Source organism: Ruminococcus sp. B05, from assembly GCF_003628495.1.
In the GTDB taxonomy this organism is placed as follows: Bacteria; Bacillota; Clostridia; order Lachnospirales; family Lachnospiraceae; genus Schaedlerella; species Schaedlerella hominis.
Window position 1 is genome coordinate 1 of record NZ_RBZR01000016.1, and the last position, 57,671, is coordinate 57,671.

Below are 57,671 nucleotides of genomic sequence, written 5' to 3' on the forward strand. Positions count from 1 at the left end.
TGAAAGGTTTCCATATAAGTATTCTTCACATACTTTTATAATTATTTCTTTTGAATATTTAGACATAAAAAACCCCCTTAAGTAGATTTTGGTTATTTACCTTGTCTACTTAAGGGGAATCATACCAGAGTTTAGTGGCTTTTTTGATTCAAAAAAGCCACTAAACTCCGTCCCCAAATGGTCCCCCTAACCGGCTCTCCGTCCCTAAATGGCCCTGCCATAGCTTTAAACTATGGACAAATGCAATTTTTAAGTATTTTTCAAGTTATGGTGAAGATGTTAGAATGTCTTCAGATTCAAAACAAAAAACGGAGGACATGATTATGGGTAAAATAACAACACCATATAGATACGATTTTGTGGGAAGCTTTTTAAGACCGCAGAGATTGAAGGAGGCAAAGATTTCATTTCAAAATAATGAAATTACACAGGAAGCATACGATGAAATTGTGAATGAAGAGATTACAAAAGTTGTAGCAAAACAGAAAGAACTTGGATTTCATGTAATCACCGATGGAGAATTTAGAAGAACTTTCTGGCATCTTGATTTTATGTGGGGACTGGAAGGTGTTGCACATGAAAACACAGGAAATGGAGTACAGTTTGATGCAGAGTTAGCAGTACTTGACGACACCTATCTTGTAGGAAAAATCAAGGCAAAAGCACATCCATTTGTAGAATATTTCAAATTTTTAAAACAGTTTGAAGATGAAAATACAGTTGCAAAATATACCATTCCGGCACCGGCACAGACATTCCAGCAGATGGTTGTTCCAATGAATCTGGAAAATACAAGAAAATATTATGCAACAAATGAGGAGTTGATTAAGGATATCGGAAAAGCATATCAGGAGGTCATTAAACAATTTTATGATGCAGGATGCCGAAATCTTCAATTGGATGATTGTACATGGGGTGCAGTAGTCGGTGATGCAGCAGCAATTCGTTATAAATCGTTGGGAGAAAATCTTGAGGATGTAAAGCAACAGTTACTTGAAGTAAATAATTTGGCATTGGAAGGAAAACCAGAAGATATGGTGATCACTTCACATATTTGCAGAGGCAATTATCATTCCACATTTTTTACAAGCGGACCATATGATACAGTAGCTGATTACGTATTTGCAAAAGAAAATGTAGATGCACTGTTTCTTGAATATGACGACGAAAGATCAGGAGGATTCGCACCACTTGCAAAAGTATCAGAAGATAAGACCGTAGTATTAGGACTTATTACAACAAAATCCCCGGTACTTGAAGATAAAAAAACGGTGATTAAGAGAATAAATGAAGCTGCCAGATATGTTCCATTAGACAGATTGTGTTTAAGTCCACAGTGTGGATTTGCTTCTTGTGAGATTGGAAATAAACTGACAGAAGAAGAACAATGGGAAAAACTCAGACTTGTAAAAGAAATAGCAGAAGAAGTCTGGGGAGAATAGACCATTTGGGGACGGAGATCTGGAACATGACATTGGAGATTTGGTTCTGACCGATATTGCAAAGAGCATATCACATACTCAAAAGAGCGGACAAACTCATGTATCAAAGCAAGCGATGAAAGAGTGTCTGTACTCCGCGTTCTATTGGAATGAGTAAAATAAAAATTGCACTTTACAAATTACAGAAAAAGTATTAAAATGAACAAAAGATATCTTCAGGGCAGGGTGAAATTCCCTACCGGCGGTAGAGCCCGCGAGCCGAAAGGTATGATCCGGTGAGATTCCGGGGCCGACAGTACAGTCTGGATGGAAGAAGATGATAGTACAGTTGATTTTTTGAATGAATGTAGTATCAGAGCTCTGAGATGGTGATCCATTTCAGAGCTTTTTATATTGGAAATCAGACATTCATTTATCAATCAAATGCAACAGATCAATTCCACCCTGCAGATATTTCTGCAGGCTTTTTTTGTATCTAGTACATCTTTTTCGCAATAAAGATAGCATTTACTTGTCTGTGAATCCGATTGCACAGGTCTAAAAGCTTCTGCGTACCAGGCAAAGAACAGGAATAGGAAAGAAGGAATAAAAATGACAGATCAGGAATATATGCTTAGGGCGATTCATCTGGCAAAAAAAGGAGAAGGCTGGACGAATCCCAATCCGATGGTAGGGGCAGTGATCGTAAAAGACGGAAGAATCATCGGAGAAGGCTATCATAAAAAGTATGGAGAACTTCACGCGGAACGTAATGCAATTGCTTCCCTTACAGAATCAGCAGAAGGTGCAGTGATTTATGTCACGCTGGAGCCTTGCTGTCATCATGGAAAAACACCTCCATGTACGGAAGCGATTATTGAACAGAAGATCAGAAAGGTGGTAATCGGTTCCCGAGATCCGAATCCGAAAGTGGCAGGAAAAGGTGTGCAGATGTTAAGGAAAGCAGGTGTAACAGTAGTTGAAGATTTTATGAGAGAAGAATGTAATCAGCTGAATCCAGTGTTTTTCCATTATATTACTACGAAAACACCTTATGTGGTGATGAAGTATGCCATGACAATGGATGGGAAGATTGCAACGAAGACAGGAGCATCAAAATGGATTACCTCAGAAGCAGCAAGAAAAGAAGTACAGCATATGCGGCATCAGTACATGGGGATCATGGCAGGTATTGGAACTGTGCTTGCAGATGATCCGATGTTAAACGTCCGGGTAGAAGACTGGAAAAGTCCTATAAGGATTGTGTGCGACAGTAAGCTCAGGATCCGTCCGGACAGTCAGATCGTAAAAAGTGCAAAAAAGTACCGGACGATCGTGGCTTATGCAACTCAGAAAAATACAGAAGAAAAAATAAAAATATTACATACCATGGGAGTTGAGACCATTTACTGTCCGGATGAAAAGGAGCAGGTAGACCTTAAGAAACTGATGACAGATCTTGGGAACAGAGGTATTGACAGCATCCTACTGGAGGGAGGCGGGACGTTAAATGACAGTGCCCTGCGAGCCGGAATTGTAAAGGAAGTACAGGCTTTTGTGGCACCAAAGCTGTTTGGCGGTGTGGCCGGGAAGACACCGGTAGAAGGTATCGGAGTTGAATTCCCGTCTGAAGCAGTGGAACTGAAATATACAGATATCCGCCAGATTGGTGAGGATATCCGGATAAGATGTCAGGTGTGTGAGAAAAAACAGGAGGAATCATGTTTACAGGAATCGTAGAAGAGAAAGGAAAAGTCCGTTATATACAGCTGACAGGAGAATCAGGAATCCTGGCAGTGAAAGCTCGGAAAGTTCTGGAAGGAACAAGGATCGGTGACAGTATTGCTGTAAATGGTGTGTGTCTGACAGTTACGTCGATCCAGCCAGACGGCTTTACTGCAGATGTGATGGCAGAGACGATCAGAAGAAGCAGTCTTGGCAGCTGTAAAGCCGGAAGCAAGGTAAACCTGGAACGTGCAATGGCTGCAGATGGCAGGTTCGGGGGACACATAGTAAGTGGTCATATTGATGGGACTGGCGTGATACGTTCCATGATCCGGGAAGAAAATGCCATCTGGGTATCAATTGAGACATCGCCGCAGATTTTGCATCTGATCGTGGAAAAAGGCTCCGTCTGTATTGATGGGATTAGCCTGACAGTTGCAAGGGTTGATGAAGCTGGTTTTCAGGTGTCGGTCATTCCACATACAGGAGAAGAAACAACACTTTTGGAAAAGGTGCCGGGGGATCTGGTTAATCTGGAAAATGATATGATTGGAAAATATGTAGAAAAATTGCTTGTCATCAGAAAAAATAACGAAGAGAAAAAAGAATCCAGAATTACGATGAAGTTTCTTGAAGAATTCGGGTTTTAGAACAGGAGGATATACACTATGTCACAAAATTATCAGTACAACACAATTGAAGAGGCACTTAGGGATCTTAAGGAAGGGAAAATAGTTCTGGTCACAGATGATCCGAACAGAGAAAATGAGGGAGATCTGATATGTGCGGCAGAGTTTGCAACCCAGGAAAATATTAATTTCATGGCGACTTATGCAAAAGGTCTTATCTGTACACCTATGAGTGCAGAAATTGCGGCGAGATTGAACTTTCCGCCGATGGTTGCTGAGAACACGGACAATCACGGCACAGCATTTACCGTAGCAGTAGATCACGCAGATACAACTACAGGTATCTCTGCGGCAGAGCGCTCCTATACTATTATGAAGTGTGTGGATGATAAGTCAAAACCGGAGGATTTCAGAAGACCGGGACATGTATTTCCGCTTATTTCCAGAAAAGGCGGGGTTCTGGTACGAAATGGTCATACGGAGGCAACAACAGATCTTATGAGACTTGCCGGACTGAAAGAATGTGGCGTGTGCTGCGAAGTTATGAAAGAAGATGGAACTATGATGCGTACATCACAGCTATGGGAAATGGCAAAAGAGCATAACCTTACATTTATTACGATCCGTGATCTGCAGGATTATATAAGAATACATGAAAAGCATGTAAAGGAGGAAGCAGCTGCAAACCTCCCAACGCAGTACGGTGATTTTAAAATGTATGGTTATATCAATGACATTACAGGAGAGCATCATGTGGCACTGGTAAAAGGTGATCTGGGAGATGGTGAGGATGTGCTTTGCCGGGTACATTCGGAGTGCCTGACAGGAGATGCATTCGGATCGCTTAGATGTGACTGTGGTCTGCAGCTGCAGACCGCGATGCGCCAGGTAGAGGCGGAAGGCAGGGGAATCATTCTGTATATGAGACAGGAAGGCAGAGGAATCGGACTAATCAATAAGATCAAAGCTTATGCACTTCAGGAACAAGGATACGATACTGTGGAGGCTAATGTGAAGTTAGGGTTTGCACCGGATCTCAGAGAGTACTGGGTTGGGGCACAGATACTGTCAGACCTTGGTGTAAAATCATTAAGATTACTGACAAATAACCCGGATAAAGTTTATGGACTTGGTGAATTTGGGCTGAAGATCAATGAGAGAGTACCGCTGGAGATTCCGGTACAAAAGTATGACAGGAAGTATATGAAAACGAAGCAGGAAAAGATGGGGCATATTTTTAAAGAAATAAATTTATAAAAAACAACAAATATCAGGAGGAAGAAAAAATGAGACAGATTAATTTAGTAGAAGGAAAAGTAGTAGCACCGGAGGGAATGAAGGTTGGTATCGTGGCAGCGAGATTCAATGAAATTATTGTGAATAAATTATTGGGAGGGGCAGTCGACGGATTGGTAAGACATGGAGTAGAAGAAGAGAATATTACTGCAGCATGGGTGCCGGGAGCATTTGAGATCCCGCTTACAGCACAGAAAATGGCACAGTCAGGAAAATATGATGCAGTTATCTGTGTGGGAGCTGTCATCCGTGGAGATACTTCACATTATGATCTGGTGTGCAATGAATCTGCCAAGGGAATCGCACAGGTTGAACTTGCAACAGGGATTCCGGTCTTATTTGGAGTAATCACGACTGAGAATATCGAACAGGCTATTGCGCGTGCAGGAAGCAAAGCAGGAAATAAAGGCTATGACTGTGCATTATCTGCGATCGAAATGGTCAATCTGATGAAGCAGCTTTAAAAGACAGGAAAATAAATGATGACAAAAACAATCATGTTCGATTATGATGGAACAATCCATCATGATTTGGCATCGTAGACCATTTGGGGACGGAGTTTAGCGGCTTTTTTTTACAAAAAAGCCGCTAAACTCCGTCCCCAAATGGTCCCATTGTGATATAATATAACGGATTAATTTGAAAGAAATGGAGATTGATATGCATACGTTAAAAAAATTTATTCAATATTATGGACCGTACAAAGGTGTATTTTTTCTGGATTTGATCTGTGCTGCTGTAATCAGTCTGGTTGACCTGGCATTTCCGCAGATTTTGCGGATACTAACGAAGACTTTATTTACGGAGAGTTCTGCCGCAATCCTGCAAGCTTTATTGCCGATGGCAGTGATTTTGTTTGTAATGTATTTGATTCAGACAGGATGTAAATATTATGTCAGCTACCAAGGGCATATGATGGGGGCACGTATGGAGAGTGACATGCGTCAGCAGTTGTTTGATCATTATGAGAAATTATCATTTTCTTATTACAATAAGAATAATTCTGGACAGACGATGAGTAAACTGGTGTCAGATCTTTTTGATATTTCAGAGTTTGCACATCATGGACCGGAAAATTTATTTATTTCATTAATAAAGATCATCGGCTCTTTTGTATTTTTGTTCCTGATCAACTGGAAACTGGCAATTCCTCTTTTGATACTGGTAGTATTTATGGTGATTTTTTCTTATGGACAGAACCGCAAGATGCAGGCAACATTTATGGACAACAGACGTAAGATTGGGGATTTGAACTCAAGCCTGCAGGATACATTAGCGGGAATCCGTGTAGTGCAGTCTTTTGCAAATGAAGATATTGAGCGGGAGAAGTTTAAAAAGAGTAATCAGGGATTTTTGATTTCAAAAGATGCCAATTATCGTTGTATGGGCAGTTTTATGAGTGGAAATCTATTCTTCCAGGGAATGATGTATCTGATGACGCTTGTATTTGGTGGATGGCTGATCGCACATGGACAGATGGAAGCCGCTGACCTTGCGATGTATGCTTTATATATCGGAATCTTTATCAGTCCGATCCAGATTCTGGTGGAGTTAACAGAGATGATGCAGAAAGGATTGTCTGGATTTAGAAGATTCTTAGATGTAGTTGAGACAGAACCAGAGATTGTAGATGCTAAGGATGCAAAGCCGCTGGAGAATGTAAAAGGACATGTACGTTATGAAGACGTTTCCTTTCATTATAGTGATGACGATACACTGGTACTTGCGGATGTGTCTATTGATATTCCGGCAGGAAAATCAATTGCGCTTGTGGGACCGTCGGGAAGTGGAAAGACAACAATCTGTTCACTGCTTCCAAGATTCTATGATGTGACCGGCGGACGTATTACGATTGATGGAAAAGATGTAAGAGAACTGACTTTAAAGAGTCTGCGTAGCCAGATAGGGCTGGTACAGCAGGATGTCTACTTATTCTGCGGAAGTATTCGTGATAACATTGCATATGGAAAGCCGGGTGCGTCGATGGAAGAAATCATAGCTGCAGCAAAGAGGGCGAATATCCATGATTTTATTATGGAATTGCCGGATGGTTATGAAACTTTTGTAGGAGAACGTGGAACAAGATTATCAGGAGGGCAGAAACAGAGAATTTCGATTGCAAGAGTATTTTTAAAGAACCCTTCCATTTTAATTTTAGATGAGGCTACCAGTGCGCTGGATAATGAGAGTGAGAGATTTATTCAGAAGAGTCTGGATGAGCTGGCAAAAGATAGAACCACGATTACGATCGCACATAGATTATCAACTGTCCGTAATGCAGATGAGATATTGGTAGTGGCTGATACAGGAATCGCAGAGCGTGGAACACACGAAGAACTGCTGGCAAAAGGCGGAATTTACGCACATTATTATGAAATGTCGTAAAATTGTGCTGAAAGAGGAAAAAGAGTGACGTAGAAAAAAATGTTCAAAAATGATTATTACTGATACAACAAAATATTTAACAAAAAAATAAACATCTTAGCGAAAAACGGAACGCAGTAAGAAATAAGATAAAGTAGAATTACAATTACAGTAAGATTACTTATCGGAAATTTTATTCTTCAGGAGGAAATATATATGAAATATTATTGTAATCCAATTAACGTTCCGTATCGCTATCAATTCAATATGGATCCACGCTCCCATGGGAAATTACAAATTGACAGGGAAGCGGCGGATCCTTCTATGATTTTATTTCAGGGAAAATATTATATCTTCGCGTCAATGAATCTTAGCGTATGGGTATCAGAGGATATGGTGAACTGGGAGTCTTACAGATTACCGGATAATCTGCCTCTTTATGATTATGCACCGGATGCAAGGGTATGTGGAGATTATGTCTATTTCTGTGCATCCAAAAAAGGAGAAAACTGTAATTATTACAGAACAAAAGATATTATAAACGGACCATATGAGGAAATTCCAGGAACGTTTGATTTCTGGGATCCGAATTTATTCTTTGATGAAGACGGAAGAGTATATTTTTATTGGGGATGTTCTAATATTACATCGGTCTGGGGTGTCGAGCTGGATCCGGTTACGATGGTTCCAAAGACAGAACGGATTGACCTTTTATCTGGTAATGCCTATGAAAGAGGTTATGAACGGATGGGCGTGGATCATTGTGAATTTCCGAAAAGCGAGGAAGAAGTGGAGATGATGTTCCAAGAATTTGTGAAGCAGAACGGAATTAGCGTAGATCAGATACCAAAACAGATGATTCCACAGATTCGGGGAATGTTTACAAGAAGAGCATTTATTGAAGGAGCGTGGATGGATAAGCAGAATGGAAAATATTACCTTCAGTATGCATGTCCGGGGGCTGAGTATAATGTCTATGCAGATGGTGTCTATATGTCAGATTCACCGCTTGGCCCATTTGAACTTGCAAAGAATAATCCGTTTTCCTATCATCCGGGTGGATTTATGCCGGGAGCAGGACATGGTTCAACTATGTGGGATAAAGAAGGAAATCTCTGGCACACTTCAACGATGAGAATCAGTGTAAACCACCAGTTTGAGCGGCGTGTAGGTATCTGGCCGGCCGGCTTTGATGCAGATGGGGAATTGTTCTGCAATCAGAATTATGGAGACTGGCCAAGAGCTGTAGCAGAGGGATGCAATGATCCGTGGAAAGAGCCGGACTGGTATCTCCTTAGTTATGCGAAACCTGTGAAATGTTCTTCCAACGAAGAGGGAAAGGGCGCAGAGCAAACAGTAGATGAGGATTCTCAGACCTGGTGGAGGGCAAAGACAGCAGAAAGCGGACAGTGGCTTGAGGTGGATCTGGAGCAGGTAATGGACGTAAGAGCCGTCCAGATTAATTTTGCAGATGATGATCTTCCGATTACTTCACCGGGAAAAATACAGGGCTCTGTTACACAGCCGAGATATATTGAAGAGCGAGAGTTGTGTACAAGATGGAAGTTTGAAGGCTCAACAGATGGAATTGAATATTTTACAATTGAGGATAAATCAGAGGCAGTGACAGATCTTCCACATGATTTTATTGTTAGGGAAAATGGAATCCAGGTACGTTTCCTGCGTCTTACAATCCTTGAGATTCCATATGATGTGGCACCATGCATCTCCGGGGTACGTGTATTTGGTCTGGGGGATGGAGAAAAAGCAGAGGTACCGGAGTTCACAGCGAAAAGAAGTGAAGACCGGCTGGATCTTCTTCTTACGATTGAAGGAAAGAAGGATGCCATTGGTTATAATATTCTCTGGGGACATGAAGAGAATAAACTGTATCACAGTTATCAGATTTACCGTGATACAGAAGATGTACAGGCAAAAAAGAATCATGTGATAAAGAAAAGAATCGGGGCACTTGTGAAAGCACAAGAGTATTTTGTGCGAGTAGATTCTTACAATGAAAATGGAATTACAAAAGGACAGGTTGTCAGACTGTAAAGGAGCATTAGAAGCATAGATGAAAGCAGTAAATTTAAGAACAGAACATTTAGTAGATCCAATCGGAATTGATATCCGGACGCCATATCTTTCCTGGAACTGTGAAGAGGGAAAAAAGCAGACAGCTTATGAGATTGAGGCAGTATCTGATGGAAAAGTGGTTTGGAACAGTGGGAAAAAAGAGTCAGATGAGATGCATACTACATTCGGGAAAGAAGCAGAAAGCAGACAGAACATTTCCTGGAAAGTACGTCTTTGGGACGAAAACGGAAAAGAAGGAGAATGGAGTAAGGAAGGAGTCTTTGAGCTGGGAATTCTTGAAAAAAATCAGTTTGTGGCAAAATGGATCAATCCGGAACTGGTCTGTGATCCGAAAGTGCACAAGCCGGCAAGCTGTCTGAAAACTTCATTTTTCCTTGAAAAAGCAGGTAGAGCAAGACTTTACATTACTTGTCATGGGTTATATGAAGCTTCAATCAATGGAAAAAGAGTAGGAAATTTTGTGCTGGCACCGGGTACCTATACTTATGATAAAAAGTTGGCATATCAGACTTACGATGTATCTGGACTGGTACACGAAGGAGAAAACGAAGTGCAGGTGATTCTGGGAGATGGCTGGTACCGTAGTTGTTCAGGTGTTGATGGAGACAGAAATCTGTATGGAGAAGATATTGCACTTTATTTCCAGCTCGAAGTTGACGGAAAGCCAGTATGTATCTCGGATGAGAGCTGGAAGGCTTCTCAGTCTGGACCAATCCGGGAAAATGATATGCAGCAGGGAGAAGTAATCGACGCCACGATGGAAGAGCCAGATGATTATCATGAAGTGAAAGTGGAAGACTTTGGCGTGGAAAATTTTGTATGTTCAAACTGCGTACCAATCGTAGAGTGTGAGCATTTTGAAGGAAAGATTATAAAAACACCAAATGGTGAAATCGTGATTGATTATGGACAGAATCTTGCGGGTTATATTGAATTTACAGTAAATGCCCATGCAGGTGATAAAATTGTCCTGACACACGGAGAAACTTTAGATGAAAATGGAAATTTCACGACAGAAAATTTTCAGGATAGAAAACGTCATAAAGAAGGTGGAACAAAACAGCAGGTTGTTTATACTTGTAAAGAAGGAGAAAATCATTACAAATCCAAATTTACAATATGGGGATTCCGTTATGCACTGGTTGAAACAGAGATTAATTTGTCCGATGCCAAATTCACTTCCATTGCGGTATATTCAAAGATGGAACAGCTTGGAACATTTACCTGTTCCAATGAAGATGTCAATCAGTTAGTTAAGAACAGTATCTGGAGTCAGAAGTCTAATTTCTGTGATGCACCGACAGACTGTCCAACAAGAGAGCGCGCAGCCTGGACAGGAGACATGGGTGTATTTGCGGATACAGGAATTTATCTTGAAGACTGTTATCCGGTAATCCGTAAATGGCTGGATGAATGTAGAATTAACCAGTATGAGGATGGAAAGGTAGCGAATATTGCACCGAAGAATAATAATCCAAGTTTCTTTTCAAAATTGTTGGCTGGTTCTGTCGGATGGGGAGATGCATGTATTATTGTTCCGTATGTCCTTTATAAGAGATATCAGGATAAGAGAATTCTTGAAGAAAACTATGAGATGATGCAAAAGTGGTATCACTTTCTTGAAGAACGTGCAAAGCAGAAGCCGAAGAATCCAATGAAGCTGTTAAAGAGAAATCCATACCGCAGATACACGATCGAGACAGGAATTGATTATGGTGAGTGGTGCGAGCCGGATGTGGAAAGTACGAATGCAATGCGTACTCCACAGGGAAAAGTGGCAACTGCGTATTTCGCAAAATCTGGAGAAATGCTTTCAGAGATTGCATCTATTCTTGGAAAAGAGGAAGATGCTTCCGCATATAGAAAAACAGCGCAAATGGCAAAGAAAGCATTCCGGCATATTGCTCTGAAAGATGGAAAAATCAGTTCTGACAGACAAGCAGAATATGTACGTGCAATCTCTTTTAACCTTCTGACAGAAGAAGAGAAAAAGCAGGCAGCAGAGGAACTGAATGCACTGGTAGTAAAAAATGATTATCATTTGAATACCGGATTCTTATCAACACCATCCCTTTGTCCGGTATTGGCGCAGTATGGATATATAGAAACAGCGTACAGACTGCTTTTGCAGGACACGAAGCCTGGCTGGTTATATGCAGTGAAAAAGGGGGCTACGACAATCTGGGAAACCTGGGACGGAATCAATGAAAAAGGAGAAGTGAAGGAATCATTGAACCATTATTCTTACGGTGCTGTGACTGGCTGGCTTTTCTCCGGAGTTTGTGGGATTTCTCTAAATGAAGGAAAAATCAGTATAACACCACAGCCGAATCCACAACTGGGATATGCAAAAGCAAGTTATCAATCACCAGTGGGAAGAATTGTCAGTGGATGGAAATATGAGAATGATAAACCAATATATGAAATTGAGATTCCGTCCAATACAGAGGCAGAAGTTACACTGCCGGATGGAAGAAAAAGAATCTTGACAGCAGGAAGCTATAAACTGTGATGAACAGAAATTCCAGTTCTGCAGGCTGCATCAAGTCAGGAAATGACCTGATTATGCCAGGTTCACAGAATGATGTAGATGATATTGTGAAATCTGTCAATGCAAAAGAAGGAAAAGTGGAATATCCGCTGACGTTGAATGAACTTCAGCGGTGTACACGCAGGATTTTAGATACCATCGTGTCGGCTTTCTGACAAAAAAACATTTGAAAGAAAGAGCAAAACAGGTCGTGTAACAAGAAATATAGCCTGGTATCAGAAATATCTGATATCAGGCTACATTTTTAATAAGGGGTTAGGAATTATGATTACCGTGTTAGTGATTGAAGATGATTACAGTACAAGGTTGGTTACAAAATTACATTTGAAAAATGAATACAATGTAGTGGAGGCATCCAATGGAGTAGAAGCACTGGAGAAGCTGGAACATCAGAAAGCAGATCTGGTCATTGCAGATGTGATGATGCCGAAGATGGACGGATATGAATTTGTAAAACAATTTCGGCTGATGAATAAAACAACTCCGATTCTCATGCTGACAGCAAAAAAAGAATGGGAAGATAAGAAGAATGGATTCGCAATCGGTATTGATGATTATATGACAAAACCTGTGCATTACGAAGAACTTCAGTGGAGAGTACGTGCACTTCTGAGAAGATCACAGATTCATCTGGAAAAGAAAATTACAATTGGCGATTTGATAATAAGCGAAGATGACAATACAGTAAGCTGTGGGGAAGAACGTATCACACTTCCCAAAAAAGAATTTGATTTGTTATTTAAACTTCTGTCCTATCCGAAGAAAGTATTTACTACAACACAATTGCTGGATGACATTTGGGGATATGAAACAGATTCTGATGAAACAACTGTAAGAACGCATATCAACCGTCTGCGGAAGCGGTTTGCTTCTTATCAGGAATTTGAAATTGTTACAGTACGTGGACTTGGGTATCGAGGAGAAATAAGATATGGTAAGTGAAGGAAGAAGGCGGATCGGTACAATTCGCTGGGCTGTCGGACTGGGGATTATCGTCAATGTTTTTGCAGTTGCATCCTATCTGGTCACGGTAGCTATACGTTATTATTATTTTGATATAAAAAGTGACAATTTTTTAGTATGGAGCGTTGCAATCTATCAGACCATGGGAAATCTGTGTGGCGTTGTTCTTGCTGTTGTTTCTGCTATGTTGTATCGGAGAATGGAAAAACTGATCAATGGACTGGATGAGGTCGCAAAAGGAAATCTGGATGTAGAATTATCATTAAAGTATTCAGGTGAGTATAAAGCAATTTACGAAAACTTTAATCGCATGGTAAAAGAACTGAAAAATGCAGATGAGCAGCAGAAGCAGTTTATGAAAGATTTTTCCCATGAATTTAAGACACCGATTAACTCTGTAAAAGGAATGGCAGAATATTTGGCAGTAAATGAGCTCCCAAAAAAAGAGGAAAAAGAATATCTGAATATTATGGCAAAAGAAGCAGGGCGTTTATCCCAATTATCCCAGAATACCCTGTTACTTTCCAAACTTGAAAATATGGAGCTAATTCAGAAGAAAGAAAAATATCGGCTGGATTCCCAGATAAGGAATTGTGCAATTCTGCAGTTGCCGGCTTTTGAAACAAAATACATCAGTCTGGAAGTGAATCTTCCAGAGATATGGTATTTCGGAAACGAAGAGTTACTGGATGAAGTCTGGACGAATCTGCTAGACAATGCCAGAAAGTATTCATCGGAACATACAACGATATTTATTAATGGAAGAAAGACAGAAGAAGGCATCTGGATTGAAGTAAAAGATGAGGGACAGGGAATGGATGATGATATAGTGAGTCATATTTTTGAACGTTATTATCAGGGGGATGACTCGCATGAAACATCGGGCTTTGGACTTGGATTGTCCATTGTAAAAAGAATTGTCGAATTGTCAGGCGGTTCTATACGTGTGGAGAGCAGAGCAGGAAAAGGAACATCATTTTTTGTATATTTATAAGCAAAAGTTTATGTTGAGTTTATATACATCTCTTATTCTATTATCAGAAAACAGGTGATGGATTACAGAAACAAAAAGCAGTAATCCACAGAATAAAGGAAGGAAAGAAGAAAGATGGATTTTTCAAGTGTAAATGGAAAAGTAGCAATTGTTACAGGAGCGGGCAGCGGAATTGGGGAGGCAGTTGCAAAGATTTTCGGAGAAAATAGAATGAAAGTAGTCTGTGCAGATATAAATATAGAACAGGGACAGGCAGTAGCAGATAAAATCTGTGCGAATGGTGGAGATGCAATATTTGTACAGACGGACTGCAGTGAGAACAGTCAGGTTAGAAATTTGATTGATAGAACAGTAGAGCATTATGGAAAGCTGGATGGAATTGTGAATAATGCAGGAATCGGGCAAGGAGGCCGTCCATTGCATGAATATGAGATGGAAGAGTATGACAAAATCTTTGAACTCAATAGTAAAGGTGTATTCGCCGGAATGAAATATGCGGCAGAAGCAATCTTTAAATCCCACAGTCAGGGTGGATTTCTAATCAATGTGGCATCCATTGCAGGTCTTATCCCACAGCGAGGACAGGCTCTTTATACAGCAACAAAGCATGGAGTTGTTGGCATGACGAAAGCAGCAGCACTCGACTATGCCCCATATGGAATTACTGTAAATGCAATCTGTCCTGGATATACGAAGACGTCTATCTTTGGAAATGCTCCGGAGCAGGCAATGGCATTTTTTGCAAAGGACTGTCCGGCAGGACGGATTGGAAACCCAGAAGAATGTGGATATCTGGCACTTTTCCTTGCAAGTGATTTGTCACGTTATATCACAGGAGCAGCCATTCCTGTAGACGGAGCATTATCGGCAGGTCACATGAATGTATCAACATGGAAACATCCTAAGATTCGTGAGTAATAAAAGAAAAGAAGCAGGTGCGTTCAACGTAAAAAACGTTTGAAGCACCAGCTTTTTTTATATTAGGAAAGTCCTTGTATTTCACGGTTCATAAATTCAGAACTGACTTCCAAAGATCTTAAAGGAGATTTATCAATCCAGTTTTTATGACTCTCAAGAATAATGGCATCCACATTTACACGCAACGCCTGTGTTACAAGCTCTTTCAAATTCATATTACCATAGCCAAGTTCCATACTGTCAGATTTTAAAATTGGTGTCATGGATGCTCCTTCCAGTCTCGTTCCACGATCATTAATATGGTATAATTTCATGCGGCTGCCTAATTTTTTCATAAGTGAAATGGCAGATATGCCGGCTTCTGTAGGCCAGTAGGAATCAAACTCGAATCCGACCAGATCGGGATCTGTATTTTCGAACAGAAGGTCATAGGCTGTTTTCTCAGACTCCACTTTACGAAATTCACAGTTATGATTGTGATAAAGCAGGTGGATTCCAGATTGTTTAAGCGTTTTACCGGCTTCATTTAAATCACGCGCAAGTTTTAATACAGTGTTTTTGTCTGAATAATCAAAGCGGTACATTCCTGTGATAACAACTTTGTCAGTACCGAAATTTTTTGCTTCGGTAATCACAGTGTCAGATTCACGCTGAATAGTTCCAAGATCTTCATGGACACTGACAACCTGAAGCCCTGCTTGTTTTACAAGGGAAGCCCAGTCGTAATTGCCACCTTTTCCGACAGGCATTCCGGCCATCTTTGTCATTATACGAACCAGAAATGAAGTGGGCCGGATCATAAATCCGTTCAACTCAATCCCATCATAGCCGGCTTTTTTTATTCGGTTTAATGTTTCTAGTGTTTCTTTTTCGTTTTTTGTCACGCTTCCAAGCATAATCTGTTGTACTGCTCTTATTGCCATCTTAATCCTTCTTTCCTATTTTTATTAAGAATACAACAAATTTTATGATTTTGTGTTCTTAATTTCGTGTAAATGTATTATAATTCGTTATACAGACTGTATTTAACGAAAAAACGAACATCATCCTTAATTATTTAACACAAGAAGTAGAAGAAAGATTTATTATGAATATGAAAATTATACAGAATATACATTGTTGTCATTCATGCGACATGTGAAATAATAAAGAATTAAGGAGGATATTTAAATGACACATTTTCCAAAAGAATTTTTACTCGGGGCATCGACAGCAGCACACCAGGTAGAGGGAAACAACACAAATAGTGACTGCTGGGCAATGGAACATATGGAACATACAAGTTATGTAGAGCCTTCTCTGGATGCAGTGGATCATTACAATCGTTACGAAGAAGATATTAAATTAATGGCAGAGGCGGGATTGAATGCTTATCGTTTCTCACTGGAATGGGCGAGGATTGAGCCGGAAGAAGGTGTTTTCAGCAAAGAGGCAGTTGAACATTACCGCAGCGTAATCAGATGTTGTAGAAAATATGGGGTAGAGCCGGTTGTTACATTGCATCATTTTTCAAGCCCGATATGGCTGATTAGTAAAGGTGGCTGGGAAGCAGAAACTACAATTGATGATTTTGCACGTTATACACGCTATGTGATTGAAAAACTGGGAGATGAGATTAATTATATTTGCACAATCAACGAAGCAAATATGGGACTGCAGATTACAGCAATTGCCGAACGCTATAAACGCCAGATGATGTCACAGATGGCAAAAGCGCAGGAAACTGCCGGCAAAGATGATGCAGATGGTACAGTTCAGGTTGGTATTAATTTACAGAAAATGATGGAGGAGCAGAAGGAAGCAGCAGAAGAAAATAAAAAAGTATTTGGCGTAGAAAAAGTTGCCAATTTTACTTCAGTGCGTTCTGTGGAGAGTGATATTCTTGTCATGAAAGCACATCAGGCTGCAAAAGAAGTAATTAGAGAACTGGCACCGCAGATTCAGGTGGGGCTTACTTTAAGTCTTCATGATATGCAGGCTGTCCAGGCAGGAGGAGAGCCTTTTGCTGAAGAAGAATGGGAAAATGAATTCACACATTATCTTCCATATATTCAGAATGATGATTTTCTTGGAGTACAGAATTATACCCGTTCTTTATTTGGACCGGAAGGTGGAATGCCTTCTCCGGAAGGAGCTGAACTTACCCAGATGAACTATGAAGTTTATCCGGAAGCACTTGAACATGTAATCCGCAAGGTTGCAGAGAATTTTAAAGGAACGCTGCTTGTGACAGAGAATGGAATTGCGACAGATGATGACAGCAGACGAGTTGCGTTTATCGAAAAAGCACTTGAGGGTGTTCAAAACTGTATTCAGGATGGCATTCCGGTAAAAGGGTACTTCCATTGGAGTTTGCTGGATAATTTTGAGTGGCAGAAAGGATATTCTATGACATTTGGTCTTATTGCAGTGGACCGTTCTACACAGACAAGAATACCGAAAAAGAGTCTTACATATCTTGGATCTTTCAGGTAGATAAGGGAGGGCATTTTATGGAATATGTGTTTCCATTTAAAAATACAATTAATCTGAAAACATTTCTGGAAGATGTGACAAAGTGTGAACAGGAGGTGCTTTTTGAGTCGACAGAAGGAGATAAACTTGCATTGAAATCTTCTCTGAGCCGGTTTATCTTATATTCTGTCTGCAACCAGCCAGAATTATTGGAAGGTGCAGTTATACGCTGTAATTGCGATAATGACAGAAAACTTCTTGCACCATATTTTGAATAATACAAAGGAGGAAAGTAGTATGGAGACAAAGGATAAGATTTCTTTTTTTCTGGAATTGATTAATTGCAATTATGAACTGCATCATTGGAGCTTTGATCTGGATTTTAATCTGTTGGAAACAGATTGGGAGAATGCTTTGTTTTCCTGCGATTTCTTTGAGTTTGTGAATTTTAAAGACTTGCTCTTCCAACATTTGTCTGAAAAAAAATATGTTCCAGTTGTGCTGGAAACAGATGCCAGTCTTATGTGGATTGCCGGGTTTCAACTGGAAAATGGAAATCCGGTCAGAATCCACATAGTCGGTCCGGTTTTTTGTGGACAGAATGATCATCTGCTTCTCCAGAAAAAACTGGATTCTTATGAATTGTCTGTAAAACTGCGTATTGCAATACTGTCAATTTTTGAAAAAATTCCGACAGTCCCTTCTAATATTGTGATACAGTATGCAGTAATGCTTCATTATTGTCTGAATCAACAGAGGATTGCAATGAATGAGGTCGTTTTTTTGTCAAACAATCCATCCGGACAAGAGAAAGTTGCTGTAAAAAGTACTTCTCATGCCGGAATATGGGCGAATGAACAGCTTTTCTGCCAGATGCTGGCAGATGGAAATCTGAAGTACAAAGAAGTGCTTCAAAAATCATATACCTTAAGCCATGGTGTAAAGGCGAATATTGGAGATGCACTCCGCAGCCACAAGAATAATTGTCTTGTTTTACTAACTTTATGTTCCAGATCATGTATTTATGGAGGGTTGTCTCCAGATATTGCGTATGATCTGAATGACTATTATGCCAAGAAAATTGAGTGCTGCAAATCAATGGCAGATACGAACAGATTATGTTCAGAGATGTTGGATGATTATGTTAGTCGTGTACAGGAAATGAAGAATAATCCGTCTGTTTCTAATTTGATGAGAAATGCATGTGAATATATAAAGAATCATCTGACAGAAGAAATTTCGATTGCAGATCTCGCAAATAATACAGGATATACAGAATATTATTTTTCACATAAGTTTAAAAAAGAAATTGGCAATAGTGTGAAGGAATATGTTCAGAAGAATAAGATTGAGAGGGCAAAAAGCCTTCTGTCCAGTACAGAAAAGACGATTCAGGGAATCAGTGATGAACTTGCATTTAGTACGAGAAGCTATTTCTATACCTGTTTCCAGAAAATGACAGGAATGTCTCCAACAGAATATCGGAAAATATACCGCAAATGAAACAGCACATCATTAGGATGTGTCTGTTTCATTTGCTTTTTCTATATTAGGAAAGTACCTTCAATGTTCAATTTTTTGGTAAAATGTTTTGAAATTCATACTATTATGAAATATGCATGAATTACAGAACATCTTTGTGAATTTGTGAACAGCATAATATACAAAATTATTCTATAGTAACATCATGAAGAAAACACATCAAAGAACGAATAGATGTATGGAGGACAAGGGAGAGAAAAATTATGGCGAAAACAAAAAAACGAACACAGAGTGAGATCGATGGCGTTCAGTATAGACGCGCAAAATTATGGCAGATTCTTTTGTATGCCTGCAATGGTCTGGTAGGAATGGGAATCTACCAGTTAATCGGTATGGCAAGCTATGCAGCAAGCGTTGGATTCGGAATTGCTACAGTAGCAGTCGGAGTAATACTGACAAGTACACGTATCCTGGATGCGATTACAGATCCGATGCTGGCATTTGTATATGACAGAGTAAATACGAAATACGGAAAAATCCGTATTCTGTTAATCAGTGGTTTTATTATTGAGGCAATTGCACTTCTGGCAATGTATGACTGGACAGCAGGAAAAGGATTTGGAGTTGCAGTATTTGTCATTCTGTATGTATTTTATGTTATTGGTTACACATTGGCAAATATGACAGCACAGACAATCCCGCCGCTTCTTACAAACGATCCGAAGCAGCGCCCGACAGTAGGTGTATGGACAACAATTGTGAACTATATGACACCGATGATTTTAAGTATTGTATTAAATGCAGTTCTACTTCCAAAATTCGGTGGAACATATAATCTTGAATTTCTGGCAGCAGCATGTAAGCTTTGTCTTGTAATTGCAGGAATCGGAGTAATTCTTGTATGCATCGCAGTTTCAGAATATGACAAACCAGAAAATTTTGTTGGTCTTCAGGAAAAGAAAGAACCACTGAAAGTAAAAGATATGATTGAAGTATTGAAGGATAATCGTCCACTTCAGTGCTATATTGTATCCGCAGCTTCTGATAAGCTGGCACAGCAGACAGCAACACAGGCAGTTATCACAACAATGCTCTACGGTATTATAATTGGCAATATGGGACTTTCTTCTATTCTTACAGTAATAGGAATGGTTCCATCTATCATCTTTGCAGCAGTAGGCGCAAAGTATGCCGGAAAGGTTGGAAGCCAGAGAACAATCGTTACATGGACAAAAATCAGCGTTGGTGTATCTGTTGTGATGTTTCTGTTCTTTGTAGCAATCGACCCAAGTAAGATTGCACAGATGGGCGCCATGACGATTGTTTATGTTTTACTTACATTCTGTAAAAATGGCGCAATGATGTGTGTTTCAACAGCAAATACATCGTTTATGTCAGATATCATCGACTATGAGCTTGACCGCAGCGGTCGTTATATTCCAGCAGTTGTCACAGGTGTTTATAGTTTCCTGGACAAAATTATTTCTTCTGTCAGCGCATTGATTGCAGCGGGGGCAGTTGCTGTGATTGGTTATACGGAGACAATGCCACAGCCGGGAGAAACCTGTACACCGCAGATTTTATGGCTGACAATGTTCATCACATTTGGACTTCCAATCTTAGGATGGATTTGTACACTAATCGCTATGAAGTTCTGTAAGCTCGGCAAAGAAGAAATGATTGCTGTACAGAAGCGTATTGAAAATAAAAAGAATGCGGCAAAGACAGAAGGGAATTAGAAAATATGAGAAATATCGTATCATTTAATGATAATTGGAAATTTATAAAAAATGCGGCTGACGAAGTGGAAGCAGCAAAGGGAGAAGGGGAGAGCATTGCTCTCCCACATACCTGGAATGCGGTTGACGGACAGGATGGCGGAAATGATTATCATCGTGGAACCTGCTGGTATGTTAAAAAATTTGCAAAACCGGAAAAGAATGAAACAGATAAAGCCTATCTCGAATTTTGTGGAGCTGCAATGACAGCAGAAATTTATCTGAATGGAGAAAAAATATCCCGTCATGAAGGCGGATATTCTACGTTTCGTGTAGAAATCACAGAAAGACTGGAAGAAGAGAATACACTGGTTGTTTCTGTTGATAACTCGAACAATACGACAGTATATCCTCAGACAGCAGACTTTACATTTTATGGTGGACTCTACCGTGATGTAAATTTAATCATTGTTCCGGAAACACATTTTGAGCTTGCTTACTGCGGTTCACAGGGGATCAAAGTAACACCGGTTGTTAATTTGGAAGAAAAGAAAGCTGTTGTGACAGTTGAGGCCTGGGTATGTGGTGACGCAGATATGGTTACCTTTGAAGTAAATCAGGAGAAAATAAATGCTTCGTTAGAAGATGGACGTGCAAAGGCAGAATTTGTGATTGAAAATGTACATCTCTGGGATGGAGTGGATGATCCATATCTCTATACCGCAAAAGCATTTATGGAAAATGGAGACATCGTTAGCACTCGTTTTGGATGTCGCAAATATTATATAGATCCACAGAAAGGTTTCTTTTTAAATGGACATCCTTATCTGCTTCGTGGTGTTTCCAGACATCAGGATTTCAAAGGGGTTGGAAATGCACTTACGATTGAACATCACAAAAAGGATATGGAAATCATAAAAGAAATCGGAGCCACAACACTTCGTTTGGCGCATTACCAGCACGCACAAGAATTTTATGATCTGTGCGATGAAAATGGACTGATTGTATGGGCAGAGATACCGTATATTACAATGCACATGAAAAATGGACGTGCAAATACACTTTCCCAGATGGAAGAACTGGTGGTACAGAATTACAATCATCCATCCATTATCTGTTGGGGACTTTCCAATGAAATCACAGCTGCCAGTGCGGTAGATGATGACCTTTTGGAAAACCACAGATTATTGAATAATCTGTGTCACAGACTGGACAGCACGCGTCTTACTACAATGGCAAATGTATTTATGCTCGAGACGGATTCCCCGATTCTGGAGATTCCGGATATCAATAGTTATAACTTGTATTTCGGATGGTATCTTGGAGAATTGGAGCAGAACGATGAATTCTTTGATGAATATCACGAAAAATATCCGGACAGAGTGATTGGATTTTCTGAATATGGTGCAGATGCGAATCCACAGTATCAGGCAGCGGTACCGGAGAAAGGCGATTATACAGAAAGCTATCAGGCAGTATACCATGAACACATCCTTCAGATGATTGAAAAACGTCCGTGGTTATGGGCAACACATGTATGGAATCTATTTGATTTTGCAGCAGATGGAAGAGATGAAGGCGGCAAACATGGAGAAAACCAGAAAGGTCTTGTGACAATTGACCGCAAGACAAAAAAAGATGCATTTTATCTGTATAAAGCAGCATGGAATAAGAAAGAACCATTCGTACATTTATGTGGAAAACGCTATGTAGACCGTACAGAAGATGTAACGGAAGTGAAAGTATATTCCAACCAGTCCAAAATAACATTGGTTGTAGATGGAAAAGAATTTGAGACACAGACAGGAAAAACAATTTTCAAATTCAATGTGCCAATCTCAGGTGAGCATAAGATTACTGCAATTGCAGATTCTTGTACAGACAGCATTACAGTGAAAAAAGTGGAAGAAGAAAACCAAGATTACATTTTTATAAAACGTAGTCCGGTTACGAACTGGTTTGATGCAGATGAGTTAGATCCGGAATGTTTTTCAATCAATGATAAATTAGCAGAGATTAAAGCAAATCCAAAAGCAGGTGCAATCATTGATGAAATGATGGCAAAAGGAGCTTCTGACCGCGGAGATGTGGCAGATGCAGTAAAAGACAATCCGGGACTGCAGAGAATGATGGGACGCATGACACTCATAAGTCTGCTCAAGCAATCGGGTGCAGACGATGAAAGCATTAAACAGGTGAACCGCATTTTGCAGGGAATTAAGAAAGAAAACTAACAGATGCGACCGCGAGAAATCCGCAGGCATTATAGAAAGGATGATCAGAGTTATGGAAATGACCCTTAGATGGTATGGATCAAAATTTGATACTGTTACATTGGAGCAGATTCGTCAGATACCGGGAGTGACAGGAGTTATCACAACATTGTATGACACAGATCCGGGAGAGGTATGGAGCAGGGAACGTATTCGTGCATTGAAAGATGAAGTAGAAGCGGCAGGACTCCATATTTCAGGTATTGAGAGTGTGAATGTACATGATGCAATCAAGACAGGAAGTGCAGACAGAGATAAATATATTGACAACTACATTGAGACACTGGAGAATCTTGGAAAGGAGGATATCCATCTGGTATGTTATAATTTCATGCCTGTTTTTGACTGGACGAGAACAGAGCTTGCCCGTAAGCGACCGGATGGATCAACAGTTCTCGCTTATACACAGGAAGCTGTTGATGCACTGAATCCAGAAGACATGTTTGGCTCGATTGCTTCCGATATGAATGGCACAGTGATGCCGGGCTGGGAGCCAGAGCGTATGGAACATATCAAAGAACTGTTTGCAATGTATAAAGATATTGACGATGAAAAGCTCTTTGAAAATCTGAAGTATTTTCTTGAGCGTATCATGCCTGTATGTAATAAATATGATATTTACATGGCAATCCATCCAGATGATCCTGCATGGAGTGTGTTCGGACTGCCTCGTATCATTATTAACAAGGAAAATATTCTTCGCATGATGCATATGGTTGACAATCCGCACAATGGTGTTACATTCTGTTCAGGTTCTTATGGAACAAATCGTGAAAATAATCTTCCGGATATGATTCGTTCCTTAAAGGGAAGAATTCACTTTGCACATGTGCGTAATCTGAAGTTCCATACACCGACGAATTTTGAAGAAGCTGCACATCTCTCATCAGATGGCTCCTTCGATATGTTTGAGATCATGAAAGCACTCTATGATATCGGATTTGACGGACCGATCCGCCCGGATCACGGAAGAATGATCTGGGGAGAAAAGGCAATGCCAGGATATGGTCTATATGACCGTGCACTCGGGGCAACTTATCTTAATGGGTTGTGGGAAGCAATCACAAAGGAGGAGAAAAGGCATGAAGCTGTATAAGGAAGGTCTTAAAGATCATGCTTTATGGGAAGAGAAAGGTTATCAGCTTCCTAAATACAATCGTGAAAAGGTTGCAGATGCTACAAAGAAAAATCCGTTCTGGATACATTTTGGTGCAGGAAATATTTTCCGCGCATTCCATGCAAACGTAGTCCAGAACTTGTTGGATGCAGGTGCGCTTGAGCGCGGACTTATTGTGGCAGAAGGATATGATTATGAGATTATTGAGAAGATGAACCATCCGCATGACGATTATTCTATCCTTGTAACTTTAAAAGCAGATGGAACAATGGAAAAGAGTGTAACGGGAAGTGTCGTTGAGTCTCTTGCACTAGACAGTGAAAATGAAAACGCTTTTGGAAGACTAAAAGAAATCTTTGCTTCCGATTCCCTTCAGATGGCAACATTTACTATTACAGAAAAAGGTTACAGTGTGACTGACAGACATGGAGAGGTTGTTCCGGATGTAAAGAAAGATATTGAGAATGGACCGGAAAAACCATGCAGCTACATGGGAAAAGTAGCGTCTCTTCTCTATACACGTTTTGAAAACGGAAGAAAACCAATCGCATTTGTAAGTACTGACAACTGTTCTCATAATGGAGACAAGCTGAGTACTGCCATCCTCACATTTGCAAGGGGATGGGCTTCTAACAAGTCTGTTTCACAGGAATTTGTGGAATATGTTTCCAATCCAAAGGAAGTATCTTTTCCATGGTCTATGATTGATAAGATCACACCACGTCCAAATGCCTCTGTGGAAGAAGTACTTCAGAACGATGGTGTGGAAGAAGTGGCCCCGATTATCACTTCAAAAAACACTTATGTTGCACCGTTCGTGAATGCAGAAGAATGTGAGTATCTCGTAATTGAAGATGCATTTCCGAATGGAAGACCTGCACTTGAAAAGGGCGGACTGATTTTTACAGATCGTGAGACAGTAGATAAAGTTGAGCGTATGAAAGTATGTACCTGCTTAAATCCACTTCACACTGCTCTTGCAGTATTTGGATGTCTGCTGGATTTCCAGCTTATTGCCGATGAGATGAAAGATGAAGATCTTAGACAACTGGTTGAAGTAATCGGATACAAAGAAGGGCTTCCGGTTGTGACAGATCCTAAGATTATTAACCCAAAGGATTTTATTGATACAGTTTTAAAAATCCGAATTCCAAATCCATTTATGCCGGATACACCACAGCGAATTGCGACAGATACTTCACAAAAACTTTCCATCCGTTTTGGTGAGACAATCAAAGCATATGAAAAATCAGAAGAGTTGAAAACTTCAGACTTGAAGCTGATTCCACTTGTGTTTGCAGGATGGCTTCGCTATCTGCTTGCTGTGGATGATAATGGAAATGCATTCGAACTTAGTCCGGATCCGATGTTGCAGAGCCTGAGCCCGGTATTTTCTAAGATACAGCTTGGTGAAACTGCTGAGATAGAAGAAATAATCCGTCCGATTTTGAAGGACAAGAAGATCTTTGGTGTGGACCTTTACGAAGTAGGGCTTGCAGAAAAGGTATGTGGTTATTTCAAAGAGATGCTACAGGGAAATGGTGCAGTCAGAGAAACTTTGAAAAAATATGTATGGGAAAAATAAATGGAGGCTCTTTAATGAAATCATTTATTCATGACGACTTCTTACTGACGAATGAGACAGCAAAGGAGCTTTATCACAATGCAGCAGAGACTATGCCAATCATTGATTTTCATAACCATCTGAGTCCAAAAGAAATCTATGAAGACCAGTGTTACGAGAATCTGACACAGGTATGGCTCGGTGGAGATCATTATAAATGGCGAGGGATGCGTGCCAATGGTGTACCAGAAAAATTAGTTACGGGAGATGGAGATCCTTATGAAAAGTTTCTTTCATGGGCAGAGACTGTGCAGAACAGTATAGGAAATCCACTATATCACTGGACACATTTGGAAATGAAAAGATATTTTAATATTGATGAAACACTTTCACCGGCTACAGCAGAGAAAATCTGGCAGATTGGAAAAGAACAGTTGCAAAGACCGGATCATTCCGTTAGAAATCTTCTTCGGATGCAGAATGTAGAAGTGCTTTGCACAACAGATGATCCGGCGGATGATCTGAAATATCATAAGCTTTTGGCACAGGACGAGACACTTGGATTTAAAGTGCTCCCGACATTTCGCCCGGGCTCTGTACTGGATATTGAAAATCCAGGATTTTCAAACTATATTACACATCTTGGGGAAGTTGCAAAAACTGATATTACAACATTGCACGGACTGTTTGAGGCCCTTGAGAAAAGACTGGATTATTTCGTGGAAAAAGGATGTCATGTAACGGATCATAGTCTGGAAAAGGATTTCTATCGTCCGGATACGACACTTGAGGGAGTAGCATACATTTATACGAAGGCATTAGGCAATACTCCAATCACAAACAATGAAGCAGCTGCATTTCGAGGTTTTGTTTTAAAGAATCTTGGTCAGATGTATGCAGAGCGCTCTCTTGTAATGCAGCTTCATATTGGTGCGCTACGGAATACTTCTACTAGATTATATGAAAAACTGGGTGCAGATATCGGGTGTGACAGCCTGAATGATTTCAACTATGCACCGCAACTTGCAGGGCTGCTAGATTCTATGGATGTTACAGATAGTCTTCCGAGAACAATTCTGTATTATCTGAATCCGAAAGATGGACCGATGCTTGCCGCTATGGCAGGAAATTATCAAAGCAATTCCGATGGAATCCGTGGAAAAGTACAGCTTGGAACAGCCTGGTGGTTCTGCGATCATAAGCGTGGTATGGAATATCAGATGGATGCGCTGGCAGATACCGGAATGATTGCAAATTTTATAGGAATGCTTACCGATTCCAGAAGCTTTTTGTCATTTCCAAGACATGAATACTTTCGGAGAATTCTATGCAACAAGATCGGTTCATGGGTAGAAAATGGTGAATATCCAAAAGATATGGAATATCTGAAACAGATGATTAAGAGAGTCTGCCATGATAATGCAGAAATGTATTTCCAATTTTAATTTATAAATGAAGCCGGCAGGATAAGTAATTCTGCCGGCTGTTGTATATAGATAGAGGAGATTATAGAAGATGGAGAATATTTATTTAAAAATTAAAGAAATAGGAATTATACCGGTTGTTGTTCTGGATCAGGCAGAAGATGCTGCTCCGCTTGCGAAAGCTTTGTGTGATGGTGGAATTCCATGTGCCGAAGTTACATTCAGAACAGAAGCAGCAGAAGAGGCTATCCGTGTGATGTCGGAAAAATATCCTCAGATGCTTGTTGGTGCCGGAACTGTACTTACAACAGATCAGGTAAACAGAGCAGTTGAAGCGGGAGCAAAATTCATTGTCAGCCCGGGCTTAAATCCTACAGTCGTAGATTATTGTGTAAAACGAGGAATTCCAATCATTCCCGGATGTTCTACACCAAGTGATGTAGAAGTGGCTATGGAGTTTGGGCTTAGTGTTGTGAAATTTTTCCCGGCAGAACCGGCAGGTGGACTGAATTATATTAAAGCAATTTCAGCTCCGTATTCTAATATAAGATTCATGCCGACAGGAGGGATCAATCCAAAGAATGTAAGTAGTTATTTAGAGTGTCCGGCAATTCTTGCATGTGGCGGAAGCTGGATGGTGAAAAAGGAGTTGATCCGTGAAGGGAAATATGATGAAATTGAAAAACTGGTTCGTGAAGCAGTAGTACTTGTTTCAGAGGCAAGGAAGAAATTAAAATAGGAGGAGAAATCATGGCAAAGGTTGTTACACTTGGAGAAATCATGTTGAGACTTTCTCCTCCCGGAAATCAGAGATTTGGACAGGCACAGTTATTTGATGTCTGTTATGGAGGTGCAGAGGCAAATGTCGCAGCATCACTTGCGCAATTTGGCCATCAGGCTGTATTTCTTTCCAAACTTCCAGATCATCCGCTTGGTGATGCTGCAATTGGACAGCTGCAGAAAGTCGGCGTAGATTGCTCACAGATTGCTCGAGGAGGAAAGCGTCTGGGAATTTATTTTCTTGAAAACGGAGCATCTGTCCGTCCGTCAAGCGTCATATATGACAGACAGGATTCTGCGATTACAGAGGCAAAGGCAGAAGAATTTAATTTTGAAAGCGTATTTAAAAATGCAGATTTATTTCATGTATCAGGAATCACCCCGGTCCTTAGTAAGGATACATCGTTACTTACACTAGAAGCTTTGAAAAAAGCAAAAAAGTATGGAGTTACGACATCTTTTGATTTGAATTACAGAGCGAGACTTTGGACAGAAGATATTGAAGGAAAGCAGAAATCTCTTGCAGAAATGATGAAGTATGTAGACATCTGTTTTGGAAATGCAAGAGATGCAGCAAAATGTCTCGGATATTCAGTTCTGGGAGTGGATCTGATTGACGGAGATTATAGTATCTGTGTAAATGAAGAAAATATGAAAAAAGTGTTGGAAAAATATCAGTTGAAGTGCCTGATCACAACATTGAGAAAAAGTATCAGTGCTTCTGATAATACATTATCAGCAGCAGTATGCAGCGAAGAAGGACTCTATACAGGAAGTTCGTATCCACTTCATATTGTTGACCGCGTAGGTGGAGGTGATTCCTTCGCAGCAGGATTTCTACATGGATATCTTTCTAAAATGAGTATTTCGGATGCACTGGAATTTGCCATTGCAGCATCTGCGATTAAACATACGATGCCTGGGGATATCAATTATACGACGGAAAAAGAAGTACTGGCACTTATGAACAGTGATGGAAGTGGAAGAGTGCAGAGATAGAGGGATACTGGTTCACAGGCAATATGTGAAATGAGGGGGGATGTGATTTTATAAGCTCTATTCAATTTTTTATCGTATTCCGGTATTCTCCGGGGGTCATATCAAATGCTTTTTTAAAATGCTGAATAAAATTTGCTTCATTTGTAAATCCCACCATAATCCCGATTTTATAACAGGGAATTTCCGTAGACTGCAATAACATCTGTGCCTGAAGCAACCGCAGATGTATGAGATATTCTCTGGGAGAAAAGCCTGTATATTTCTTGAATTGCCTGCATAAATGATATTTACTGATTCCTGTAAAACCTGCCATGGCTTCTAACGTAATATCCTGCGCAAAATGATGTTCCAGGTAATTTTGAAGAAGACTGATCGTATCAGGTATTTCTTCAGTATTATGAAATTCTTTCAGGCATTCTAAAATATAAAAGAGCATTTTCTCCAATTCAAAAGAAATATAAAAATCACGATTGATCACCGGTTCGTTTTGCATTCTCAGAATCTTCTCTAATTGTGTTTGAAAAGATTTTTGCTGTGTGCAGTGAAATACAGGTGGTTTATTTGCAAAATTTTCGTTGTAAAAAAGCGCAGATTGACCTCCCCAAAAGTGCAGATCAGAATGGCACCAGTGATTGCCCATGGTTTTGTAGAATTGTGCTTCTCTGCAGTCGATGACAAAACCGTCTCCTTTTCGCAATGTATAACGCTGTCCCCTGTAAATCAGTTCCCCTATTCCCTCATAGGTATACAGTAGCAGAATGGATGGGTAATTACTGCGTTTCGTATAGTAAGAAGCTCCAGTGTCCATATAAGAAAAAGCCTGTAGATACATTAAGTATTTTTGCTTTTCCAGGGACAGTGGATGCTGCAGAAGATAACGGGATTTTCCATCAATACAGAATGATGTGTCTTTTGCCGAAGGAAGATGGTGCATTTTCACCATTTTCTGATAAGCTTCATCTTTCAGCACATCCTGATTTTCTCCATCTGTCTGATGAGTAAAGAAATAAATATGTTCAAACATATATGCTCCTCCTTTAAAACAGCAATTTTCAATAGTTATACAGCAATAAAATATCTAAAATCAATGTATAAATTATACTATAATGAAGCAAATAATAAAAGGAGGATGCTAAAATGTTAGTTAAAAATCTGAAAGTGCTTCACATGGAAAAACCTCTCGCTATCGATGTTGTGCCATATTTTTCCTGGATGATGGAAAGTGATATTCCGAATACCATGCAGGAGTCTTATCAGCTCACAATAAAGGATTCTGTGGGGAACTGCATATATGACTCGGGGGTTGTTGAAAGCAGTCGCAATGCCTATATTCCGTATAAAGGAGCAAAATTACAGAGTAAAATGAGGTATCTATGGACTGTGCATGTTTTGGATAATCACGGAAATACTGCGACTGCCACATCTTCTTTTGAGACAGGTTTCTTATCAGAAAGTGACTGGTCTGCAAAATGGGTGAAGGCTCCTGGAAAAAGAAAAAAAGGAAAGCCAGGATTTGGGAAACAACAGCCTGCCACTCTTTTCCGTAAACAATTTGCACTGAAAGATAAACCTGTGAAAGCCCGTCTGTATGCTACCTGTCATGGTGCTTATGAATTATATCTGAATGGAAGCCGGGCAGATTCCCGTATTCTGGCTCCGGAACATACCGTTTATGAGAAATATCTGTGCTACCAGACTTATGATGTGACAGAGCAATTGACAGAAGGGTCGAATGCCATTGGCATGCATGTGGGGGATGGATGGTATTTATGTCCTCAGTCATTGCCCAATATGAAAAAAATGGACTATGCACATGCAGTACTCTTTCAGTTGGAAATTACTTACCCGGATGGTTCAATGGATATGATTATCTCTGATGAGGATGTGAAATGTTCCAACGGTCCCGTTCTGTCTGCAGATTTGTATGCAGGAGAATATTATGATGCGAATAAGCAGATAAAAAACTGGAATTGTGCAGACTTTATGGATTCCGGATGGATTTCCTGCATGGAAGCAAATTATGGATATGAGAGTCTGATTTCTCAGATTGGAGAGCCCGTCATGATCGTGAATGAACTTCCTGTTTCCCGGCTGACGAAAAGTCCGAAAGGAGAATGGATTCTGGATTTTGGACAGAATATTGCAGGATTTGTCCGTATGAAGGTAAATGCTCCAAAGGGAACACAGATTACCTTAGAACATTGTGAGATACTGGACAAGCAGGGAAATTTCTTTAACAATATTCAGGGAGCCGGCGGCGTGGGAAAAGGCGTTGACCAGAAGGAGGTTTATGTCTGTGATGGAACTTCAGCCACTTATGAACCTCATTTTACATACCATGGTTTCCGCTATGTGCGTGTTACCGGAATTGAGCCGAAAGCAGAAGAGTTTACGGCATGTGTCGTATCAACAAAAAAGGAAAATCTCGGTACTTTTAAGACATCAGATGAACGTCTGAATCGTCTCTACGAAAATATCAGATGGTCTCAATGCGCTAATATGCTTTCTGTGCCGACAGACTGCCCACAGCGGGAAAAAGCAGGATGGACAGGAGATATGCTTGTTTATTCCAGAACAGCTCTTCTGAACGAAGACTGCACCGCTTTCTTTACTCGTTGGCTGTACAATATGGAATGTGATCAGGATGAGTATGGGATTATTCCCATGGTAGTTCCGCAGGATGGAAATTATCCTTCCATGGGCAAACTGATGAGTATGATGTACGGGGTAAAAGGTTCAGGAACTTCTTCCGGCTGGGGGGATGCTGCTGTGATTGTTCCGTATTCTATGTATGAGATTACAGGAAATACAGATATCCTGAGACAACAGTATTACTGTATGAGACGCTGGTGTGACTACATAATTCTTCAGGCAGCATCCAATAAACCCAAAGACAGTACCATTCCTGATGATATTGAGAAATATCTCTGGGATACCGGTTATCACTATGGAGAATGGTTGATTCCAAGTCAGAGCAAAAATGGTCTGGATATGAAAAACCTGAAAAATATTATGAGTATGAGTTCCTGCTACACTGCTCCGATTTTTGGATGGAATTCGGTTCATACCTTTGCGAAGATTGCTGAAATTCTTTCTGAAGAGACCGATGACAACATTTTATATTTGTCTGACATGAAAAAATATCAGGATATTGCGGACCACATGAAGGAAGCCATTCAAAAAGGTGTTATAAAAGAAGATGGTTCTATGCCTTCGAATCTGATGGGAGCATATGTACTCCCAATTTATTTCAATCTGGTTCCGGAAGAACATAAAGAGACTTTTGCTGGAAATCTTGTAAAGTCTATTGAGAATAACGATATGTGTATGGATACAGGATTTCTGACCACACCGTATCTGCTTGATGCACTATGCAAAATCGGACGAATAGATCTCGCTTATACGCTGCTGTGGCAGTCAAAAAAGCCTTCCTGGTTATACGAGGTAGATGCGGGCGGTACAACGATATGGGAAAACTGCAATGGCTATGATGATGACGGAAATCCCGGTAACTTAAGCTTTAATCACTATGCATTTGGTGCTGTTGCAGACTGGATCTTCCGTACAGTAGGAGGTATTGATACAAAGGGTGCCGGTTTTAAACACTTTCGTATTGCACCGAAGCTAGATGGAAAGATTAGTTCCAGCAGTAGAAGTTACAGAACGGAGCAGGGTACAGTAGTCTGTGAATGGAATATAACAAAATCTGAGAAGAAAAATATTTTTTCATTGCACACGGTAGTTCCATGTAATACAGTTGCAACTATCGAATTGCCGGATGGTACTGTTCATGATGTAGGAAGTGGAGAATATAGATATGAAGTCGAAATATCCTTATAGTAAAGAATTGAGAAAAACCATAAGTTTTAGCAATATAAATCTGGAAGAAAAAGTAAGAGACGGCAGTCTGGCAAAAGTTGCCGGTTTTTTCAGTAAGCAGGTCTCATCATATAAGAGCAAAATAGCAAAAGTCAGAAAAGATACCTGTCAATCTTTTGATCAAAAAAGTATTACTTTTTACGAGTTTACCCCGAAAAAAGAAGAGTCGCTGTATCCTGCTATGATTTATTATCATGGAGGAGGATTTATGTTTCCTATTCAGAAAGCTATGATGAATAATAGCTCCCTGTATGCAGAGAATACAGGCGTAAAAGTTTTTTTGCCTGAATACCGTCTGGCCCTTGACAGCCCATGTGACACGACATTGGAGGATTGTTATGCCATGCTGAAGTTTATATTCGAAAATGCAGAGAAACTTAAAGTAGACAAAAATCGTGTATTCCTGTATGGGGACAGTGCTGGTGGTTGTCTTGCTGCCGGTATTGCGCTGTTAAATCGTGACAGAAATCATTATCCGTTATGTGGTCAGATGCTTATTTATCCGGTATGTGACAATGAAAGAGGAAAATATGAATCGATGGAGAAGTATAAAGATGCTGCATGGAGTAAAAATTCCAATGAGCAAATGTGGCGTATTTATTTAAGCCGTGGTGTTGAAAAGGAAACCTATACCATTCCTATGAAAAATGAGTTACATGATTTGCCGCCTGCTTATATAGAACCACAGCAATTTGATACTTTACGGGATGAGGCAATTGCTTATGCCAATAAGTTAAAAAATGCCGGAGTAGACGTAGATTTAAATGTAATCTCAGGCTCTTATCATGGATTTGATGCAGATTTAAAGAGTCCTCTTGTAAAAAGAGTTTTTGAGAAACGATATGAAGTGATACGAAAGTTTATACAATAAAGTAAGAGCCATGGAGATTTTCTTCCATGGTCTTTACTTTATTCGATCAATGTAATTAATTTTGCAATCGGTTCAACTTCCTATACTTTGCCGGACTCATCCCATGGTATTCCTTGAATTTCTTGAAGAAATAGGTTTGATTACTAAAACTAAGCTGCTGGCAAATATCTGCAATCGGCATGGCGGTTGTGATGAGTAAATCGCACGCTTTCTGCATGCAGAATTTCATACCATAATCAAATAGCGAAAGCCCGGTGAATTTTTGAGTAATCTTATATATATAATCTCCAGAATAGTGGAAATGTGTCTCTAATTCTTTGCGGCTCACACGACCATTATGCTGCACAAGAAATCTGGTAATAGAATCAAAAAGCTCCTGCTCGGCACTAGAGGTAAAGTGTAAGGGCGTATTGTGATAATGTTTATTATCAAAAAGCAAGCTGATAAGCTCGAGCATCATTGCATTTATGCGAAAGGTAGATCCCATAGAAGGTGACTGGATTTCCCATAATATTTTTTCAAATCGGTCATGAATGTTCTGATCAATCCACATGGGTGTTTCCAATGGAATAAAATCTATATAATTCTTATCTGAAAAATAATTCTTTTTATGATTGATATTAAGAAAATCATTGAATAGATTGGATTTGATATTTTCTTTTTTAGTGAAATATCGAGGGGCTTCCATCAACTGTAACAGGTATTCTTCAGAGAATTGTAAAAAGGCAATTCGATGATAACCGCCGTATTCTTCTTGATGAAAGACATTTTTATTCATAAGACAGCAGCTGCCTTGAGGATAGTAATGTCGAAGATTTTCTATATTCTGGTAAATATCACCGTCTATTACAAACATTAATTCGTAAAAGTCGTGACGGTGTAATGTGGACATACGAGATTGTATGTCCATTTCTTTTGCATTCAGTGTTACATACATATTTTGTATGGGGGATGATTGCATAATGATGAGTGCAGTCTCCGATGAATCAGGATGATGAGTTGAAAAGTATAGATTAAAAGGGCCATCCAGATGATGCTGCTCAGGTATGCTTTTAATTATTTCGTTAAATGGAAGCTGGTTTAATATCCCAGAAGACATTCCAAAATAATGGTTTTGTGACGTATTGGTATCTAAAATAGAAAACATAATACCTCCATTATTGAATATGTTGTAAAATACGAATTTATGCTTGATTATGACGTATCTTTTAAATTATACATCATTTATAATAAAACACAATAGGAAACATTGAAAATATATATTGTAACTTACAATTAAATGAAAAAACAGTTTGGAGGAGCAAATGAAAATTAGAGACTTTAATAGAGACTGGGAATTTCACAGCGACAAAAGTGCTGAGGTGCAGATCGTAAATCTTCCTCATGATGCCATGATTATGGAAAACAGGGATAAATCAAATCCATCGGGTGGAGCATGTGCCTATTTCGATGGAGGAAAATATTCATATAAGAAGAAATTCAACCATGATGAAGAAAATAAGAATGTGATTATGTACTGTGAGGGCATCTATCAGAACTCAAAAATTCTATTAAATGGTGAAATGATAGATGAGAGACCATATGGATATGCAGCATATTACATATCACTTAGCGAGCATCTTCATTCTGGAGAAAATGAAATTGAAATAATTGCGGATAACGCAGATACACCGAATACCAGATATTATTCTGGTGCCGGAATATATAGGAATATAAGCCTTTTTACAGCAGGAGAATCGTATATTTTACCGGATGGCGTCAGAATTTCCACAACCAATAATGATAGTGTACATATTAAAACAGAAATGCATGGAACAGGTAGTGTACATGTATTGGTATATGAAGATGACGTAGTAGTAGCTGAGGGAGATGGTAATGATGTAACCTTGAAAATTCCTAATGCAAAAACATGGGATGAGGAGAGCCCTTTTCTTTATTCATGCAAGGTAGAGTTAATTGAATCAGGAAAGTTATTGGACTCTGTAATGAAGCGATTTGGAATTCGAACGCTTGCATGGAATGGTAATGGATTCTTTGTAAATGGTAAAAATACTTTACTCCGTGGAGCATGCGTTCACCATGATAACGGTATTCTTGGAGCATGCAGTTTCAGGGATGCAGAGTATCGCCGTGCCAAAATACTGAAAGAAGCTGGATTTAATGCCATTCGAAGCTCTCATAACCCGATTTCTTCACATTTGCTCGAGGCGTGTGACGAGCTTGGAATATATGTAATGGACGAGACTTGGGATTACTGGCTTGTGCATAAGAACCCATATGATCAGGCAAATGAGAACTTCCTGAAATGGTGGAAGCAGGACGTGGAATCTATGATCCAGACGGATTATAATCATCCATCAGTGATTATGTATTCAATCGGAAACGAAATTTCTGAACTCGGTACAGTTAAAGGACAGGAGCTTTGTAATGAAATTGCAAATTATGTCAGAGAGTTCGATGAAACCAGACCTGTTACCTGTGGGGTGAACTTGCTTCTTGCAGGAATGGCTAAAAAAGGTAAAGGTCTTTATTCTGATAGCGATAATAAGAATGGCAGTCAGAGCATGGATTCTATGCCGACTAGTGCTTTTTACAATGTGCTTATGAATAAAATGGGAGGACTGATTGACAAAATGGCTTCGTCAAAAGCTGCGGATAGTGTTTGTGATTCACTTTCTCCAATATTAGATATTGCTGGATATAATTATGCTACTTCCAGATATCAGAAGGAGAGCAAGACAAGACCGGATAAATGCTTTGTGGGTTCAGAAACATTGCCTAAAACACTGTATGGTAACTGGAAATTAGTGAAATCTATCCCTAATTTAATAGGTGATTTTATGTGGACTGGATGGGATTACTTAGGAGAGACAGGTCTCGGAACTATACGTTATGTACATAAGAAAACAAAGGAAAATGCATATAAGGGACTTCCGATTATCTCTGGAAGCGGTGTAATTGATATCTGCGGAACTCCACAGGCTGAAGTAGCATGGAATAAAATTATTTGGGGATTACAAGATGAACCAGCAATCGGAGTTGACCCGATGCAGTTCCCTGAGTATACCAGAGCAATGTCTATGTGGCGCAATACAGATTGCGTTGAAAGTTGGTCATGGGAAGACTGTGACGGAAACAAGACCAACATAACTATATATGCTTCTGGAGTCAGTGCTGAACTAATTTTAAATGGAAGAAGTCTTGGTAAAAAGAAAGTAAAGGAAGGAAAGGCAATATTCAAAAATGTGAAATACATTCCTGGAAAAATCGAAGCAGTTAATTTGGATGCAACCGGTAAGGAAATTGGCAGAACAGCGTTGCAGTCAGCTACTGGAAACACAACTCTAAAATTAGAGGCTGATAAAATGCAGCTTAGGCCAAATGGGCAGGATCTTTGCTTTATCGAGTTGAGCTTAGTAGGAGAAAATGGAATCTTAAAAATGAATGCAGATACAGAAATAAATGTACGGATATCCGGAGCAGGAACTCTTCAGGGATTTGGTTCAGCTGTACCTAATACAGAGAACAGTTTCATTTCAGGTATCTACACAACATATCGCGGTAGAGCATTAATAGCTGTACGAACTGGTTATGAAGAGGGAGAAATTCATGTTTCAGTAAGTGCAGATAGAATATCAGAGCAGACAATAAGTATTCAGGTAAAACGAGAAAAATAATGGCTAAATGGTTAACTGTATGGGCGCAGGCTCAAGAGGGTGCGCAGAGACAGATTATGGTCAGAATCTTATGCGAAAGATGATGAGGACGAGAAGAAGCCATTTTGAAACAGTTAGAAGAAAAAGAGCCTTTGCCGGATAAGCTAATTACGGTATTGATCGTGTTTGCAATTTTAAAAGGACTTCCGAAAAAACTCACTGCTCTTTATGATGTGAACGGCAGTGTGGAGAGCTTAGACTAAAAAGTGAAAATCTTCCTATTGCGCAGGTGTCACACCAACAAGCCATGAAGCTGGAGCAAAAGAACCCGATACAGAAAGCAAAACGGTATTCTATGAGAAAAAATATATGCTGCGCTGCTTTAGATTCTTCTATTTGCATCGCAAATTCATAGACGCTCTGATTACAGCCGGAATGGGGGATTTTCTTGAATTGCCAGAGGATGTTGCAACAATTTTATATGATTTAAGAAAACAGACGGGCTAAACCCAGAATAGAGGCGATTATATGTTTAAGAAACTGGTATTGGTGCAAGGCATCTTGCTTGCTCTCCAGACACTGTTATATTTTGGATGCGAGTTTTTTCAGAGTAAGATTCACAACGTAAAACGTCCGGTGGATGATAAGATTCCTTTTCTTCCATGGACGGTGTTACCTTACTGTTTCTGGTTTCCAATGATTGCTTTTTATCCTCTGATAGTTTTCCGAACAGATCCATATTCTTACTGCGGTTATCTGATGACTATGGTGATGGAAAACGTACTCAGTGTGGTGTGCTATTTGGTCTATCCGACTTCTTTTCAGAGACCAGTGCCTCCAGATGGATTCTGGGGAAATTTTATAAAACTCGTCTATCATGGAAGCTACCGAGGGCTGAATTGTGCACCAAGTCTGCATTGTTCTAGTTGTTTCCTTGTAATCTGTGTTTCCTTCACATGTGCTGGAATGAGTCTTTGGGTCAGGGTATTTACAGTTTCAATTGCCATTATGATTGTGTTGTCAACACTTACAACAAAACAGCACACATTAATTGATGTGCTGACGGCAGTTCCGCTTTTTCTGATAAGTAGGATTTTAGGAATTTTGTTAACAATCCGGTATTTTACACCGATATTGACATTTGTTGGAAAATAAAAAAGAAAGAGGTGGGTAGACTTTTATTCAAGAGGATCTCTGTTTGAGGGAATTATGAAATGCGTTCTGGGAATCTTTATATTTACTCATGCGGGAATTACGACAGTTTTGTTTTCTTATGTATTTAGCATTTATATTATAATCAATGGCATTATCTGCATGGAAACAGCAATCTATATGCAGAGAACATTTGAAGTGAATTGCAGAAAGTATGTCATTTTATCATGCTTTGTAGTTCTGGGCGGAATTATTATGATGTTCTTTTCTCCAAATACGGTTAAGACGGCTGCGATTATGACAGGGATTATTTTCATCATAAATGCGGTGATCGATGGAGTGATTTTATATCGCATCCACAAAATACGCAGACAATGTGCAGAAAAAATTCAGGATGCCGTAGATGAATTAAGTGGAAATATTATTGATGAAGATAATGTGAAATGAAATGAAAGAAAGAGACAGAAAATTTGAAAAATGAAAATTGTTTAAATTTACAGATTGAAGGCACATCTTGAATCTGATAAGATAAAATTGTCAGAGGATTCACACCAATGTTCTAAATGGTGTAAAAGTGGTGTAATTTCAAAAAATCATATCGAAAAAGCCTTATTTTTCAAGGAAAAATCCCAATCATTAACAATTCCGAAACAATTTTCAAACACAATATAAACCTACATATCCTATGCTGTATGCAAATCATCCGGCATGGGATTTTTTTATTTGAAGAAAAATACGATAAAATAGATACAAATTATGAGAAAGGATATACATGATTATGAGAGCAGCATTATACAATGGACAAAAAAGTATAGAGATGACGGAGCTTCCAACACCGAAAGCGGGAGAGAATGATATTGTGGTAAAAAATATTTATGCAAGCATCTGTGGTACAGATGTAGCCGTTTATGAGCATGGGCCGGGAACTGGACACAGAATTACAGTTGGAAGTGAGTTCGGACATGAGATGGTATCCGAAGTGGTTCAGGTTGGAAAAAATGTAAAGGACATTAAGTTAGGTGACAGGGTTTATCCATATCCCCGACTTGCAAAGGGAGATTCAAAGCGTGCAGGAACGACAGGTGGATTTTCAGAATATGTACTGATCCCAAATGCAGAGCTTGGGAAAGGAGTCTATGCAGTCCCGGATGAAATATCGTCCAAAGAAGCAAGCCTGATCGAACCGTTTACCGTAGGGTGCAGGGCTGCCAGAAGATCATTTCCAGGGAAGGGAGAAAATGCAATTGTATTTGGTGCAGGAACAATTGGTATTGCAGCAGCAATCGCACTGAAGTTTTTTGGATGTGATAAGGTAATGATCTGTGACGTTTCCGATTTCCGCCTGAATAAAGCAAAAGAACTGGGATTTGAGATCTGCAATAATGGTAAAGAGGATATCAAAGCGAAAGCACAAAAAATATTTGACGGTGCCGTGTCAGCATTGGGTGAAACTTGTGATGTGGATATTTATATTGATGCAGCAGGAGCAGATGGAATTATTGAAAACTATCAGTCAATGGGAAAAATCAATTCCAGAATGGTAGTAGTTGCTGTAAAAGTAGGACTTCGCTCAATAGATGTGCTCGCTATGACTTATGGACAGCATGCAATTATCGGTTCCGGTGGATATTTCCCGGAGGATGTTCGTGATGTTATAGCAATCATGCAAAGTAAGAAATGGGATATTGAAAGTATTATCACAGATGTCTACCCATGGGAACAGCTTCCACAGGCAATTGAGAAGGCTTCCAAAGTGAATGAAGCATTGAATGTGATAATAAAATATTGATGTTGAAACATAGAGTTTTTATTATGCCGGAAAAGGAGTTTGCTGCTTATGCACTGGTCATCAGTGTAACAGGTATTTCAAAGATTGTAGTTTTTGCAAGAAATGGTGTCAGTGAACATCCCTTTATGAAGTGGCTGCTTTCCGTACCAATTGTAAAAAAATGATTCATGAGAATCAGTTCCGAACAGAAATAGCCCTGTATCCGGGATTTTTCATTAATGTATTATATGTTATATTTAAGACAGCAACCGGAATTTATTACCGGTCGGGTATTCTGATAAGAAGAAATACGGAGGAAGGAAAATGATACATATTTTAGTGGTCGATGATGATGAAAAATTAAACAGAACGATCTGTAAATGGTTAAATGATGTTGGGGTTGAAGCAAAAGGGGCGTTAAATGCAAAAGATGCCTTTGAAGAAATGTATAATAGCTTATACGACCTGATCATTTCTGATATTATGATGCCGGAAATAGATGGGTTTGTATTCGCAGAAAAAGTAAGAGAGGTCAATAAACATATCCCGATTTTGTTTGTGTCGGCAAAGGACGATCTGCCGTCCAAGCAGAAAGGATTCCAGATTGGGATTGATGATTATATGGTGAAACCGATCGAACTGGCAGAACTTGAAATGAGGGTACGGGCACTGCTTCGTCGTGCGAATATTGAAATGGAGCGAAAGCTCACCATAGGGAATCTGGTACTGGATGCGGATGCCATGACGGCAGAGATTGATGGAGAAGAGGTTCCAGTAGCTACTAGGGAGTTTAATATTTTGTATAAATTGCTTTCCTATCCGAAAAAAATATTTACCAGAGCACAGTTGATGGATGAGTTCTGGGGAATGGATACAGATACAAGTCTGCGGGCGGTAGATGTGTATATTACGAAAATCCGGGACAAGTTCTCAGCTTGTGATGGATTTGAGATCAAGACAGTAAGGGGACTTGGATATAAGGCGGTGCTGGTATCATGAAGAAAAGCAGAGGAAAAAGTGATCAGTACGTGGAACAGGACAGGCAGAGGGATCAGAGAATCAAGAAGGAAATTTTTCCGATACCGATTTTTATTATTTCCCTTGTGTTTTTTGCAGTGATCACAACCATACAAATGAAGATCATAGGAGATTATATCGATTATACGAAGATTCCAGTGATAGCAAAGATAGGAATTTTTGGCTTCTGGTTCCTGGCTTCTGTTGCGTTTACTTTTTTTATCAGCTGGCAGAGCAAGAAAAAGTATACGGATCCGTTAGAAGAGATTGCAGATGCAGCGAGAAAAGTAGCGGAAGGCGATTTCTCAGTTTATTTAAGACCGAGACATACGAAGGATAAAGCCGACTGTCTGGATGTGTTGGTGCAGGATTTTAATAAGATGGTGGAGGAACTGGGAAGCACGGAAACATTAAAAATGGATTTCTTTTCCAATGTTTCTCACGAATTTAAGACACCACTTTCTGTAATCTACAGTAATGCCCAGATTTTACAGAGACAGGAAATGGATGAGGAACAGAAAGACTGCGTGAATAACATCACAGATGCCAGCAGGAGGATGTCAAGCCTGATTCAGAATATGCTGAAGCTGAATAAACTGGAAAAACAGACGATTATACCGGAAGTAGAAGTGTATGATGTATGTGCACAGCTTTGCGAATGTGCCGTGCAGTTTGAAGAAAGCTGGGAAAAGAAAAATCTGGAACTGAACGTGGAGATGGAAGAGCGGGCATACATTGCGGCAGATCCGGGACTGATGGAACTGGTATGGAATAATCTGCTGTCCAATGCAATCAAGTACAATAGGGAAGGCGGTTCGATTACCATTTCAGAGACAAGTGATGATCAGTATGTCAGAGTTTCTGTTGCAGATACTGGCTTAGGTATGAATGAAAATGTAATGAAACATATCTTTGAAAAATTTTATCAAGGAGATGAAAGCCATGCAACTTTTGGAAATGGATTGGGATTAGCTCTGGTAAAACGAACCCTGGAGTTGTCAAATGCATCTATTACTGTAGAAAGTACACCGGATAAGGGCTCTGTGTTTACTGTGATAATGGAAAAAGCCCAGAAAACAAAATTAGAAAGAGGGGACGAAAATGAATCCTGATGTTCAAAGAGAACGGCAATCGTTCACATCATATGAATATAAAGAAATAAATGTAAAAGAAGAACAGGCATCCTTTTATCTAGACTGTTACGAGAACTTTGGATGGAAACAGGATGGGAACTTTCCACCGCAGAATAAGGGGGATTCGGTGGTCCTGAAGCTAAAGCGGAACCGGAAAATTGTAAATAAAGTGGAGTTGACCAGACTGCAGAGACATTTTGAGGCAGATATTCAGGACATTGTTTCTCTTGAAAATTCAAAAACAGGTCTTGCAACGATTCTTGCACTGGTTATAGGAATTCTCGGTACTGGATTTATGGCTGGATCGGTGTTTGCGGTAACGGCAGAACCGCCGATCATTTGGCTTTGTATTTTACTGGCGATTCCTGCATTTGCCGGCTGGATTCTGCCGTATTTTGCCTATAAAAAAGTCAAAGAAGAAAAGACAAAAAAGATAACTCCGTATATCGAGGAAAAATACGATGAGATCTATGAGATCTGTGAAAAAGGGCATTCTTTATTATAAAATGGAAAAAGCATTATAGAATTTGAAGAAACTGGTTTTTGAAGAAATATTCAGAAATCGGTTTTTTTAATAATTTTCAAACAAAACTCAAACGATTAAAAAAAAGCAGAAGTATACTGTGGTCATAACAAAAGCAAGAAAGAAACGAGGTAAAAGGAAATGAAAAAAAGTAATTTTGTAGCGATGATACTTGGAACCATTGGAATGGTATTTTTTGCACTGGAAATGTGCATGACACTGATTGAGGAGTGGGGAATGTTCCATCAGGGAATAGTTTCCGGTGTGATTGGACTTGTAGGTATCGTAGCATTATTAATGCTGATTCCACTGACAAAAGGACTGAAGTAAAATATATATTGAATGAAAAAATGTATATATGTTTCAGCAAAACTTGTGAAAAACAAGTATTAGAAAAATTATTTTTGATAAATTGGAACAGAAAATCCAGGAGATCCATTTGGACAGCAGGTTGAAATAATAGAAGCCGATATTTTGTTTCAGTAAAACTGAAACAAAATATCGGCTTTGAAAGGTTAATTGGAAATATTTTCAATCTGCCATTGCTTTGATGGTTCGTGGAGGCCAGCTTCCTTTTGGAGCTAATATAGGATCAATTAAAAATGTTTTTCCAACATAATATAAAAAAATGGTGGCATTTCGTATTTGCTGAAGGTACATGAAAATGTTCTCCTGTTAAATGATATTTTGTAAGTTGTTTTCTATAGATATCCGCTGATAGTAGATATCTATGATATCCTGTAAAGTAATCGTATTCATTTTTTCTTCGGCAGTCTTTTGAATTTCATTATAAAATCCCTGCAAAGATAACTGAATGTTAATGCCAACGCCACATTCTGGATTGGTATGAGTATCTAAATGAAGCAATGGTTTATCACCTTCAACTGCTTTATAAATATCCAGCAATGTAATCTGATCTGCTGGTTTTGAAAGAGAAGGACGGGCATGTCCGGCTACACTGGTCATAAGTCCCGCTTTTTTTAGTTTTAACATAAGCTGGCGTACAAAGCCGGGATTTGTATGGATGCTTTCTGCAATTGAGGCACTGGAGAGGGATTTTTCTTGGTTGATAGCAATCAGAACCATCACATGAACAGTGTCGCTTAATTTCGTTGAGTATTTCATGGTAAGAAACTCCTTGTAGTATGATATAATGATCTTGTTTTCACGTTTTTGGGGTGAAAATATTTCTGGTTTGTTTAAAACATCCCAAGTTCTCAACAGTTCTTTTAAATGTGTTGATAAACTGTACATTTTTAATGCTTTGATGATTGTAAATAATATAATTACAACTATAATGGGAGTTAAAGGAAAAGTCAATACAGTAATGAAACTTACGGAGGATTGTATCATGTGCTATTTATACACCAGAATCCAAAAAACATATGACTAAAAAATGTATCACCTTTATTATCGTGAAAACAGGGAAGGTTCACAGCCTGAAGAAGAATATGAAGCAAATTTATTAAGAGCATACCGGCATTTAGATGCATGCAGATTGAAAAAAAGGGATGGCAATGTCCAACATGCTTGAATTGCTGTTTTTATGGAAAAGATAATGACAAAACAGGCTTATCTGGAAATGCGTCTTTCCGATGCAATTGCAGAAGAAATAGAAGTATTTGTGAGAGATGGAAAAACAGTTGGAGACAGTGTATGCGATAACTGTGGATATATGATAAAAGAAAACCAGATTATACAGATGTAATTTGTAATATTACATCCACTTGACGCAAGAGAGATGCAGTGATATACTGGAACAAAAGTTATTTATAAAATAACAATAAAAACCTGGAACTATATTGTGTGATTGAACAGTTACAAAGAATGCAATTCTTATGGAGGGTATAGGATGATACAGATTGCAATTGTGGAAGATGAAGAAATTTACGTAAAACAATTAACAGAGTATATCCGGAAATATCAAACGGAAAGGGGAAAATCAATAAAGGTTACGGTATTTGGTGATGGAGAAGATATCATTGAGAATTACAGTGGCGGTTTTGACATTATTCTGATGGATATTCAGATGCGGTTCATGGACGGTATGACAACAGCAGAAAAAATACGCCAGATGGATCAGAAAGTAATTATTATGTTTATTACAAATATGATTCAATATGCAGTACGTGGATATGAAGTTGATGCAATGGATTATGTAGTAAAACCAGTTGAGTACTTTTCGTTTTCGCAGAAACTGGATAAAGCAGTTGGACGTATGCGCTCTGAGGTTAAAGAATTTCTTACGATTCCGATTAGGGAAGGAGTTGTAAAGATAGATATAGCAGATATCTATTTTATTGAGGGGCAGAGACATAATGTAATTTATTATACTTCGAGAGGAGATTACTGTTCAAGAATTACGATGAAAGAACTCGAAGAAAAACTTGCGGCACATAATTTTTTTCGATGTGCAAAGGGATATCTGGTAAATATGAATCATGTAGAGGGATTTGTTGGTTCTGATTGTGTGATCCATAATGTACATATACCTATCAGCAGAACCAGAAAAAAAGAATTCATGAATCTGCTTCTGCAAAACCTTAATATGGAATGATTTCATGCGAAATGGAGGATACTACTATGTTATATCAAGATATTCCAAGAATTTATACGGCAATAGCAGAGTGGGGATCATGTTTGGTTTATCTTTATATCCTAAAAAAAGAAAACATGAAATCTGTACATTTTCTTATAGGCAGTCTTTTCATGCTGGCAATGCAGAGTATTTTTCTGACTTTGACAGGCAGCGTAACTGAAATTTTGTGGATTCCCTGTATGATAATTGCTGTAGGTATGATGTATGGATTTCTTATGGTCGGAGGAAATATGAAGCCTCTGGGAGCGGCTTATTGCTGTGCCCGTGCATTTGTTCTTGCTGAGTTTACAGCTTCGCTGCAGTGGCAGATGGTATCTAGTGTACAGACATGGGGGAATCAGAGCATCTGGGTTGAAATTCTGATCACGATGGTTATTTTTGGAGGTTGCTTTACTATTGACATTTATTTAGAAAAAGATCTTCTGAAGCAGAATTATCTTGAACAGATGACAGTAAAGGAAGTAGCAGCGGCGGCAATCCTGGCTGTTGCAATCTTTGCTTTTAGTAATCTGAGCTTTTTAAATGAAAATGCACCATTTGCGAGCAGAGAACGTGAAGATATTTTTTCTATCAGAACACTGATCGATTTTGGAGGAATTGCAATCCTGCATGCTTATCAGAGCAGAATCAGTGAGTATGTTGCCGAGAAAGAACTTTCAGTAATGAATGTGATGCTGAAAAGCCAATATGATCAATACCGAAATTATCAGGACAGCCTGGATCTCATACAAATGAAATACCATGATCTGAAACACCAGATAACGGGACTTCGTGCGGAATCAGATGAAGAGAAACGAAAAAAATGGATTGATTCCATGGAAAAGGAAATCGCCGCTTTTGAAAATATAAGCAGAACGGGGAATCAGGTACTTGATACGATTTTGGCAGCTAAGATTTTCCATTGTCGAAAAAATCATATACAGATTACCTGTGTGGCAGATGGAAAATTATTGGATCATATGCATGTAACAGATATATGTTCTATATTTGGAAATGCTTTGGATAATGCGATTGAACATGTAATTTTGATTCCAGATCCGGAAAAAAGACTGATCCATCTGACAGTATCCGCTCAAAAAGGATTTGTGTTCATCAAGATAGAGAATTATTGTGAAGCAGAAATTTCCAAAAATGAAGAGGATCTGATTACAACAACAAAGAAGGATAGTAAAAACCATGGTTTTGGCTTGAAGAGTATTCGTACAGCTGTAGAAAAATATGATGGTTCTGTAGTATTCGGAGTACAGCAGAACTGGTTTAAATTAAAGATTCTTTTACCCAGAGCATTGTGATGCTCTGGGTATTTTTGTTGCCAAGCATACAACAAAAAGGTCCGGTGGACCTTTTTTAGTATTTTGTGCCATATTTGCTGCATCTTGTGCCAAAAACGACACGAAATAATAATCATGTTATAGTAATGCTAACAGGAAATGATGCCTGAAAAAGACGAGAGAGTCAAAGGAGGAAGAAAGAGAATGATCAGTGTTGAAATGGAAGATGTTCTGGCGGTATTACAATTATGCAAACCGTATATTATCGGTATTATTGCTGCACTTGTAATTGGAATTGTAATTATGATCGCATGCCGCAGGATGTCCAGGGAAAAAAGATTTCTGATAAGAGGAGAAGCTGCGATCGCAATGGTTCTTGCAGTTGTTGTCTGCGTGAATATGATCTGTTTTGGACCAATGGCTACGTTGATTGGACTGGCAACGGGAAATGGAACTTTAAGCGATGAAACAAATGAAGAAGCTGGGAAAGTAGCGGAAGAAATTATGGAAGACGGAATTGTTCTTCTGAAGAATGAAAGCCTGCTTCCTTTAAATGAAACAAAAAAACTGAATATTTTTGGCTGGGAATCTATTAATCCGGCTTACGGAGGAGCTGGTTCCGGTGGAATTAATGATCTGTATGATATTGTCAGTCTGAATCAGGGACTTGAAAATGCCGGATTTTCTATTAACCAGGAACTGGTTGATTTTTATAATAATTATGGTGCAGATAATCCGGAAATGTCTATCCAGAAACAGAGCTGGACATTACCGGAGCCACCTGTAGATACTTACAATGATGAGCTTATTAAAAGTGCGAAAGAGTATTCTAATGTGGCAGTTGTGGTTCTTTCCAGAAAAGCAGGTGAAGGTCATAATGATATTCCTATGGATGTAAAAAAAGCAGCATATGATAATAATTCAGATGAATATGATGATTTTCCTGAGGGAGAGCATTATCTACAGCTTTCACAAACTGAGAGAGATATGGTGGATATGGTTTGCTCAAACTTTGATAATGTGATTGTGATTTATAATGGAGCAAATCAGTTTGAACTTGGTTTCGCAGATGAATATCCTCAGATTAAATCTGTTGTATGGTGCCCCGGAACGGGAAATGTGGGATTTAATGCACTTGGTAAAGTATTTTCAGGTGAAGTCAATCCTTCTGGAAAAACACCGGATACATTTATTTATGATATGACGACTGCTCCGTGGTGGAATAATGCAGAAAAAATAGAGTATACAAATCTGGCAGATATGGCTGTTGAAGGAATGAACGCAGGAACTGCGCAGGTGTATGCTCCGGCATTTACCAATTATGTGGAAGGCATTTATGTAGGATATAAGTACTATGAAACAGCTGCACAGGAAGGTGTGATTGATTACGATAAGACTGTACAGTATCCATTTGGATATGGTCTGAGTTACACGGAATTTGAACAGAAAATGGGTGAACTGGAGGAAAAAGACGGACAAATTTCTGTAGATGTAGAAGTAACCAACACCGGAGATGTTGCCGGAAAAGATGTAGTAGAAGTATATTATAATCCACCATATACAAATGGCGGAATTGAGAAATCTTCTGCAAATCTAATCGAGTTTGCAAAAACAGATCTGCTTCAGCCGGGAGAATCTCAGATTGTTACAGTTACATTTAGTATAGAAGATATGGCCTCTTATGATGAGAATAATGCAAAAGCGTATGTTCTTGAAAAAGGTGACTATGTAATCTCTATTAACAGCGATTCACACACTGTGCTGGATCAGAAAACTTATACAGCAGATACTGATGTAGTATATAAGGGAGAAAATAAAAGAGCATCCGATGATACTGCTGCAATAAATGTATTTGAAGATGCAAAAGGAGATATAACATATCTGTCACGTGCAGATCATTTTGCAAATTATGAAGAGGCTACAGCAGCACCGGCATCTGCAGAGCTGGGTGAGCCATATGTTTCTGAATATCATCTGAACAGCAACTTTGATAAGACTACATACCTCAATGATGAGGATGTAATGCCGACAACGGGAGCAGATAATGGACTTACATTAGCTGATATGCGTGATGCTGATTATGACGATCCTCGTTGGGAAAAACTTCTGGATCAGCTTACTGTTGATGAAATGGCAAATATGATTGCAATGGCTGGTTATCAGACAGCAGCCATGGATTCTGTGGGAAAAGTGGCTACACTTGATTTCGATGGACCAGCAGCAATTAATAACAACTTTACAGGAGTTGGTTCTATTGGATTTCCTATTGAAGTTGTGGTTGCTTCTACATGGAATAAGGAACTTGCACAGGCCTGGGGTGAATGCATGGGCAAGATGAGTCAGGAAATGGGTGCAGAGGGCTGGTATGCACCAGGTATGAATACTCATAGAACCGCATTTGGAGCAAGAAACTATGAATACTTTTCAGAAGATGGAGTTCTTGCAGGAAATATGGGAGCAAAAGCAGTAGAAGGAGCAAGAAAATATGGAGTTTATTCTTATATCAAACATTTTGCTCTGTATGAGGGAAATGCAAAGATGGTAAGTGTCTGGTCAAATGAGCAGGCAATCCGGGAAATCTATCTGAAACCATTTGAAATTTCTGTAAAACAGGGGGGCGCAAATGCAGTTATGGTTTCCTGGAGTTTTCTTGGAGATAAATGGACTGGAGAAAGCAGTAACCTTATGAATACAGTTCTCAGAGATGAATGGGGATTCAGGGGAATGGCGCTTACAGACTTCTTCCGAAACAATGGTCATGGATTTATGAATGCAGATGCAGCTTTGGCAAATGGAGTCGATGCAATGTTGTCCACGTTCAACGGAGAAGAGAACAATGTAGCCAATCCGGAGCATCCGACATCTGTACTTCAGATGAGGAATGCCTGCAAAAATGTCATGTATACAGTTGTAAGCAGCTGGGCTTATGATGGAGAACACGAAGAAACAGGTATGGAAAATTGGAAAAAAGCAGGAATTGGTATCGACATTGTAATAGCACTTTTCATGGCAGGAATGGAAGTACTGGTAATCAGAGGATATAAGAAAAGAAAGAATGCTGAATAAGGATGAAAGAGGGATGGAAAACAGTTATGAAACAGCAAAAATTGGTTGAAAAGATGACAATAGAAGAAAAGGCAGCGATCCTCAGTGGAAAAACTGTCTGGCAGACCAGAGAAATTGACAGGCTTTCCATCCCGTCCATCTTTCTTTCAGATGGACCGCATGGAATCAGAAAACAGGCAGGAGCAGGAGATCATCTGGGACTGAATGCATCCTTAAATGCGACATGTTTTCCCACAGCAGCGACGATTGCAAACAGCTGGAATCAGAATCTGGGGGAAGAGATTGGACAGGCTCTTGGAGAGGAAGCAGCAAGTATGGATGTAAATATACTGCTTGGTCCGGGATTGAATATTAAAAGAAGTCCATTATGTGGAAGAAATTTTGAATATTTTTCAGAAGATCCATATCTTTCCGGGAAGATGGCAGCGTCATATATTCGTGGAATACAGAGTAAAGGCGTTTATGCCTGCCCGAAGCATCTGGCGGTTAACAGTCAGGAACTTCGGAGAATGGCAATGGACGCAGTTGTTGACGAACGGACATTAAGAGAAATATATCTGACCGGTTTTGAGATAGCTGTTAAAGAAGGACACGCAAAAGCAATCATGAGCAGTTACAACCAGATTAATGGGACTTATGCTAATGAGGACAAACATCTTTTGACAGATATCTTGCGCAAAGACTGGGGATTTGATGGAATTGTAGTAACAGACTGGGGCGGAAGCAATGACCATGTGAAAGGTGTTGCTGCCGGCTCAAATCTGGAGATGCCGTCCTGTGGGTACGATTCTGCAAGAGAAGTGATTGCTGCTGTCCAAAATGGAAAGCTGAAGGAAGCGGATTTGGATGAAAGAGTTGGAGAACTGGTGGATGCAGTGATGGAACTGACATCAGGGAAGGAGCTTTCAGATAAAAACTTTGACAGAAACGCACATCATCAACTGGCAAGAAAAGCAGCAGCAGAAAGCATGATTCTTCTGAAAAATGAAAAACAGATTCTTCCGTTGGATACAAAAAAATCCATCGCTGTTATTGGAGATTTTGCTTTTTCACCTAGATATCAAGGAGCAGGATCTTCTATGGTCAATCCAACAAAAGTAGAAGATATGGCATCGATTTTTCAACAATATGATTTGAATATTTTGGGAATGACAAGAGGCTATCATAGAAATGAAGATGTAGATGAGAATGATAGAAAGTTTGCATTAAATTTGTCTATGAATGCGGATATTGTAATTTTCTGCTTTGGTCTTGATGAGATCAGTGAATCAGAAGGACTGGACAGAACCCATATGCGTATTCCGCAGGATCAGATCGATCTTCTGCAGGATATTAGTAAGGTAAATGAAAATGTTATTGGAATACTGAGTGCTGGATCAGCGATAGAAATGCCATGGCACACCTGCTGCAAAGCAATTTTACATGGCTATCTGAATGGACAGGCAGGCGCTTCTGCAACATTGGATATTCTGACCGGAAAGGTGAACCCATCAGGAAGACTGGCAGAAACATATCCAATATCTTATGAACAGACACCGGCATTCCGATATTATCCAAGTAATGAGAAAACATCGGAATACCGCGAGAGTGTTTATGTAGGATATCGCTATTATGATACTTCAAAAGTACGGGTGCAATATCCATTTGGTTTTGGACTTTCCTATACGGAATTTACATATTCTGATCTTATTATAGAAGAAGAGGGAATCAAGGTTTCGGTTACCAATACAGGTGACAGAGACGGAGCTGAGGTTGTTCAGATGTATGTAGGACTTCCTAATGCAATCGTGTTCCGACCGGAAAAAGAACTGAAAGGTTTTGCAAAAGTTTATCTAAAGGCAGGAGAAAGCAGACAGCTCAGGATTCCGTTTGATGATAAGACATTCCGTTATTGGAATATAAAAACGGGACAGTGGGAAATAGAAACAGGAACTTATCAGATTATGGTAGGAGCCAGTGTTGCAGATATTCGTTTAACAGGTATGACTGAAAGAACAGGAAATAGTAATGGGTATCCGTATAATCCTGCAAAAATGCCTTACTATTATACAGGAATCGTGCAGAAAATATCAGATGAAGAATTTCGTGAACTTCTTGGCCATGAGATACCGAACAGAAGATGGAGTGGAAATCTGGAAGTCAATGATGCAATTTGTCAGATGTATTATGCAAAAAGCCGACTTGCAAGACTGATATATAGATGTCTCACAAAAATGAAAAAGAAGAGTGAGGCACAGGGAAAGCCGGATCTGAATATTCTTTTTATTTACAATATGCCATTTCGAGCGATTGCTAAGATGACTGGCGGAGCAGTCAGTATGGAAATGGTATATGGAATTGTCGATGCTGTGAATGGCCACTTTATGCTTGGAGTAAAAAAAGTAGTTGGCGGATATTTTAGAAACAGAAGAAATAATAAGAAATATGAAAAATTATTAAAAGGAGCCGGAGGAAAGTGCAGATGAATCATATAAAAAATATATGGAAATGTTTTGAAGAGAAACATTCTACTTTTGCAAAATGGCTTTATCAGATATTCTATTTTGTTATATTCAGTATGGGCGTGACAGTATTCCAGTATCTTGTATTTACATTTTTACCAGGGATTTTGGGAATTGGTCTGGCTGGTACAGAATTTATGTGGCCAAAGGTTTCCATGAATCTGTTTGGAGTAAAATTTACATGGAGTTTGCTGGGGTATAATGTATTGCGTGATGCAACGGGGAATATACTGATCGGTGGTGGACTTGGCTATTTTATCAGTTATGAATTGGGGTCATTTCTTGCACAGTGTATCAATTTTCCACTTCAGAGAAATATTACTTTTAAAAGTCATGGAAATCCTGTATATCAGGCAATCTGGTATTTTGTTGCATGGGTGGTAATTTCGCTGATTTGTAATGGATTTAATAATCTGTGGATGCCAGTTGCATCTGCATATGTGGCACCGGCAGTCTATAACATGCTTGTGACAATTATTACAGGTGGAGTTTCCATGGTGATTTTTTTCTTTGTGTTTAAAATTATTTTCCCAGAGGGGAAGGCTGAATAGAAGAAAATAGCAAGATGTTAGAAACTGGCATTAAAATGATGCAACCGGATATGATTTGGAACATCATAAAATCAACAAGGATAAAGGTAAAAAAATATGAATAAAAGACAAAAAGTTCTGATTGTAGATGATTCAAAACCGGTGTTTATGAAAGAGGATCTACTTCCCGTTATGGGAGATAATCAAATGATCCAGGATCTGCCCTCGGCATTTATCCGGGTTTTGGAGGAACAGAACGCATGAAAAAAATAATGGAAAAGGATATTCTGATCCGGGATGTAGAAACAAAAAATATCATGACTAAATCCAGTCTTCCGGTAGGGGGATATTCTGTCAATCCTTATGTAGGATGTACCCACGGCTGCAAATACTGCTATGCCTCTTTTATGAAACGGTTCACCGGGCATACCGAATCGTGGGGAACATTTCTGGATATAAAACACTGGCCGGCAATTAAAAACCCGAGAAAATATAAAGACCAACGGGTAGTGATTGGTTCCGTGACAGATGGGTATCTGCCCCAGGAAAAGGAGATAAGAAATACCCGCAGGATTTTAGAACAGTTAAAAAATAGCGGTGCAGAAATCCTTATCTGTACGAAATCGGATCTTGTACTCCGGGATATTGAATTACTAAAAGAAATGGGAAAAGTCACTGTCTCATGGTCGATCAACACATTAGATGAAAAATTTCAGGCAGACATGGATCAAGCTGTTAGTATCAGCCGACGACTTGAGGCAATGAAGCAGGTATACGAAGCCGGAATACGTACGGTTTGTTTCATTTCCCCAGTATTTCCGGGCATCACAGACTTTGAAAAGATTTTTGAACGTGTGAAAGATCAGTGTGACCTGGTATGGTTAGAAAATCTAAATCTCCGCGGTGGTTTCAAACAGGAGATTCTGGATTATATTCAGAAATGTTATCCCCACCTTGTTACCCTGTATGATGAAATCTATCGCAAAGGAGATCGAAGTTATTTTCGGGCATTGGAAAACCAGGCAGCACAGATGTCCCAAAAATACGACTGTCCTTTTGTAGACAACGAACTGCCTTATGGCCGCGCAGAGCCAGGCCATCCTGTAATCGTGGACTATTTCTATCATGAAGAAGTACGGGGATCGGAAAATACAGGGCGGCGCAAAAAATGATTGAATTAGTCGAGCTGTAAAAGAGGTGCCTCAAGAGACTGAAACAACTCATAGTTTTCCATGAATGTTACAGTCTCTTTATTATTATCAGTATACTCCACACTCTGGGTTGGTATCAATATCAAGATGAAGCAAAGGCTTTTCTCCCTCCACTGCCCGGTATATATCCAGCATAGTAATTTCATCCGCAGGTTTGGTAAGACAGGCGTTTGCCTGGCCTTGGATATTGGAGATAAGGCTTGCATTTTTCAGCGCGGCCATCAGCTGCCGGATATAGGCAGGATTTGTTTTTACACTTTTTGCAATCTGGGCACTGGTCAGATGCTCTTTTTCTTCTTGTAATTTATATTTTAACATGGTATAATTTGATGTAATTTTAATAATAACAACACAAGAAAGGAAAGTTAACCATGCAGCCAATGAAAAATATTGTTTTTGAAAATGCATATCAAAAAAATGCCCGGACCTTATTAGATAAACTTAATTCTGCTGAAGCCATTCTGGTAGGAGCAGCAGCCGGCATGTCCGCTTCCTGTGGCTATAATTTTTTCTATCAGAATGATGCGATATTTCAGAAATATCTGGGGGATTTCCATAAAAAATATGGATTTACCGGAGCCTTTAACGGATTTTACTATCATTATCCTTCCCCGGAAGCTCACTGGGCATTTCTTGCACGTATGGGCTATATGGAATATGAGTGTCCTACAGGACAGCCTTACTACGATCTCATGGAACTCCTTGAGGGTAAAAACTATCATATTATGACCACCAATCAGGACTTCCAGTTTACCCGTGTGGTGTCCGAAGAAAAATTAAGCGCCATCCAGGGTGATTCCCGCTATTATCAGTGCAGCCGCCGATGTCATGACCAGATTTATTACAACAAGGATATGGTCTATGCCATGAATGCAGCTATTGACGAGAATCTGTGTATCCCCGTCAAAATGATCCCCCGCTGTCCAAAATGCGGAGCCCAGATGGAGCCCTGGGTACGGGGATATACATTCCTGGAAGGTGCCAAGTATAGAGACGAATACCGGAAGATCAACGAATTTCTGGAAAAGAATAAAGAGAAGAAGATCCTTTTTCTGGAGTTGGGCGTAGGACGAATGACCCCTATGTTTATCCAAGAACCTTTCTGGAATCTCACATACTCCCTGCCTAAGGCGTTTTACATTACCATTAATCCAAAGGACGCCCTTCTTCCTGGAGAAATAGAACAGAAGGGGCTGGTTATCAAAGAAGACATTGCCCTAGTGCTACAGGAGGCAGTGAGGGTAAAGAAAGAGGAAAACAAGGAGCATGGAGAAGCATAGTCACAAGGACATAGAATCCCTTGTCCGGCTGCTCACAGATGCTGATGCAGTGGTAGTAGGCGCAGGTTCCGGACTATCCAGTGCTGCGGGATTTAACCATTACCACTGGGCTCCTGCACTAGAAACACATCTGGGAGAATTCAAAGACTACTACCATTTCACTTCTCCTTTTGCCGGATTTTATTACTGTTACTCTTCTCTGGAACAGCAATGGGCCTACTATACAAAATATATTTACAGTATGTGGCATCTGCCTATAGGTCAGCCATATCTGGCTCTTAAGGCTGTACTTGCCGGAAAAGATTAGAGAGAGGACACCGGGGGTGATCAGACTGCCTTTCTGGGATATGACGGTCCGTAACAGTCAGGTGTTTTACGTCTGTCTGAACCAGGAAGCCTTTTCTGCTCCGGAACATTTAAAAGGGAGAAGTCTTTACCTGCAAGGCAATCTGGCAGATATATTAAAAGAACTTCGGACACAGTTGGAAAAGGAGAAATAACATTATGGAAGAAAACTTCAGAAATATTTATAAAGCTATCCAGGAAGCAGACGCTCTTCTCATCGGCGCCAGTAACGGATTTTCTATTTCGGAAGGATACAATATTTTTGCAGATGATCACTGGTTTCAGAAAGATTTCGGAGATTTCCGCAGCAGATACGGGATCAGAAACATACTGCAGGGATTATTCTTTCAGTATCCTACAGAAGAATCTAAATGGGCATTTTTCAGCAGACTGATCAGCCGGAAATGTTATCTGGAACAGCCCGGTCCTGTAATGGAGGATCTGTATCGTCTGGTTGGTTCCAAAGATTATTTTATTGTGACCTCCAATGGCGAGGACCATTTCGTGCCTGCAGGATTTGACAGGGATAAGGTCTTTGAGATGGAAGGCCGTCTCACCCAGTCCCGGTGCCAGAATGGATGTGGAACAGGTCCTTACGAAAACCAGAATGAAATTCTCAAAATGGCGAAAGCTGAAAAAAACGGACAGATCCCCTCAGAACTGGTCCCCTGCTGTTCCTGCTGTGGAGGGCCAGTTACGGTCAATATGGCAAACAGCAATGCATTCTTTCAGACCGAACAGTTCCAGAAGAAAATGCAAGACTATCAGAACTTTATTAAGAAATATCATGGTAAAAGACTAGCAATCCTGGAATTGGGCGTGGGATGGCGAAACCGTATGATCAAAGAGCCTTTCATGAGTCTTGCTGCTTCTGAACCTGAAGCAGTTTATATCACCTTCAATAAAGGAGAAGTCTATATTCCTTCAGAAATTGCCGGAAAGTCGATCGGGGTAGATGGAGATATTGGGGAGGCGCTGAAAGAAATATGTCTGGCAAGAGAGAACCTATAGGGTTGTTTATATATTTCTATTTGGGCAATTAATTTTTCTGAATGGACAATGCAAAAAAGGCACTGAAAACCGTAGAAATATTGGATTTTCAGTGCCTTTTCCATTACTTAAAGAGAAAAAATATAATAAATTTAAGTTTCGCTAAATTCTATTCGTTTGAGCATCGCCATTGCTTTGACGGTTCACGTTTTCCACAATCATCACAAGTTTGCGGCCAGTTGATTTTCCATTCAAAATATTCATCTCTGCTAATCGCACCAGATTTCAGTTCTTCTTTTCTAAGTGTCCATTCTTTTAGAAAATCATTGAGAATCCCATAATTAAACCACATGCCAACAGGTGGATGAGCAGGCCAGCTATCAGAATTATGGTAGCGGATAGCGGTATCCTCACTGGAATTTACTTTTTCGTCTGGATAAGTCTCCAATTGAAAGAGATTGATCATGCTGGGATTAAATTCGTCAATCCAGAACAGGATTTCCATCAGTTCAGAAGCATTCATCGTAGTTGGCTCATGTAGTGTCAGTGGGTTTACATCCAGAATCTTAGCCATTTCTGCAACCAGATCTTTACGGGGAACCCGGTAGTTGGTTTCGTATTGGGCAAGGCGGTTTGCCCCTTTATCGCCCCAGCCAAGAGCAGCACCGAGTTCAGCCTGTGTCATATTCCGGAATGTCCGGATTTTTTTTATTTTATCACCAATCGTCATATCAGATTTCCTGCTTTCTATTTGATAATTCCATTTTACTATCAAAATCTCAGAATGTAAACAGAAAGATTCGCAAATAAGCGAATAAAATAATGGATGCCATTGCCAATGCCGTATCAGACAGCTGTGAACCGGCAATTATCCCGGATATCACTTTACAGACGGTTGATGGAAAGACTGTTATTGTGGTAGAGGTTTCTGAGGGCAGACAGCGCCCATATTATATTAAAACTCTTGGCAGAGATGGCGGTGTATATGTCCGTGTTGCCGGAACTACCCGTCTCGCTGATGAGTATATGATGAAAGAATTGTTGTTTGAGGGCAGTAACCGTTACTATGATCAGGCTTTATGTACTGGGTTAAATGTTACAGATGAAGAT

The 57,671-nt window shown here is 39.6% G+C and carries 54 protein-coding genes and 1 riboswitch (1 of these 55 running past the window's edge); of the genes, 48 read left to right on the top strand and 6 right to left on the bottom strand.

What is annotated here, in order from left to right:
- Positions 1 to 323 precede the first annotated feature (323 nt).
- The 12 genes from D8Q48_RS11630 (at position 324) to D8Q48_RS11685 (ending at position 14,958) form a co-directional block, all read left to right on the top strand.
- The gene (locus D8Q48_RS11630; RefSeq protein ID WP_118688743.1) at positions 324 to 1,442 is read left to right on the top strand and encodes a 5-methyltetrahydropteroyltriglutamate--homocysteine S-methyltransferase; all 1,119 of its coding nucleotides are present in this window, start codon (positions 324 to 326) and stop codon (positions 1,440 to 1,442) included.
- Between the two features lie 207 nt (positions 1,443 to 1,649).
- Positions 1,650 to 1,764: riboswitch (FMN riboswitch) on the top strand.
- A gap of 269 nt (positions 1,765 to 2,033) precedes the next feature.
- Positions 2,034 to 3,161, top strand: coding sequence for a bifunctional diaminohydroxyphosphoribosylaminopyrimidine deaminase/5-amino-6-(5-phosphoribosylamino)uracil reductase RibD (ribD, locus tag D8Q48_RS11635; protein WP_121056567.1), 1,128 nt, complete (start codon positions 2,034 to 2,036; stop codon positions 3,159 to 3,161).
- The gene (gene ribE / locus D8Q48_RS11640) at positions 3,143 to 3,796 is read left to right on the top strand and encodes a riboflavin synthase (RefSeq protein WP_121056569.1); all 654 of its coding nucleotides are present in this window, start codon (positions 3,143 to 3,145) and stop codon (positions 3,794 to 3,796) included. Before ribD ends, ribE (D8Q48_RS11640) begins: the two co-directional genes overlap by 19 nt.
- Before the next feature lie 18 nt (positions 3,797 to 3,814).
- The gene (locus tag D8Q48_RS11645; protein ID WP_118725145.1) at positions 3,815 to 5,032 is read left to right on the top strand and encodes a bifunctional 3,4-dihydroxy-2-butanone-4-phosphate synthase/GTP cyclohydrolase II; all 1,218 of its coding nucleotides are present in this window, start codon (positions 3,815 to 3,817) and stop codon (positions 5,030 to 5,032) included.
- 29 nt (positions 5,033 to 5,061) lie between these two features.
- On the top strand, positions 5,062 to 5,535 hold the full coding sequence (ribE, locus tag D8Q48_RS11650) for a 6,7-dimethyl-8-ribityllumazine synthase (RefSeq protein ID WP_006427673.1): 474 nt from the start codon (positions 5,062 to 5,064) through the stop codon (positions 5,533 to 5,535).
- 196 nt (positions 5,536 to 5,731) lie between these two features.
- The gene (locus D8Q48_RS11655) at positions 5,732 to 7,456 is read left to right on the top strand and encodes an ABC transporter ATP-binding protein (RefSeq protein WP_121056571.1); all 1,725 of its coding nucleotides are present in this window, start codon (positions 5,732 to 5,734) and stop codon (positions 7,454 to 7,456) included.
- A 195-nt stretch (positions 7,457 to 7,651) separates the two neighbouring features.
- Positions 7,652 to 9,490 carry a family 43 glycosylhydrolase gene (locus tag D8Q48_RS11660; protein WP_121056573.1) on the top strand — a complete coding sequence of 613 codons (1,839 nt, stop codon included), beginning with the start codon at positions 7,652 to 7,654 and terminating at the stop codon, positions 9,488 to 9,490.
- Between the two features lie 19 nt (positions 9,491 to 9,509).
- Positions 9,510 to 12,044 (top strand): alpha-L-rhamnosidase, encoded by a 2,535-nt coding sequence (locus D8Q48_RS11665; protein WP_121056574.1) that lies wholly within the window; start codon positions 9,510 to 9,512, stop codon positions 12,042 to 12,044.
- Positions 12,041 to 12,238, top strand: coding sequence for a hypothetical protein (locus D8Q48_RS11670; RefSeq protein WP_130647837.1), 198 nt, complete (start codon positions 12,041 to 12,043; stop codon positions 12,236 to 12,238). Before D8Q48_RS11665 ends, D8Q48_RS11670 begins: the two co-directional genes overlap by 4 nt.
- A gap of 109 nt (positions 12,239 to 12,347) precedes the next feature.
- Entirely contained in the window at positions 12,348 to 13,025 is a 678-nt protein-coding gene (locus D8Q48_RS11675) for a response regulator transcription factor (protein ID WP_117991572.1), read from the top strand.
- Positions 13,015 to 14,040, top strand: a complete 1,026-nt coding sequence (locus D8Q48_RS11680) for a HAMP domain-containing sensor histidine kinase (protein ID WP_121056579.1) — start codon at positions 13,015 to 13,017, stop codon at positions 14,038 to 14,040. Before D8Q48_RS11675 ends, D8Q48_RS11680 begins: the two co-directional genes overlap by 11 nt.
- A 114-nt stretch (positions 14,041 to 14,154) precedes the next feature.
- The gene (locus D8Q48_RS11685) at positions 14,155 to 14,958 is read left to right on the top strand and encodes an SDR family NAD(P)-dependent oxidoreductase (RefSeq protein WP_121056581.1); all 804 of its coding nucleotides are present in this window, start codon (positions 14,155 to 14,157) and stop codon (positions 14,956 to 14,958) included.
- Between the two features lie 62 nt (positions 14,959 to 15,020).
- Here the strand turns inward: D8Q48_RS11685 and D8Q48_RS11690 are convergent, their stop codons facing one another.
- Entirely contained in the window at positions 15,021 to 15,881 is an 861-nt protein-coding gene (locus tag D8Q48_RS11690) for a sugar phosphate isomerase/epimerase (RefSeq protein ID WP_117991525.1), read from the bottom strand.
- A gap of 247 nt (positions 15,882 to 16,128) precedes the next feature.
- Here D8Q48_RS11690 and D8Q48_RS11695 point away from each other — a divergent pair, with 247 nt between their 5' ends.
- From D8Q48_RS11695 to D8Q48_RS11740, 10 genes are all read left to right on the top strand, one after another.
- Positions 16,129 to 17,433, top strand: coding sequence for a family 1 glycosylhydrolase (locus D8Q48_RS11695; RefSeq protein ID WP_121056583.1), 1,305 nt, complete (start codon positions 16,129 to 16,131; stop codon positions 17,431 to 17,433).
- Between the two features lie 17 nt (positions 17,434 to 17,450).
- Entirely contained in the window at positions 17,451 to 17,690 is a 240-nt protein-coding gene (locus D8Q48_RS11700) for a hypothetical protein (protein ID WP_117991520.1), read from the top strand.
- Positions 17,691 to 17,709: 19 nt separating this feature from the next.
- Positions 17,710 to 18,915: an AraC family transcriptional regulator gene (locus tag D8Q48_RS11705; RefSeq protein WP_117991517.1), complete on the top strand. Its 1,206-nt coding sequence runs from the start codon at positions 17,710 to 17,712 to the stop codon at positions 18,913 to 18,915.
- Between the two features lie 242 nt (positions 18,916 to 19,157).
- Complete coding sequence (locus tag D8Q48_RS11710; protein ID WP_117991513.1) at positions 19,158 to 20,633, top strand: MFS transporter; 1,476 nt, start codon at positions 19,158 to 19,160, stop codon at positions 20,631 to 20,633.
- A 5-nt stretch (positions 20,634 to 20,638) separates the two neighbouring features.
- Entirely contained in the window at positions 20,639 to 22,846 is a 2,208-nt protein-coding gene (locus D8Q48_RS11715; protein ID WP_117991510.1) for a glycoside hydrolase family 2 TIM barrel-domain containing protein, read from the top strand.
- Positions 22,847 to 22,898: 52 nt separating this feature from the next.
- Positions 22,899 to 23,981 carry a mannonate dehydratase gene (gene uxuA, locus D8Q48_RS11720; protein ID WP_117991506.1) on the top strand — a complete coding sequence of 361 codons (1,083 nt, stop codon included), beginning with the start codon at positions 22,899 to 22,901 and terminating at the stop codon, positions 23,979 to 23,981.
- A complete protein-coding gene (locus tag D8Q48_RS11725; RefSeq protein WP_118688733.1) occupies positions 23,968 to 25,587 on the top strand; it encodes a mannitol dehydrogenase family protein in 1,620 nt (539 codons plus the stop codon). Before uxuA ends, D8Q48_RS11725 begins: the two co-directional genes overlap by 14 nt.
- 14 nt (positions 25,588 to 25,601) lie before the next feature.
- Positions 25,602 to 27,011, top strand: a complete 1,410-nt coding sequence (gene uxaC / locus D8Q48_RS11730) for a glucuronate isomerase (RefSeq protein ID WP_117991501.1) — start codon at positions 25,602 to 25,604, stop codon at positions 27,009 to 27,011.
- 70 nt (positions 27,012 to 27,081) lie between these two features.
- Entirely contained in the window at positions 27,082 to 27,729 is a 648-nt protein-coding gene (locus D8Q48_RS11735) for a bifunctional 4-hydroxy-2-oxoglutarate aldolase/2-dehydro-3-deoxy-phosphogluconate aldolase (RefSeq protein WP_121056585.1), read from the top strand.
- A gap of 11 nt (positions 27,730 to 27,740) precedes the next feature.
- Entirely contained in the window at positions 27,741 to 28,769 is a 1,029-nt protein-coding gene (locus D8Q48_RS11740; protein ID WP_121056587.1) for a sugar kinase, read from the top strand.
- Positions 28,770 to 28,830: 61 nt separating this feature from the next.
- On the opposite strand, the gene D8Q48_RS11745 is transcribed toward D8Q48_RS11740, so the two are convergent.
- Positions 28,831 to 29,793, bottom strand: coding sequence for an AraC family transcriptional regulator (locus D8Q48_RS11745; RefSeq protein WP_121056589.1), 963 nt, complete (start codon positions 29,791 to 29,793; stop codon positions 28,831 to 28,833).
- A gap of 113 nt (positions 29,794 to 29,906) precedes the next feature.
- On the opposite strand from D8Q48_RS11745, the gene D8Q48_RS11750 reads away from it, so the two are divergent.
- Complete coding sequence (locus D8Q48_RS11750) at positions 29,907 to 32,609, top strand: alpha-L-rhamnosidase (RefSeq protein WP_121056591.1); 2,703 nt, start codon at positions 29,907 to 29,909, stop codon at positions 32,607 to 32,609.
- Complete coding sequence (locus D8Q48_RS11755) at positions 32,587 to 33,519, top strand: alpha/beta hydrolase (RefSeq protein ID WP_118688728.1); 933 nt, start codon at positions 32,587 to 32,589, stop codon at positions 33,517 to 33,519. Before D8Q48_RS11750 ends, D8Q48_RS11755 begins: the two co-directional genes overlap by 23 nt.
- A gap of 55 nt (positions 33,520 to 33,574) precedes the next feature.
- Here the strand turns inward: D8Q48_RS11755 and D8Q48_RS11760 are convergent, their stop codons facing one another.
- Positions 33,575 to 34,666, bottom strand: coding sequence for a helix-turn-helix transcriptional regulator (locus D8Q48_RS11760; protein ID WP_121056593.1), 1,092 nt, complete (start codon positions 34,664 to 34,666; stop codon positions 33,575 to 33,577).
- A gap of 157 nt (positions 34,667 to 34,823) precedes the next feature.
- Between D8Q48_RS11760 and D8Q48_RS11765 the strand changes: the two genes are divergently transcribed.
- The 11 genes from D8Q48_RS11765 (at position 34,824) to D8Q48_RS11805 (ending at position 43,098) form a co-directional block, all read left to right on the top strand.
- Positions 34,824 to 37,196 carry a glycoside hydrolase family 2 TIM barrel-domain containing protein gene (locus D8Q48_RS11765; protein WP_118688727.1) on the top strand — a complete coding sequence of 791 codons (2,373 nt, stop codon included), beginning with the start codon at positions 34,824 to 34,826 and terminating at the stop codon, positions 37,194 to 37,196.
- A gap of 104 nt (positions 37,197 to 37,300) precedes the next feature.
- Positions 37,301 to 37,438 carry a hypothetical protein gene (locus D8Q48_RS11770; protein ID WP_330514683.1) on the top strand — a complete coding sequence of 46 codons (138 nt, stop codon included), beginning with the start codon at positions 37,301 to 37,303 and terminating at the stop codon, positions 37,436 to 37,438.
- 106 nt (positions 37,439 to 37,544) lie between these two features.
- Positions 37,545 to 37,682 carry a hypothetical protein gene (locus D8Q48_RS17220; protein WP_172697006.1) on the top strand — a complete coding sequence of 46 codons (138 nt, stop codon included), beginning with the start codon at positions 37,545 to 37,547 and terminating at the stop codon, positions 37,680 to 37,682.
- Between the two features lie 21 nt (positions 37,683 to 37,703).
- Positions 37,704 to 38,330: a phosphatase PAP2 family protein gene (locus D8Q48_RS11775; RefSeq protein WP_117991479.1), complete on the top strand. Its 627-nt coding sequence runs from the start codon at positions 37,704 to 37,706 to the stop codon at positions 38,328 to 38,330.
- A 54-nt stretch (positions 38,331 to 38,384) separates the two neighbouring features.
- Complete coding sequence (locus D8Q48_RS11780) at positions 38,385 to 38,774, top strand: DUF308 domain-containing protein (RefSeq protein ID WP_121056595.1); 390 nt, start codon at positions 38,385 to 38,387, stop codon at positions 38,772 to 38,774.
- A 331-nt stretch (positions 38,775 to 39,105) separates the two neighbouring features.
- Complete coding sequence (locus D8Q48_RS11785) at positions 39,106 to 40,116, top strand: zinc-binding dehydrogenase (protein ID WP_118688821.1); 1,011 nt, start codon at positions 39,106 to 39,108, stop codon at positions 40,114 to 40,116.
- Positions 40,117 to 40,139: 23 nt separating this feature from the next.
- The gene (locus D8Q48_RS17225) at positions 40,140 to 40,280 is read left to right on the top strand and encodes a hypothetical protein (RefSeq protein ID WP_172697007.1); all 141 of its coding nucleotides are present in this window, start codon (positions 40,140 to 40,142) and stop codon (positions 40,278 to 40,280) included.
- A gap of 139 nt (positions 40,281 to 40,419) precedes the next feature.
- The gene (locus D8Q48_RS11790; RefSeq protein WP_121056597.1) at positions 40,420 to 41,094 is read left to right on the top strand and encodes a response regulator transcription factor; all 675 of its coding nucleotides are present in this window, start codon (positions 40,420 to 40,422) and stop codon (positions 41,092 to 41,094) included.
- Entirely contained in the window at positions 41,091 to 42,224 is a 1,134-nt protein-coding gene (locus tag D8Q48_RS11795) for a HAMP domain-containing sensor histidine kinase (RefSeq protein WP_243116288.1), read from the top strand. The genes D8Q48_RS11790 and D8Q48_RS11795 overlap by 4 nt, the downstream gene beginning before the upstream one ends.
- A complete protein-coding gene (locus tag D8Q48_RS11800) occupies positions 42,214 to 42,750 on the top strand; it encodes a hypothetical protein (protein ID WP_121056599.1) in 537 nt (178 codons plus the stop codon). Before D8Q48_RS11795 ends, D8Q48_RS11800 begins: the two co-directional genes overlap by 11 nt.
- 159 nt (positions 42,751 to 42,909) lie before the next feature.
- Positions 42,910 to 43,098 (top strand): hypothetical protein, encoded by a 189-nt coding sequence (locus tag D8Q48_RS11805; protein WP_117991468.1) that lies wholly within the window; start codon positions 42,910 to 42,912, stop codon positions 43,096 to 43,098.
- Between the two features lie 345 nt (positions 43,099 to 43,443).
- On the opposite strand, the gene D8Q48_RS11810 is transcribed toward D8Q48_RS11805, so the two are convergent.
- Complete coding sequence (locus tag D8Q48_RS11810; protein ID WP_117991465.1) at positions 43,444 to 43,893, bottom strand: Rrf2 family transcriptional regulator; 450 nt, start codon at positions 43,891 to 43,893, stop codon at positions 43,444 to 43,446.
- A 421-nt stretch (positions 43,894 to 44,314) separates the two neighbouring features.
- Between D8Q48_RS11810 and D8Q48_RS17230 the strand changes: the two genes are divergently transcribed.
- The 8 genes from D8Q48_RS17230 to D8Q48_RS11850 all read left to right on the top strand — a co-directional run bounded on the left by D8Q48_RS17230 (position 44,315) and on the right by D8Q48_RS11850 (position 53,907).
- Entirely contained in the window at positions 44,315 to 44,476 is a 162-nt protein-coding gene (locus tag D8Q48_RS17230; RefSeq protein WP_172697004.1) for a hypothetical protein, read from the top strand.
- Positions 44,477 to 44,620: 144 nt separating this feature from the next.
- Positions 44,621 to 45,325, top strand: a complete 705-nt coding sequence (locus tag D8Q48_RS11820) for a LytTR family DNA-binding domain-containing protein (RefSeq protein WP_117991463.1) — start codon at positions 44,621 to 44,623, stop codon at positions 45,323 to 45,325.
- A gap of 26 nt (positions 45,326 to 45,351) precedes the next feature.
- Positions 45,352 to 46,659 (top strand): ATP-binding protein, encoded by a 1,308-nt coding sequence (locus tag D8Q48_RS11825; RefSeq protein WP_121056601.1) that lies wholly within the window; start codon positions 45,352 to 45,354, stop codon positions 46,657 to 46,659.
- A gap of 183 nt (positions 46,660 to 46,842) precedes the next feature.
- Entirely contained in the window at positions 46,843 to 49,704 is a 2,862-nt protein-coding gene (locus D8Q48_RS11830; RefSeq protein ID WP_121056603.1) for a glycoside hydrolase family 3 N-terminal domain-containing protein, read from the top strand.
- 2 nt (positions 49,705 to 49,706) lie between these two features.
- Positions 49,707 to 52,169 (top strand): glycoside hydrolase family 3 C-terminal domain-containing protein, encoded by a 2,463-nt coding sequence (locus tag D8Q48_RS11835; protein WP_121056605.1) that lies wholly within the window; start codon positions 49,707 to 49,709, stop codon positions 52,167 to 52,169.
- Entirely contained in the window at positions 52,166 to 52,756 is a 591-nt protein-coding gene (locus tag D8Q48_RS11840; RefSeq protein WP_117991452.1) for a hypothetical protein, read from the top strand. Before D8Q48_RS11835 ends, D8Q48_RS11840 begins: the two co-directional genes overlap by 4 nt.
- A 96-nt stretch (positions 52,757 to 52,852) precedes the next feature.
- On the top strand, positions 52,853 to 52,999 hold the full coding sequence (locus tag D8Q48_RS11845) for a hypothetical protein (RefSeq protein ID WP_243116290.1): 147 nt from the start codon (positions 52,853 to 52,855) through the stop codon (positions 52,997 to 52,999).
- On the top strand, positions 52,996 to 53,907 hold the full coding sequence (locus D8Q48_RS11850) for a radical SAM mobile pair protein B (protein ID WP_117991449.1): 912 nt from the start codon (positions 52,996 to 52,998) through the stop codon (positions 53,905 to 53,907). Before D8Q48_RS11845 ends, D8Q48_RS11850 begins: the two co-directional genes overlap by 4 nt.
- Before the next feature lie 87 nt (positions 53,908 to 53,994).
- Here the strand turns inward: D8Q48_RS11850 and D8Q48_RS11855 are convergent, their stop codons facing one another.
- On the bottom strand, positions 53,995 to 54,264 hold the full coding sequence (locus tag D8Q48_RS11855; protein WP_117991564.1) for an Rrf2 family transcriptional regulator: 270 nt from the start codon (positions 54,262 to 54,264) through the stop codon (positions 53,995 to 53,997).
- Between the two features lie 53 nt (positions 54,265 to 54,317).
- Between D8Q48_RS11855 and D8Q48_RS11860 the strand changes: the two genes are divergently transcribed.
- From D8Q48_RS11860 to D8Q48_RS11870, 4 genes are read left to right on the top strand one after another with little or no spacing between them, the layout of a single operon-like run.
- Positions 54,318 to 55,226 carry an NAD-dependent protein deacetylase gene (locus D8Q48_RS11860; protein ID WP_121056607.1) on the top strand — a complete coding sequence of 303 codons (909 nt, stop codon included), beginning with the start codon at positions 54,318 to 54,320 and terminating at the stop codon, positions 55,224 to 55,226.
- Positions 55,213 to 55,533: a hypothetical protein gene (locus tag D8Q48_RS11865; protein ID WP_117991445.1), complete on the top strand. Its 321-nt coding sequence runs from the start codon at positions 55,213 to 55,215 to the stop codon at positions 55,531 to 55,533. The genes D8Q48_RS11860 and D8Q48_RS11865 overlap by 14 nt, the downstream gene beginning before the upstream one ends.
- Positions 55,534 to 55,549: 16 nt before the next feature.
- Positions 55,550 to 55,726, top strand: a complete 177-nt coding sequence (locus D8Q48_RS17235) for a hypothetical protein (RefSeq protein WP_172697005.1) — start codon at positions 55,550 to 55,552, stop codon at positions 55,724 to 55,726.
- Between the two features lie 4 nt (positions 55,727 to 55,730).
- Positions 55,731 to 56,582, top strand: a complete 852-nt coding sequence (locus D8Q48_RS11870; RefSeq protein WP_117991442.1) for an NAD-dependent protein deacetylase, SIR2 family — start codon at positions 55,731 to 55,733, stop codon at positions 56,580 to 56,582.
- 148 nt (positions 56,583 to 56,730) lie between these two features.
- Here D8Q48_RS11870 and D8Q48_RS11875 read toward each other — a convergent pair whose 3' ends face one another.
- A complete protein-coding gene (locus D8Q48_RS11875) occupies positions 56,731 to 57,291 on the bottom strand; it encodes a helix-turn-helix transcriptional regulator (RefSeq protein WP_121056609.1) in 561 nt (186 codons plus the stop codon).
- Between the two features lie 92 nt (positions 57,292 to 57,383).
- Between D8Q48_RS11875 and D8Q48_RS11880 the strand changes: the two genes are divergently transcribed.
- Positions 57,384 to 57,671, top strand: the start of a protein-coding gene (locus D8Q48_RS11880; RefSeq protein WP_243116291.1) for an ATP-binding protein. It continues 981 nt past the right edge of the window; the window shows 288 of its 1,269 coding nt (coding positions 1–288); its start codon is at positions 57,384 to 57,386; the stop codon falls past the right edge of the window.

Excerpts from the sequence above, each read along its gene's own strand:
- D8Q48_RS11805 (WP_117991468.1), top strand. The coding sequence starts at position 42,910 with ATGAAAAAAAGTAATTTTGTAGCGATGATACTTGGAACCATTGGAATG.
- ribE (WP_006427673.1), top strand. The coding sequence starts at position 5,062 with ATGAGACAGATTAATTTAGTAGAAGGAAAAGTAGTAGCACCGGAGGGA.
- D8Q48_RS11775 (WP_117991479.1), top strand. The coding sequence starts at position 37,704 with ATGTTTAAGAAACTGGTATTGGTGCAAGGCATCTTGCTTGCTCTCCAG.
- D8Q48_RS11845 (WP_243116290.1), top strand. The coding sequence starts at position 52,853 with ATGAATAAAAGACAAAAAGTTCTGATTGTAGATGATTCAAAACCGGTG.
- D8Q48_RS11685 (WP_121056581.1), top strand. The coding sequence starts at position 14,155 with ATGGATTTTTCAAGTGTAAATGGAAAAGTAGCAATTGTTACAGGAGCG.
- D8Q48_RS11715 (WP_117991510.1), top strand. The coding sequence starts at position 20,639 with ATGAGAAATATCGTATCATTTAATGATAATTGGAAATTTATAAAAAAT.
- D8Q48_RS11875 (WP_121056609.1), bottom strand. The coding sequence starts at position 57,291 with ATGACGATTGGTGATAAAATAAAAAAAATCCGGACATTCCGGAATATG.
- D8Q48_RS11705 (WP_117991517.1), top strand. The coding sequence starts at position 17,710 with ATGGAGACAAAGGATAAGATTTCTTTTTTTCTGGAATTGATTAATTGC.
- D8Q48_RS11660 (WP_121056573.1), top strand. The coding sequence starts at position 7,652 with ATGAAATATTATTGTAATCCAATTAACGTTCCGTATCGCTATCAATTC.
- D8Q48_RS11780 (WP_121056595.1), top strand. The coding sequence starts at position 38,385 with ATGAAATGCGTTCTGGGAATCTTTATATTTACTCATGCGGGAATTACG.
- D8Q48_RS11860 (WP_121056607.1), top strand. The coding sequence starts at position 54,318 with ATGCAGCCAATGAAAAATATTGTTTTTGAAAATGCATATCAAAAAAAT.
- D8Q48_RS11690 (WP_117991525.1), bottom strand. The coding sequence starts at position 15,881 with ATGGCAATAAGAGCAGTACAACAGATTATGCTTGGAAGCGTGACAAAA.
- D8Q48_RS11725 (WP_118688733.1), top strand. The coding sequence starts at position 23,968 with ATGAAGCTGTATAAGGAAGGTCTTAAAGATCATGCTTTATGGGAAGAG.
- D8Q48_RS11830 (WP_121056603.1), top strand. The coding sequence starts at position 46,843 with ATGATCAGTGTTGAAATGGAAGATGTTCTGGCGGTATTACAATTATGC.
- D8Q48_RS11710 (WP_117991513.1), top strand. The coding sequence starts at position 19,158 with ATGGCGAAAACAAAAAAACGAACACAGAGTGAGATCGATGGCGTTCAG.
- ribE (WP_121056569.1), top strand. The coding sequence starts at position 3,143 with ATGTTTACAGGAATCGTAGAAGAGAAAGGAAAAGTCCGTTATATACAG.
- D8Q48_RS11680 (WP_121056579.1), top strand. The coding sequence starts at position 13,015 with ATGGTAAGTGAAGGAAGAAGGCGGATCGGTACAATTCGCTGGGCTGTC.
- D8Q48_RS11750 (WP_121056591.1), top strand. The coding sequence starts at position 29,907 with ATGTTAGTTAAAAATCTGAAAGTGCTTCACATGGAAAAACCTCTCGCT.
- D8Q48_RS11825 (WP_121056601.1), top strand. The coding sequence starts at position 45,352 with ATGTTATATCAAGATATTCCAAGAATTTATACGGCAATAGCAGAGTGG.
- D8Q48_RS11850 (WP_117991449.1), top strand. The coding sequence starts at position 52,996 with ATGAAAAAAATAATGGAAAAGGATATTCTGATCCGGGATGTAGAAACA.
- D8Q48_RS11695 (WP_121056583.1), top strand. The coding sequence starts at position 16,129 with ATGACACATTTTCCAAAAGAATTTTTACTCGGGGCATCGACAGCAGCA.
- D8Q48_RS11800 (WP_121056599.1), top strand. The coding sequence starts at position 42,214 with ATGAATCCTGATGTTCAAAGAGAACGGCAATCGTTCACATCATATGAA.
- D8Q48_RS11655 (WP_121056571.1), top strand. The coding sequence starts at position 5,732 with ATGCATACGTTAAAAAAATTTATTCAATATTATGGACCGTACAAAGGT.
- D8Q48_RS11760 (WP_121056593.1), bottom strand. The coding sequence starts at position 34,666 with ATGTTTTCTATTTTAGATACCAATACGTCACAAAACCATTATTTTGGA.
- D8Q48_RS17220 (WP_172697006.1), top strand. The coding sequence starts at position 37,545 with ATGCTGCGCTGCTTTAGATTCTTCTATTTGCATCGCAAATTCATAGAC.
- D8Q48_RS11755 (WP_118688728.1), top strand. The coding sequence starts at position 32,587 with ATGAAGTCGAAATATCCTTATAGTAAAGAATTGAGAAAAACCATAAGT.
- D8Q48_RS11765 (WP_118688727.1), top strand. The coding sequence starts at position 34,824 with ATGAAAATTAGAGACTTTAATAGAGACTGGGAATTTCACAGCGACAAA.
- D8Q48_RS17225 (WP_172697007.1), top strand. The coding sequence starts at position 40,140 with ATGCCGGAAAAGGAGTTTGCTGCTTATGCACTGGTCATCAGTGTAACA.
- uxaC (WP_117991501.1), top strand. The coding sequence starts at position 25,602 with ATGAAATCATTTATTCATGACGACTTCTTACTGACGAATGAGACAGCA.
- D8Q48_RS17230 (WP_172697004.1), top strand. The coding sequence starts at position 44,315 with ATGGAAAAGATAATGACAAAACAGGCTTATCTGGAAATGCGTCTTTCC.
- D8Q48_RS11665 (WP_121056574.1), top strand. The coding sequence starts at position 9,510 with ATGAAAGCAGTAAATTTAAGAACAGAACATTTAGTAGATCCAATCGGA.
- D8Q48_RS11795 (WP_243116288.1), top strand. The coding sequence starts at position 41,091 with ATGAAGAAAAGCAGAGGAAAAAGTGATCAGTACGTGGAACAGGACAGG.
- D8Q48_RS11865 (WP_117991445.1), top strand. The coding sequence starts at position 55,213 with ATGGAGAAGCATAGTCACAAGGACATAGAATCCCTTGTCCGGCTGCTC.
- D8Q48_RS11785 (WP_118688821.1), top strand. The coding sequence starts at position 39,106 with ATGAGAGCAGCATTATACAATGGACAAAAAAGTATAGAGATGACGGAG.
- D8Q48_RS11645 (WP_118725145.1), top strand. The coding sequence starts at position 3,815 with ATGTCACAAAATTATCAGTACAACACAATTGAAGAGGCACTTAGGGAT.
- D8Q48_RS11835 (WP_121056605.1), top strand. The coding sequence starts at position 49,707 with ATGAAAGAGGGATGGAAAACAGTTATGAAACAGCAAAAATTGGTTGAA.
- D8Q48_RS11700 (WP_117991520.1), top strand. The coding sequence starts at position 17,451 with ATGGAATATGTGTTTCCATTTAAAAATACAATTAATCTGAAAACATTT.
- D8Q48_RS11675 (WP_117991572.1), top strand. The coding sequence starts at position 12,348 with ATGATTACCGTGTTAGTGATTGAAGATGATTACAGTACAAGGTTGGTT.
- D8Q48_RS11790 (WP_121056597.1), top strand. The coding sequence starts at position 40,420 with ATGATACATATTTTAGTGGTCGATGATGATGAAAAATTAAACAGAACG.
- D8Q48_RS11840 (WP_117991452.1), top strand. The coding sequence starts at position 52,166 with ATGAATCATATAAAAAATATATGGAAATGTTTTGAAGAGAAACATTCT.
- D8Q48_RS11745 (WP_121056589.1), bottom strand. The coding sequence starts at position 29,793 with ATGTTTGAACATATTTATTTCTTTACTCATCAGACAGATGGAGAAAAT.
- uxuA (WP_117991506.1), top strand. The coding sequence starts at position 22,899 with ATGGAAATGACCCTTAGATGGTATGGATCAAAATTTGATACTGTTACA.
- D8Q48_RS11740 (WP_121056587.1), top strand. The coding sequence starts at position 27,741 with ATGGCAAAGGTTGTTACACTTGGAGAAATCATGTTGAGACTTTCTCCT.
- D8Q48_RS11810 (WP_117991465.1), bottom strand. The coding sequence starts at position 43,893 with ATGAAATACTCAACGAAATTAAGCGACACTGTTCATGTGATGGTTCTG.
- D8Q48_RS11820 (WP_117991463.1), top strand. The coding sequence starts at position 44,621 with ATGATACAGATTGCAATTGTGGAAGATGAAGAAATTTACGTAAAACAA.
- ribD (WP_121056567.1), top strand. The coding sequence starts at position 2,034 with ATGACAGATCAGGAATATATGCTTAGGGCGATTCATCTGGCAAAAAAA.
- D8Q48_RS11735 (WP_121056585.1), top strand. The coding sequence starts at position 27,082 with ATGGAGAATATTTATTTAAAAATTAAAGAAATAGGAATTATACCGGTT.
- D8Q48_RS11855 (WP_117991564.1), bottom strand. The coding sequence starts at position 54,264 with ATGTTAAAATATAAATTACAAGAAGAAAAAGAGCATCTGACCAGTGCC.
- D8Q48_RS11870 (WP_117991442.1), top strand. The coding sequence starts at position 55,731 with ATGGAAGAAAACTTCAGAAATATTTATAAAGCTATCCAGGAAGCAGAC.
- D8Q48_RS11630 (WP_118688743.1), top strand. The coding sequence starts at position 324 with ATGGGTAAAATAACAACACCATATAGATACGATTTTGTGGGAAGCTTT.